The organism is Brooklawnia cerclae (assembly GCF_011758645.1).
Classification (GTDB): domain Bacteria; phylum Actinomycetota; class Actinomycetes; order Propionibacteriales; family Propionibacteriaceae; genus Brooklawnia; species Brooklawnia cerclae.
Genome location: NZ_JAAMOZ010000001.1, coordinates 2,752,220 through 2,808,854, shown reverse-complemented (window position 1 = coordinate 2,808,854; position 56,635 = coordinate 2,752,220). Strand labels below are relative to the sequence as shown.

The 56,635-nt window shown below is 69.4% G+C and carries 54 protein-coding genes (2 of these 54 cut by a window edge); 36 read left to right on the top strand and 18 right to left on the bottom strand.

Annotation, left to right across the window (positions count from 1 at the left end):
- Positions 1-223, top strand: the end of a protein-coding gene (locus FB473_RS12970) for an OsmC family protein (RefSeq protein ID WP_167168482.1). The gene continues 266 nt to the left of window position 1, outside the view; 223 of the gene's 489 nt are visible here — the last part of the coding sequence; its start codon lies beyond the left edge, outside the window; it ends in the stop codon at positions 221-223.
- 30 nt (positions 224-253) lie between these two features.
- On the opposite strand, the gene FB473_RS12965 is transcribed toward FB473_RS12970, so the two are convergent.
- The 3 genes from FB473_RS12965 to FB473_RS12955 all read right to left on the bottom strand — a co-directional run bounded on the left by FB473_RS12965 (position 254) and on the right by FB473_RS12955 (position 4,586).
- Entirely contained in the window at positions 254-1,066 is an 813-nt protein-coding gene (locus tag FB473_RS12965; protein WP_167168479.1) for an alpha/beta hydrolase family protein, read from the bottom strand.
- 138 nt (positions 1,067-1,204) lie between these two features.
- The gene (locus FB473_RS12960; protein WP_167168476.1) at positions 1,205-3,892 is read right to left on the bottom strand and encodes a helix-turn-helix transcriptional regulator; all 2,688 of its coding nucleotides are present in this window, start codon (positions 3,890-3,892) and stop codon (positions 1,205-1,207) included.
- A 310-nt stretch (positions 3,893-4,202) separates the two neighbouring features.
- Positions 4,203-4,586, bottom strand: a complete 384-nt coding sequence (locus FB473_RS12955; protein ID WP_167168473.1) for a winged helix-turn-helix transcriptional regulator — start codon at positions 4,584-4,586, stop codon at positions 4,203-4,205.
- A 179-nt stretch (positions 4,587-4,765) separates the two neighbouring features.
- On the opposite strand from FB473_RS12955, the gene FB473_RS12950 reads away from it, so the two are divergent.
- From FB473_RS12950 to FB473_RS12895, 11 genes are all read left to right on the top strand, one after another.
- Positions 4,766-5,416, top strand: coding sequence for an NAD(P)-dependent oxidoreductase (locus FB473_RS12950; RefSeq protein ID WP_167168470.1), 651 nt, complete (start codon positions 4,766-4,768; stop codon positions 5,414-5,416).
- 137 nt (positions 5,417-5,553) lie between these two features.
- A complete protein-coding gene (locus FB473_RS12945; protein WP_167168467.1) occupies positions 5,554-6,201 on the top strand; it encodes an SDR family oxidoreductase in 648 nt (215 codons plus the stop codon).
- A 145-nt stretch (positions 6,202-6,346) separates the two neighbouring features.
- The gene (locus FB473_RS12940) at positions 6,347-7,234 is read left to right on the top strand and encodes a helix-turn-helix transcriptional regulator (RefSeq protein WP_167168465.1); all 888 of its coding nucleotides are present in this window, start codon (positions 6,347-6,349) and stop codon (positions 7,232-7,234) included.
- 233 nt (positions 7,235-7,467) lie between these two features.
- Complete coding sequence (locus tag FB473_RS18055; protein ID WP_243863566.1) at positions 7,468-8,655, top strand: carboxymuconolactone decarboxylase family protein; 1,188 nt, start codon at positions 7,468-7,470, stop codon at positions 8,653-8,655.
- Between the two features lie 81 nt (positions 8,656-8,736).
- Complete coding sequence (locus FB473_RS12925; RefSeq protein ID WP_167168462.1) at positions 8,737-10,257, top strand: MFS transporter; 1,521 nt, start codon at positions 8,737-8,739, stop codon at positions 10,255-10,257.
- A gap of 40 nt (positions 10,258-10,297) precedes the next feature.
- Positions 10,298-10,888: a TetR/AcrR family transcriptional regulator gene (locus tag FB473_RS12920; protein ID WP_167168459.1), complete on the top strand. Its 591-nt coding sequence runs from the start codon at positions 10,298-10,300 to the stop codon at positions 10,886-10,888.
- A 95-nt stretch (positions 10,889-10,983) separates the two neighbouring features.
- Complete coding sequence (locus tag FB473_RS12915) at positions 10,984-12,477, top strand: AlkA N-terminal domain-containing protein (protein WP_167168456.1); 1,494 nt, start codon at positions 10,984-10,986, stop codon at positions 12,475-12,477.
- On the top strand, positions 12,474-13,001 hold the full coding sequence (locus FB473_RS12910) for a methylated-DNA--[protein]-cysteine S-methyltransferase (protein ID WP_167168453.1): 528 nt from the start codon (positions 12,474-12,476) through the stop codon (positions 12,999-13,001). The genes FB473_RS12915 and FB473_RS12910 overlap by 4 nt, the downstream gene beginning before the upstream one ends.
- Positions 13,002-13,083: 82 nt before the next feature.
- Positions 13,084-14,049, top strand: a complete 966-nt coding sequence (locus FB473_RS12905; RefSeq protein ID WP_167168450.1) for a hypothetical protein — start codon at positions 13,084-13,086, stop codon at positions 14,047-14,049.
- An 88-nt stretch (positions 14,050-14,137) separates the two neighbouring features.
- Positions 14,138-14,566: a MarR family winged helix-turn-helix transcriptional regulator gene (locus FB473_RS12900; RefSeq protein WP_167168447.1), complete on the top strand. Its 429-nt coding sequence runs from the start codon at positions 14,138-14,140 to the stop codon at positions 14,564-14,566.
- Positions 14,567-14,633: 67 nt separating this feature from the next.
- Positions 14,634-15,059 carry an organic hydroperoxide resistance protein gene (locus FB473_RS12895; protein WP_167168444.1) on the top strand — a complete coding sequence of 142 codons (426 nt, stop codon included), beginning with the start codon at positions 14,634-14,636 and terminating at the stop codon, positions 15,057-15,059.
- Positions 15,060-15,154: 95 nt separating this feature from the next.
- Here the strand turns inward: FB473_RS12895 and FB473_RS12890 are convergent, their stop codons facing one another.
- The 3 genes from FB473_RS12890 to FB473_RS12880 form a co-directional block, all read right to left on the bottom strand.
- Positions 15,155-16,351: an Acg family FMN-binding oxidoreductase gene (locus tag FB473_RS12890; protein ID WP_167168440.1), complete on the bottom strand. Its 1,197-nt coding sequence runs from the start codon at positions 16,349-16,351 to the stop codon at positions 15,155-15,157.
- Complete coding sequence (locus FB473_RS12885; protein WP_167168436.1) at positions 16,348-17,010, bottom strand: TetR/AcrR family transcriptional regulator; 663 nt, start codon at positions 17,008-17,010, stop codon at positions 16,348-16,350. Before FB473_RS12885 ends, FB473_RS12890 begins: the two co-directional genes overlap by 4 nt.
- A 168-nt stretch (positions 17,011-17,178) precedes the next feature.
- Positions 17,179-17,457: a hypothetical protein gene (locus FB473_RS12880; protein WP_167168433.1), complete on the bottom strand. Its 279-nt coding sequence runs from the start codon at positions 17,455-17,457 to the stop codon at positions 17,179-17,181.
- Positions 17,458-17,535: 78 nt separating this feature from the next.
- Between FB473_RS12880 and FB473_RS12875 the strand changes: the two genes are divergently transcribed.
- Entirely contained in the window at positions 17,536-18,486 is a 951-nt protein-coding gene (locus tag FB473_RS12875) for a WYL domain-containing protein (protein ID WP_167168430.1), read from the top strand.
- Between the two features lie 314 nt (positions 18,487-18,800).
- Here the strand turns inward: FB473_RS12875 and FB473_RS12870 are convergent, their stop codons facing one another.
- Positions 18,801-19,961, bottom strand: coding sequence for a sensor histidine kinase (locus FB473_RS12870; protein ID WP_167168427.1), 1,161 nt, complete (start codon positions 19,959-19,961; stop codon positions 18,801-18,803).
- Complete coding sequence (locus tag FB473_RS12865; protein WP_167168424.1) at positions 19,958-20,665, bottom strand: response regulator transcription factor; 708 nt, start codon at positions 20,663-20,665, stop codon at positions 19,958-19,960. Before FB473_RS12865 ends, FB473_RS12870 begins: the two co-directional genes overlap by 4 nt.
- Positions 20,666-20,934: 269 nt before the next feature.
- Between FB473_RS12865 and FB473_RS12860 the strand changes: the two genes are divergently transcribed.
- The 5 genes from FB473_RS12860 (at position 20,935) to FB473_RS12840 (ending at position 23,560) form a co-directional block, all read left to right on the top strand.
- Positions 20,935-21,171 carry a hypothetical protein gene (locus FB473_RS12860; protein ID WP_167168421.1) on the top strand — a complete coding sequence of 79 codons (237 nt, stop codon included), beginning with the start codon at positions 20,935-20,937 and terminating at the stop codon, positions 21,169-21,171.
- Positions 21,172-21,258: 87 nt separating this feature from the next.
- The gene (locus FB473_RS12855; RefSeq protein ID WP_208390561.1) at positions 21,259-21,552 is read left to right on the top strand and encodes a thioredoxin domain-containing protein; all 294 of its coding nucleotides are present in this window, start codon (positions 21,259-21,261) and stop codon (positions 21,550-21,552) included.
- On the top strand, positions 21,552-22,496 hold the full coding sequence (locus FB473_RS12850) for a cytochrome c biogenesis CcdA family protein (protein ID WP_167168418.1): 945 nt from the start codon (positions 21,552-21,554) through the stop codon (positions 22,494-22,496). Before FB473_RS12855 ends, FB473_RS12850 begins: the two co-directional genes overlap by 1 nt.
- A complete protein-coding gene (locus FB473_RS12845; protein ID WP_167168415.1) occupies positions 22,493-23,164 on the top strand; it encodes a peroxiredoxin family protein in 672 nt (223 codons plus the stop codon). Before FB473_RS12850 ends, FB473_RS12845 begins: the two co-directional genes overlap by 4 nt.
- A gap of 24 nt (positions 23,165-23,188) precedes the next feature.
- Positions 23,189-23,560, top strand: coding sequence for a hypothetical protein (locus FB473_RS12840; RefSeq protein ID WP_167168413.1), 372 nt, complete (start codon positions 23,189-23,191; stop codon positions 23,558-23,560).
- A 221-nt stretch (positions 23,561-23,781) separates the two neighbouring features.
- Here FB473_RS12840 and FB473_RS12835 read toward each other — a convergent pair whose 3' ends face one another.
- Both FB473_RS12835 and FB473_RS12830 read right to left on the bottom strand, forming a co-directional pair.
- Positions 23,782-24,108 carry a ribbon-helix-helix domain-containing protein gene (locus FB473_RS12835; RefSeq protein WP_167168410.1) on the bottom strand — a complete coding sequence of 109 codons (327 nt, stop codon included), beginning with the start codon at positions 24,106-24,108 and terminating at the stop codon, positions 23,782-23,784.
- Positions 24,105-24,341: a hypothetical protein gene (locus tag FB473_RS12830; RefSeq protein ID WP_167168407.1), complete on the bottom strand. Its 237-nt coding sequence runs from the start codon at positions 24,339-24,341 to the stop codon at positions 24,105-24,107. The genes FB473_RS12835 and FB473_RS12830 overlap by 4 nt, the downstream gene beginning before the upstream one ends.
- Positions 24,342-24,610: 269 nt before the next feature.
- On the opposite strand from FB473_RS12830, the gene FB473_RS12820 reads away from it, so the two are divergent.
- Positions 24,611-27,466, top strand: coding sequence for a heavy metal translocating P-type ATPase (locus FB473_RS12820; RefSeq protein WP_167168405.1), 2,856 nt, complete (start codon positions 24,611-24,613; stop codon positions 27,464-27,466).
- Between the two features lie 12 nt (positions 27,467-27,478).
- On the opposite strand, the gene FB473_RS12815 is transcribed toward FB473_RS12820, so the two are convergent.
- From FB473_RS12815 to FB473_RS12800, 4 genes are all read right to left on the bottom strand, one after another.
- Complete coding sequence (locus FB473_RS12815) at positions 27,479-29,722, bottom strand: heavy metal translocating P-type ATPase (RefSeq protein ID WP_243863564.1); 2,244 nt, start codon at positions 29,720-29,722, stop codon at positions 27,479-27,481.
- Positions 29,723-29,774: 52 nt separating this feature from the next.
- Complete coding sequence (locus FB473_RS12810; protein ID WP_167168402.1) at positions 29,775-30,353, bottom strand: TetR/AcrR family transcriptional regulator; 579 nt, start codon at positions 30,351-30,353, stop codon at positions 29,775-29,777.
- 150 nt (positions 30,354-30,503) lie between these two features.
- Positions 30,504-30,863 carry an SPW repeat domain-containing protein gene (locus tag FB473_RS12805; protein ID WP_167168399.1) on the bottom strand — a complete coding sequence of 120 codons (360 nt, stop codon included), beginning with the start codon at positions 30,861-30,863 and terminating at the stop codon, positions 30,504-30,506.
- 153 nt (positions 30,864-31,016) lie between these two features.
- On the bottom strand, positions 31,017-32,150 hold the full coding sequence (locus tag FB473_RS12800) for an N-acetylglucosamine-6-phosphate deacetylase (RefSeq protein WP_167168396.1): 1,134 nt from the start codon (positions 32,148-32,150) through the stop codon (positions 31,017-31,019).
- Positions 32,151-32,349: 199 nt separating this feature from the next.
- Here FB473_RS12800 and FB473_RS12795 point away from each other — a divergent pair, with 199 nt between their 5' ends.
- From FB473_RS12795 to FB473_RS12720, 16 genes are all read left to right on the top strand, one after another.
- Entirely contained in the window at positions 32,350-33,297 is a 948-nt protein-coding gene (locus FB473_RS12795) for an ABC transporter permease subunit (RefSeq protein WP_167168393.1), read from the top strand.
- Between the two features lie 8 nt (positions 33,298-33,305).
- A complete protein-coding gene (locus FB473_RS12790; protein WP_167168389.1) occupies positions 33,306-34,235 on the top strand; it encodes an ABC transporter permease in 930 nt (309 codons plus the stop codon).
- A complete protein-coding gene (locus FB473_RS12785) occupies positions 34,232-35,281 on the top strand; it encodes an ABC transporter ATP-binding protein (protein WP_167168386.1) in 1,050 nt (349 codons plus the stop codon). The genes FB473_RS12790 and FB473_RS12785 overlap by 4 nt, the downstream gene beginning before the upstream one ends.
- Complete coding sequence (locus tag FB473_RS12780) at positions 35,278-36,306, top strand: ABC transporter ATP-binding protein (RefSeq protein ID WP_167168384.1); 1,029 nt, start codon at positions 35,278-35,280, stop codon at positions 36,304-36,306. The genes FB473_RS12785 and FB473_RS12780 overlap by 4 nt, the downstream gene beginning before the upstream one ends.
- Before the next feature lie 2 nt (positions 36,307-36,308).
- Positions 36,309-37,886, top strand: coding sequence for an ABC transporter substrate-binding protein (locus FB473_RS12775; protein WP_167168381.1), 1,578 nt, complete (start codon positions 36,309-36,311; stop codon positions 37,884-37,886).
- Complete coding sequence (locus tag FB473_RS12770) at positions 37,886-39,187, top strand: hypothetical protein (RefSeq protein WP_167168378.1); 1,302 nt, start codon at positions 37,886-37,888, stop codon at positions 39,185-39,187. Before FB473_RS12775 ends, FB473_RS12770 begins: the two co-directional genes overlap by 1 nt.
- On the top strand, positions 39,184-40,272 hold the full coding sequence (locus FB473_RS12765) for a LacI family DNA-binding transcriptional regulator (protein ID WP_167168375.1): 1,089 nt from the start codon (positions 39,184-39,186) through the stop codon (positions 40,270-40,272). The genes FB473_RS12770 and FB473_RS12765 overlap by 4 nt, the downstream gene beginning before the upstream one ends.
- On the top strand, positions 40,208-41,410 hold the full coding sequence (locus tag FB473_RS12760) for a DegT/DnrJ/EryC1/StrS family aminotransferase (RefSeq protein WP_167168373.1): 1,203 nt from the start codon (positions 40,208-40,210) through the stop codon (positions 41,408-41,410). The genes FB473_RS12765 and FB473_RS12760 overlap by 65 nt, the downstream gene beginning before the upstream one ends.
- Positions 41,407-42,423 (top strand): Gfo/Idh/MocA family protein, encoded by a 1,017-nt coding sequence (locus FB473_RS12755; RefSeq protein ID WP_167168370.1) that lies wholly within the window; start codon positions 41,407-41,409, stop codon positions 42,421-42,423. The genes FB473_RS12760 and FB473_RS12755 overlap by 4 nt, the downstream gene beginning before the upstream one ends.
- Positions 42,420-43,430 carry a Gfo/Idh/MocA family protein gene (locus tag FB473_RS12750; protein ID WP_167168367.1) on the top strand — a complete coding sequence of 337 codons (1,011 nt, stop codon included), beginning with the start codon at positions 42,420-42,422 and terminating at the stop codon, positions 43,428-43,430. The genes FB473_RS12755 and FB473_RS12750 overlap by 4 nt, the downstream gene beginning before the upstream one ends.
- 1 nt (position 43,431) lies before the next feature.
- On the top strand, positions 43,432-44,187 hold the full coding sequence (locus FB473_RS12745; RefSeq protein ID WP_167168364.1) for a 6-phosphogluconolactonase: 756 nt from the start codon (positions 43,432-43,434) through the stop codon (positions 44,185-44,187).
- A gap of 662 nt (positions 44,188-44,849) precedes the next feature.
- Positions 44,850-45,878 carry a uroporphyrinogen decarboxylase family protein gene (locus FB473_RS12740; protein ID WP_208390558.1) on the top strand — a complete coding sequence of 343 codons (1,029 nt, stop codon included), beginning with the start codon at positions 44,850-44,852 and terminating at the stop codon, positions 45,876-45,878.
- Between the two features lie 38 nt (positions 45,879-45,916).
- Positions 45,917-47,080: an ABC transporter substrate-binding protein gene (locus FB473_RS12735; RefSeq protein ID WP_167168358.1), complete on the top strand. Its 1,164-nt coding sequence runs from the start codon at positions 45,917-45,919 to the stop codon at positions 47,078-47,080.
- A gap of 276 nt (positions 47,081-47,356) precedes the next feature.
- Complete coding sequence (locus FB473_RS12730) at positions 47,357-49,168, top strand: ABC transporter permease (protein WP_167168355.1); 1,812 nt, start codon at positions 47,357-47,359, stop codon at positions 49,166-49,168.
- Position 49,169: 1 nt separating this feature from the next.
- Positions 49,170-50,873 carry an ATP-binding cassette domain-containing protein gene (locus tag FB473_RS18050; RefSeq protein ID WP_167168352.1) on the top strand — a complete coding sequence of 568 codons (1,704 nt, stop codon included), beginning with the start codon at positions 49,170-49,172 and terminating at the stop codon, positions 50,871-50,873.
- Positions 50,874-50,898: 25 nt separating this feature from the next.
- Positions 50,899-51,630, top strand: coding sequence for an SDR family oxidoreductase (locus tag FB473_RS12720; RefSeq protein ID WP_208390557.1), 732 nt, complete (start codon positions 50,899-50,901; stop codon positions 51,628-51,630).
- Positions 51,631-51,712: 82 nt separating this feature from the next.
- Here the strand turns inward: FB473_RS12720 and FB473_RS12715 are convergent, their stop codons facing one another.
- On the bottom strand, positions 51,713-52,834 hold the full coding sequence (locus tag FB473_RS12715; RefSeq protein WP_167168349.1) for an NAD(P)-binding domain-containing protein: 1,122 nt from the start codon (positions 52,832-52,834) through the stop codon (positions 51,713-51,715).
- A gap of 223 nt (positions 52,835-53,057) precedes the next feature.
- On the opposite strand from FB473_RS12715, the gene FB473_RS12710 reads away from it, so the two are divergent.
- Complete coding sequence (locus FB473_RS12710; protein ID WP_341770120.1) at positions 53,058-53,351, top strand: DUF1540 domain-containing protein; 294 nt, start codon at positions 53,058-53,060, stop codon at positions 53,349-53,351.
- A 70-nt stretch (positions 53,352-53,421) separates the two neighbouring features.
- On the opposite strand, the gene FB473_RS12705 is transcribed toward FB473_RS12710, so the two are convergent.
- The 3 genes from FB473_RS12705 to FB473_RS12695 form a co-directional block, all read right to left on the bottom strand.
- The gene (locus FB473_RS12705; RefSeq protein ID WP_167168343.1) at positions 53,422-54,300 is read right to left on the bottom strand and encodes a hypothetical protein; all 879 of its coding nucleotides are present in this window, start codon (positions 54,298-54,300) and stop codon (positions 53,422-53,424) included.
- Between the two features lie 106 nt (positions 54,301-54,406).
- The gene (locus tag FB473_RS12700; protein ID WP_167168340.1) at positions 54,407-56,014 is read right to left on the bottom strand and encodes an ABC transporter permease; all 1,608 of its coding nucleotides are present in this window, start codon (positions 56,012-56,014) and stop codon (positions 54,407-54,409) included.
- Positions 56,011-56,635: the 3' portion of an ABC transporter ATP-binding protein gene (locus tag FB473_RS12695; RefSeq protein ID WP_167168337.1), read on the bottom strand. It continues 287 nt past the right edge of the window; 625 of the gene's 912 nt are visible here — the last part of the coding sequence; the start codon falls outside the window, past its right edge; it ends in the stop codon at positions 56,011-56,013. The genes FB473_RS12700 and FB473_RS12695 overlap by 4 nt, the downstream gene beginning before the upstream one ends.

The window sequence follows — 56,635 nt, the reverse complement described above, 5'->3', positions numbered from 1 at the left end:
CGACGACGCGTCGGGAGAATTGGCGATGGATCCCGACCACAGCGGTGGCGGGGAGTTCGCCTCCGTCACCCTCCGGCCCACCGTGACCATCATGGCCGGGAACGACGCAGGGCTCGCGCTGGAACTACATGATCGCGTCGGCCCACTCTGCCTCATCGCCAGGTCCGTCCGGACTCCGGTCCACCACGAGCCGACCATCCGTCTCGCCGAACAGGCCGAATAGTGGGCGGCCCGGCGTGCCCCTGGCCGCTCGTCAGCGGGCGGGCGTACCGAGGAAATCGACGAGCAGGGCAGTGAGCGCCAGGCGCTGATCCGTGAACGAGTGGGTCGTGTCGAGCACCTGGGTGGTGGGGGCGCCCCCGGCGCTGCGAAGCGCCCGGACGAGCGGCTCGTGGTGCATGTCCGGGGGAGCGACCGTGTCGCGCTCGCCCGCGACGAGCAGCACCCGACGATCCCTCAGCCGGGGTGCGAGCGCGCGCAGGCTCCATGCGTCCCCGGCGGCCTCGATCTCGCTGATGAGAGCCTCGCCGTTCGTACCGGAGAGCACGGCCGTGTCCTCGTGCCACAGGTCGACGTAGGCATTCCGGGTCTCCGGGGAGGCTCGGAACTGTTCGGCGGCGGCACCGAAGTCGAAGCCCGCGATCGACGCCACCGAGGCGATGCCCGGGCGGGCCGCGGCGGTCATGAGCGCGAGGAAACCGCCGAGACTGTTGCCGGCCACGGCCACCTGGGTGGGATCGAGGTTGTACCGCTCTGCGAATTCGTGGTCGCCGAGCAGGTCGGTGGCTGCTGCCGCGTCCTCGATCGCGTGGGCCCAGGACCAATCGCCCGGCATGCCCCAGTTCCCGTGGTAGTGGGGCACGAACACCGCCCAGCCCACCCGGGCGAGCGCGTAGGCGATGTCGCCGTTGTTCTCCCAGCCGGGGAAGCCGTGGAAGAGCGCCACGGAGGGATGAGGTCGGTTGCCACCCGGCGTGTAGAGCAGCCCGTGCAGGGTCGCGGAACCGCTAGGGAAGACGACGTGCTGGGTCTCCGCGCCGGGGGCGTCCGTGAGCCAATCCACCATGACAACGGATGGTACGTGTGAACGAGGGGACCGATCCGAGTGTTCGACGGATGGTCGGCGCGCTTTTCCGACGTTTCCACTGGTCGCGGGCGGCGGTCGGCCGCATGCGGCCGGGATCGTGGAAGGATCGTCACGCCCTCATCCCGCCTTGCGCGCATCGTCACCGCCGAGCAGTCCGAGTGTGACCGCCTTCGCGAGCGCCTCCTCCCGGGACGAGACGTCCAACTTGCGATACAGGGTACGAAGCTGCGACTTCACCGTGTTCGGCGAAGTGAACAGCCGCTCGGCGAGCTCCGCGCGGCTTCCTGTCTCGGTGAGCTCCTGCAGCACCAGCCGTTCCCGTGGGGTGAGAGCCACATGCGCGGCTCCGCGCGGCGTCGCGGGCACCAGCGAGGGAATCGATGAGAAGACTTCGGCGAGACGGTTCCGGTCGGCGGCATCGACCTCCGCGAGCATCCGTTCGCGTTCTGCCGAACCGAGCAACGCCAGTGGCCAGCGCAGCTCGTCCGCGGAGAGGATGGCCAGCACCCGTCCGCTCAATGTGGCCGGGTCCAGGTCGGCGGCGCCCCGGTGCGCGGCGGCCAGCCCTGCGACGGCCACGAGCATTCGGTCCAGCGCGGTGACGGGCCGGGACTCGGCGGCGGCGAGCGAGGCGACGCCCGCGGCGTCCTGGCCGGCCAGCGTGAGATGCAGACTCTCCAGTGCCTTCGTCTGCGCTGCGACCGGTGAGTTGCGCCGCACCGATGCGCCCAGGAAACTCGAGCCGGTCACCAGCGCGAGCAATCGGCTGGTCACCGACGCCCGGTCGACCACCGAAGGCGGCGTCCGCCGGTTGGTGCGATCACGGACGGTCGTGTTGAACCATGCCTCGGCCGCGGCCCCGCGTCCTGCCAGCGTGTCGGCGAGCGCCAATGGGGACGCGATCAACTCCCAGTGCTCGATCGCGTCGAAATGCGGGCGCAGCACGGCGAGTTCGGCCGTCGCGTCGGGGAACCGGCCCTCGTTGATCGCCACCCATGCCTCGGCGATGTTGCGCATCGCCCCGTGGTAGCCGTTCAGCCAGCTCTCCGGCCACGCCTCCGGATCGATGAGCGCCAGGAGCTCCCGTGCATCGCGCACGCACCCGGTGAAGGCCGCCATCGCGGCGAGATCCGCATGGCTCCGGTTGGCCTGGGGAGCCCACCCCTGTTGTCTGGCCAGCACCCGGCTGCGCTGGAGCACCTCCTCCGCCGAGGCCACGCCCTCGGCATAGAACAGGGAGTAGCCGGCTTGTACCAGAACGGTCGATGTGGTCTGCGCGAGTTCGTCCAGCACGTGATCGGCGTCGCGTTCGACGACCTTGGCCGCCTTGCGGGCGGCGTGCGCGGCGGCGTTCTGCTGGCCCAACAACCGCATGGCCGCCGATTCCTGCACCCACAGCACGGCGCGCTCACCCGGCGTCAGCTTTGAGCCTCGCGCCCTCGACATGACGGCTGCCGAGGCGAAGTACTCCAGCGCCTGCAGTTGGCTGCCCCGCTGCGCGTTGAGCATCAGTCCCCGGTACATGGCGAGGATCGGGTGGAGGTGGACGCGTGCCACCGGCAGCTCCTCCACCAGCGCCGCGATCCGCTGACCGCTGTCCCAGGTCAGTTGGGCGAACACCCGGGCGAGCAGGGTGGACGCGTGGTCGAGATCCTCGGCTCGCAGGGCGTACTCCAGGGCGGTGAAGGTGTCGTCCTGCTCGGCGAGCCAGCGGGAGACCTCGGACAGCGTCGCCCGCACGGCTTCCGGCGCCCGGCGCTTCGAGTCGAGGGACGCTGCGGTGGCCCGGACATGGTCGCTGTACCGGAACACGGTGCGGCCACGCGAACTCGTCCAGTGCCCCGCCCCGCCGCGCTCGGCCCGCGCGAGAAGGTCGGCCGCTGATTCCTCCTGGGTCAGGGTCCGCGCCAGGGCCTCGTCGAAATAGGGTGCCTGGGCGGTGATCTCGAGGAAGCGGAGCATCGCCGGATCGGGGACCCGCCGGGAGAACTCCCGCTGCACGGCCGGTCGCAGCACGTGCCGGAGCCGTTCCGACGAGATCCGCTGACCGGGCTCGGTGGAGTTCCTCAGCAGTGCGAGCAGGTAGCGCAGGATCATCGGCAGCGTCGAGTCGGGTGCGTCGAGCAGCGCGGCTCGCGCCTCGGGTTCCAGGTCCAGGTGGCTGGCGTCCACGATCGCGGCCTGTTCGTCCCTCGTCAGCGCGAGGTGGTCGTCGGTCAGGATGCGCATCGGCAGACTGATCTGCACCAGTGGGTCCTCCAACGAGGTGGGGGAGCGTCCGATGGCCACCACGCGAAGATCGGACGTGGCGCGCAACCCCGTCACCAGGTCGGTGACGACCTCGTCCCAGAAATCACCGGGCGGGCCGAAGTCGTCCAATACCAGCAGCAGCCCCTCGCCGCACCGGGTCAGCAACCGGCGGACGGCCGCGTCGACGTCGCTGCCGGAGCCGTTCAGGGCGATGCTGTCGCGCTGGTAGTCGCGATCGCGAACCAGGCCGAGGGCGTGGAACTCGTCCAGCACCTGCAGCCAGTAGCTCGCCCGTGAGGACGCCGAGGGCTCCGTGGTCACCCAGGCGACCCTGATCGCCGGCGGATCGAGGCGGTCGAGGCCACCGGAACGCAACCACTGTGCGACCAGCGCCGTCTTCCCGGTGCCGCCCCGGCCGCGCAGGACGACGAGGGCTGCGTCGGTCGACAGCTGGTCGAGCAGGCGCCGGCGGGGGATGGTGCCGGGTGGGAGACGCGGCACGCCCGCCATCGGATCCGGCCGCGGGAACTCCGGTCCGCTGACCTCGTCCGACATCGGCTCACACCCCCATGTGACGACCGGCCCGCGCACGCCTCGTGCCCGGTGGTCTCCTCCTGCGAGTCAGGCTACGCCGCTCCACCGGGATCGGTCGTGTACGCCGTGCTGGTTTCCGGGCATCGGCCGATGAGGCAGGCCGGTGATCCACGCGTCGTGGGCCCGGCCGTCTCGATCCGTTCGCTCGGACGAATCGCCGGGTCTACGCCCTGCTCCGTGCACATCGACACGCCCGAGCAAGCGCTTTCCAGGGCTTCGACGGGCGTGTCGATGTGCGTGAATCAGGGTTGGGCCGCCTCGCCCGGACGGTCTATCGGGACGATCCGGCATCCGCCGGCTGATCGGCACGGCGGCGCGAGTCGAGGACGCCTCCCATGTGGGCCGTCGCCCAGTCCTCCAGCGCCTTCAAGGGCTCGCGAAGCGTTGTGCCCAGTTCCGTGAGCTCGTATTCGACCCTCGGCGGCACCTCGGGATAGGCCGTGCGCGTGACGAGTCCGTCGCGTTCCAGCGCACGGAGCGTCTGGGTCAGCATCTTCTGCGAGACGCCGTCGACGCGATGCGCGATCTCGGAGAAACGACGGGGCCCGTCGCCGAGAGCGCCGATCACGAGCACGGTCCATCGATCGCCGATGCGGTCGAGCAACTGCCGCGTCGGGCAGTCGCGAACGTACGGGTTCCACTGTTGACCGCCCACCGCGTCCCCCTCGCCGGTTGCCCGCTCACTTACTTCCTGGTGACCAGGTCACCAGGAAGTGCCTACTTCCGTTTGGTGACTGGCTCTCCTATGGTAACTAATGGACGTCGGAGGGGAAAGCCCCGGTCCGGAGCAGGACTACGAACACGACGCAGGACCACGAACACAAGGAGTTTCACATGGCAAACATCACCGTCCTCGGTGGCACCGGGTACGCAGGCCGCAACCTCGTCACGGTCGCGGCCGGCAAGGGGCATTCCGTCGTCTCCTACAGCCGGAAGGTGCCGGAGACCCCGGTAGCGGGCGTCGAGTACCGCACGGGGAACGTCCTCGACGACGCGGTGCTCGCGGCCGCGGTGGACGGGGCCGACGTCGTGGTCTCGGCGTTGTCGCCACGCGGGGCGCTGGAGGGTGCCGGGACGCTGCGTGCCGTCGAGAAGAAGGTCGCTGATCTGGCCCGCGACAAGGGAATCCGCTTCGGCGTGGTCGGTGGCGCGGGGTCGCTGCTGGTGGCCGACGGTGGGCCGCGGGTGGTCGACACCGAGGGCTTCCCCGACGAGTTCAGGCCCGAGGCAGCCGAGCTGGCGGGCGTCCTCGACGACCTTCGGGTCAGTGACGAGGCTCTCGACTGGTTCTTCGTGAGCCCCGCCGGTGGGTTCGGGGCATGGGTGCCCGGCGAGGCCACCGGGACCTTCCGCGTCGGCGGCGACGTCCTCCTCGTCGACGAGAACGGGCAGTCGAACATCTCCGGGGCCGATCTCGCCCTCGCGATCGTGGACGAGGTCGAGCATCCGGCGCACCGTCGTGCACGGTTCACCGTCGCCTACTGAGGTGTCTCCGTGCTGACACCGTCGTGGCCGGAATCGCTCCAGGGCGCCCGGCCGCGACAGGTCGGTGGTGACAGATCCGACGCGGGCGGTGCAGGCGACCGCCTACGCTGGAGACCCGTTCGCCGGAAGGAGACGCGATGTCGCGCATCATGATCATCGGTGGCCACGGCAAGGTGGCCCTACGCCTGGCGCCGTTGCTCGTCGCGAGGGGCGACGAGGTCGCGGCCGTCGTCCGCAACCCCGCACACGCAGCCGACGTCGCGGCGACCGGGGCGCGTCCCGTGGTCGCCGACGTCGAGGGTCTCGACGTGGACGGCCTCACCGACCTCGTCGGTGGGTACGACGCCGTCGTGTGGTCGGCGGGAGCCGGCGGTGGCGACCCGGCACGCACCTACGCGGTCGACCGTGACGCGGCCATCCGCTCGATGGACGCGGCACGCGCGGCCGGCGTCCTCCGCTACGTCATGGTGTCCTACATCGGCTCGCGGCGCGACCACGGAGTGCCCCCGGCCGACTCGTTCTTCCCGTACGCCGAGGCCAAGGCCGCCGCGGACGAGCACCTGCGATCGTCCGGCCTGGACTGGACGATCCTCGCCCCCGGCCCCCTCACGCTGGACGAGCCGACCGGGCTCATCGAGGTGGGCGAGGATCTCGGCGACGGACGCGTGTCGCGTGGGGACGTCGCCGGGGTCGTGGCGGCGGTGCTCGCCGACGACTCGACGATCGGGCGGACGCTGCCCTTCGGCAACGGGCGGACGCCGATCGCGCAGGCCGTCCGCGGCTGACGAGCGACACCGGGTCGCGAGAACCCCGGAGGGTCTCGCGACCTTCCGCAGTGCCGTGATAGCGAACCGCCGGGCGCCGCGCGCAGGCCCAGGCAGGCACTGGTGGAACCTCCCATTCGGCAGGCGCGCGTCGTAGCGTCGGGGCATGGACCACCACACCGAGGTACGGGAGTTCCTCATGTCGCGCCGGGCGCGGCTGTCACCCGAGCGTGCCGGGCTGCCCGCCTACGGGGGCCATCGCCGGGTCCCCGGCCTGCGCCGGGAGGAGGTCGCCTTGCTCGCGGGGGTGAGCGTCGACTACTACACGCGCCTGGAACGCGGCAACCTGCGGGGCGTCTCCGACAGCGTCCTGGAGGCGTTGGCGCAGGCGCTCCAGTTCGACGAGGCCGAACGGGGTCATCTGTTCGATCTCGCCCGCACGGCGAACGAGCGTGGGACGAGTTCTGTGTCCTCGCGCCCGCGGGCGGCGGCATCGGTGCGGCCCGTGATCCAGCGCATCCTCGACTCGATGGTCGGCACGGCGGCGTTCGTCCGCAACGACCGGCTCGACGTCCTCGGGGCGAATCTCCTCGGTGAGGCCCTCTATGCCCCGATGTACCGCGACCCGGCCCGTCCGGTGAACCATGCCCGATTCTGCTTCCTCGACCCCGCGGCGCACGAGTTCTGGGGCGACTGGGACAAGGCCGCCTGGGACACCGTCGCGATCCTGCGCACCGAGGCCGGCCGGGCCCCGCACGACAGGCAACTGACCGCGCTGATCGGCGAGCTCTCCACGCGCAGCGAGGACTTCCGCCGGCTGTGGGCGTCCCACGACGTCAAATACCACCGCACGGGAGTCAAGGTGTTCAACCACCCGGTGGTCGGTCGTCTGGAACTGGCCTTCGAGGCGCTCGGCCTGTCGGCCGACACCGGGTTGACGATCCTCGCCTACAACCCCGAGCCCAACACGCCCTCGGCGGATGCCTTCGCGCTCCTCGCGAGTTGGGCGGCGACGCAGTGGGACGCGGCGGCGGCCGGTCAGCTCGGCGAGTGAGGCGGTCGGAAGGCCCGCTCATGCCGGACGGGCGGGCCACCCGCGGGAGGCAGGCCCTGCTGGTACCCGGAAGATCAGCCACTCCCGCACCCCTGTGATCCGGCGTGTGATGGGCCTCGACCGGATACCACGGACCACGGGCTCGGGTCGTCCGGCCATGGCATCGGGCGACGAACGACCACGAGCCCCAGGGTGCTTGTCGCCCGCCGACACCGGACAGGACAGGAGAACTCATGACAGCCAACGACACCGCGCGCCGCAACCATGACGAGCTTTTCCCGAACCATCGCTCGACCTTGTCACAGACCGATCCGGAGCTCATCGCCTACTTCGACGACTTCGCCTTCGACGAGGTGCTGCGGCATGGTGACCTGCCGCGGTCCACCCGCCTGATGACCCAGCTCGCGGCGCTGATCGGCATGGGGGCCCTGGGCGAGTTCCGGGTGATGCTGTCCGCCGCGCTCACGGCCGGTGTCACCCCTGTGCAGGTCAAGGAGATCGTGTACCAGGCAGTTCCCTACGCGGGCATGGGCAGGGTCGTCGACTTCGTCCATGCGGTCAACGAGGAACTCGTCCGGCGCGGTGTGCCGTTGCCGCTTCCCAGCCAGTCGACGACGACGCCGCAGACGCGTCTTGAGCAGGGCAGGAGGGTCCAGGGCGAGATCATCGGCGCCGAGGTCCTCGAATCCCTCTATGCCGGTTCCCCGGCGGACGAACTCCACATACAGCGGTTCCTGTCGGGCAACTGCTTCGGCGATCACTACACCCGCACCGGGCTCGACATCCCGACTCGCGAGTTGTTGACTCTGTCGATCCTCGTGGCGCAGGGGGGCTGCGAGCCGCAGGTACGGGGCCACGTGCGCGCCAACCTGAATGTCGGCAACGGCCGGGAGACCTTGATCGACGTGGTGACCCAGCTGCTGCCCTACATCGGATACCCGCGCACGCTCAATGCCCTCAGAGCGATCGACGACATCGTTCCACCCGAACCACAAGGAGAGACAAGCGACATGGCACGTAATGAGGACGTCAAGGACGGGGTCGTCTTCCCTGCGGGGGAGCCCAACGACCGGTTCGCCCGGTACTTCACGGGCGCGAGTTACCTGCAGACGCTCGTGGGCGATCCGCGCTTCGACGTGTCGGTGGGCAACGTGACGTTCGAGCCGGGCTGCCGCAACAACTGGCACATCCATCACGACGGGTATCAGCTGCTGCTGGTCACCGGCGGCGAGGGCTGGTTCCAGGAGGCGGGGGAATCCGCTCGGCCGCTGAGGCCCGGGGACGTCGTCGAGATCGCCGACGGGGTGAAGCACTGGCACGGCGCGGCGAAGGACAGCTGGTTCTCCCATATCGCGATCACCAAGGGGACGAGCGAGTGGCTCGAACCCGTCAGTGACGAGGAGTATGCCGCTCTCGGCTGATCAGGGTTCCAGCGAGACCCGGGCTCGGGGGAGAGCGGTAGGTTTGAAAACTATACCGACTGGTCGGTACTGTTTCAGACCATGACCCTTCGTCCCCACTCCGCATCCGTGCTGTCCGGGAGGCGCCGGTGGGCGGCGTTGGCCGTCCTCGGCGCCGCCGTGCTGCTGCTCGCCATCGACGGCACCGTGCTGTCGCTGGCCGTGCCGGCGCTCACCGCCGACCTCGGCCCCACGGCCGAACAGGTGCTGTGGATCGGCGACATCTACTCCCTGGCACTGGCCGGGTTGCTGGTGTTGATGGGTAACCTCGCCGACCGGCTCGGACGCAAGCGGGTGCTGCTGCTGGGCTCGGTGGGATTCGGGCTCGCCTCCCTGGTGGCCGCCTTCTCGACCTCCGCCGAGATGCTGATCGCCGCCCGGCTGCTGCTGGGCGCGGCCGGCGCGACACTGATGCCTTCCACGCTGTCCCTCATCCGCAACATGTTCCCGGACGACGCCGAGCGCACCAGGGCGATCGCCATCTGGTCGATGGCCTTCGGTGCCGGCTCGGCCATCGGGCCCCTGATCGGCGGCTTCCTGCTGGAGCACTTCTGGTGGGGATCGGTGTTCCTCATCAACGTGCCGGTGATGGTACTCGTCGTGGCCTCGGGCATCGTCCTGCTCCCGGAGTCGCGGCACCCGGAGCCGGGGCGTTTCGACGCCGTGTCCGCAGGGCTGTCCATGGTCGCCGTCGTGCCCGTCGTGTACGCCATCACCCACATCGTCGGCTCGGGGCTCACCCCGCTGATCGCCGGTTGTGTGGTCGTCGGCGCCGGCAGCGGGGTGCTGTTCGTCCGGCGGCAGAGGAGGTTGCCGAATCCCATGCTGGACGTGGACCTGTTCCGGCGTCCGGCCTTCTCCGGGGCGGTGGCCGCGAACGTGGTCGCGATCTTCGCGCTCAGTGGGCTGCTGTTCTTCTTCTCCCAGTACCTCCAGTTCGCCCGCGGTTTCAGCCCCCTTCAAGCGGGCATGGCCGAGTTGCCGTCCACCATCGCGTCTGTCGTGGTGGTTGCCTTGATCGGGTTCCTGCTGCGGCGACTGGGGCGGGGCCGGGCCATCGCGCTGGGCCTGGCGATGGCAGGAACGGGGTTGGCCCTCATCGCGATCGCCGAGAGCGCGGACGCCTACGTGTGGCTGGGCCTGTGCCTGGCGCTCATCGGCTTCGGCATCGGGCTGGCCTCGACGCTGACAGGGGACGCCATCATCTCGGCGGCGCCCGCCGACAGGGCCGGAGCGGTCTCGGCGATCACCGAGACTGCCCAGGAACTCGGTGTGGTGCTCGGCATCGCCGTGCTCGGCTCCTTCCTGTCGGCCAGGTACCGGAACAACGTCTCGGCGTCCATCCCGGACGGGATCGATCCCGGGGTCGGCGCCCAGGTGCGGGACTCGCTCGGCTCGGCCCTCAACGTGCTGGAGCCCGGCTCGGCGCTGGCGGAGGCGGCGCGCGCGGCGTTCGTCGCGGCCATGCAGTCCACCACGGTGGTCGCCGCCGTCCTCACCTTCGGTGCCGTCGTCATCGCCTGGCGGCTGATTCCCTCGCACCGCGCGTCCGACGGCCGCTAGCGTTGCCGGGAGGACACGCCGACACCGAGGAGGGGGAGCCGTGGGACGTACCGTGGGCCGATCGGCCGAGGACACCCGGCGACTGCTGCTCGACGCGGCGGGCGAGGTCATCCGCAACCGGGGCGTCCACGCATCCCTGGACGATGTGGCCCGCCTGGCCGGAGTCTCCAAGGGAGGGCTGATCTATCACTTCGCGAGCAAGGACGAACTGCTCCTCGAACTCGCCCGCGACCTGCTGCAGTCGTTTCGCTCCGACATCGTCTCCCAACTCGACCCCGACGACACCATGCCGGGCCGACTGACCCGCGCCTACGTCCGGGCGTTGTTCACCCCGGCCGAGGACGAAGCCGCCGCCCGGAAGGCGCTCGCGCTCATCACCCAGCTCATGACCATTCCCGCGGTCGCCGAACTGGCGCGACTCGATGCCGAGGAGCTCCGGAGGGAGTTGGACGCCGACGGTCTGCCGACTGATGTCCTCGTCCTGGTGACCGCAGCCGCCGACGGTGTCGACAGCGCGCCGCTGTGGGGTGCCTCGGCCGACGGGCCGGAGTACCGCAGACTGGGGGATCGCCTGATCGAGCTCACCCGCCGGCCCGAGTTGTGGAACGGGCTGCCCTGGGGCGAGGGCTGACCCGGTTCCGGTCCGGGGAGCGACGGTGGGTGCGGCCACAGTGCCGCGTCCGATTTCCGCTAGTTTTGTGCCTTTCCCGGTGTGAGACTTGCGGCATGGACTTCGACGAGCGCTACCGGGCGGTCACCTCCCGTGACCGCAGGTTCGACGGGCAGTTCGTCATGGCCGTCCGCACGACCGGCATCTACTGTCGTCCCAGCTGCCCCGCGCGGACGCCGAAGCCCACCAACGTCGAGTTCTTCCCGACGAGCGCGGCCGCCCATCTCGCGGGGTACCGGGCGTGCCGGAGATGCCTGCCCGAGGCGATGCCGGGCAGTCCCGCGTGGAACCTGCGCGAGGATGTCGCTGCGCGAGCCATGCGGCTGATCGCCGACGGCGTCGTCGAGCGGGAGGGCGTCAGTGGACTGGCCCGGCGTCTGGGCTACTCGGAGCGCCAGCTGGGACGCGTCCTGGTTGCTGAGCTCGGCGCCGGGCCGCTCGCGCTGGCGCGGGCTCACCGCGCGCACACGGCGCGGCAGTTGATCGTCTCGACGACGATGCGGATGAGCGATCTCGCGTTCGCCGCTGGGTTCGCCAGCATCCGGCAGTTCAACGAGACTGTCGCCGAGGTCTTCGGGATGTCCCCGACCCAGCTCCGCGAGCGGTCGCGAGCGGGGGGACGGGCCGGGCACGGCGAAGGGCTCGGCGGCGATGTGCGCGTCGTCCTGCCGTATCGGGAGCCGATCGACGTGAGGGGCCTGTTCGGATGGTTCGGGACGCGCGCAGTGGACGGCCTCGAGTCGGTGACCGGGAACTCCTATCGGCGGAGCCTGCGCATCGGCCGGCGGGCCGCCGTCGTCGAGATCGTCGACACCGGGACGCGGTTGGAGGCGTCGATGCGCGTCGAGGATCTGGCCGACCTCCCGGTGGTCGTCAGCAGGGTACGCAGATTGCTGGATCTCGACGCCGACCCGGCAGGGGCGGACGCCGCCCTTGCCGCCGACCCGCGGCTGGCGCCGATGGTCGCCGCCGCGCCCGGGATACGGATTCCGGGGGCGGCCGGGCCGGAGGAGGCCATCGTCCGGGCGCTGATCGGTCAGCAGATCTCGGTCGCCGCCGCACGCACCCATCTGCAGCGCCTCGTCGACGGCCTCGGCGAGCCCCTGCCGTCCCGCATCGCCCGAACCGGCGGCGACGGCCGACCCGAGGTCACCCGCCTGTTCCCGGCCCCCTCGGCGATCGCGGAAGACGGCGCGGACTTCCTGTCCGGCCCGCGGGCGCGTATCGACACGGTCGTCCGGGTGTGCGAGGCGATGGCCGCCGGAGACCTGGAACTCGGCGTCGACGACACCCGCGAGAGCCTCGCCGAGACCCTGCGCCCCGTCAAGGGAGTCGGCCCATGGACCGTGGACTACCTCGCGATGCGGCTCCTCGGGCATCCCGACGTCCTGCTGACCAGCGACGCCGCGATGCGGGCCGGGGCCCGGCGCACCGGACTCGGTGACAGCGAACTCGCGATCGCCCGGCAGGTGGCACCCGTCGCCCCGTGGCGCAGCTACCTCACGATGCACCTGTGGCGTGCCTCGACACAGAAGGGACAACACCCATGACAACAGTGCGGATCCAGACCGTCGACACCCCCGACGGGCCGTTCACGGTGATCGAGGACGCCCAGGGCTCGGTGCTCGCATCGGGCTGGGACGACGACGCGGCGGCACTCGCCCGGCGCGCGCATCTGGACGACCTTGTCGATCCTGATGCTTCCCACGGCGCATCCGACACCGATGCGACGCGAGCGGCCGCGGCGGTGCGTGCCTACTACGGCGGTGATCTGGCGACGGCGGCGTCCGTGCCCGTCGTCCTGCGCGGGACGCCCCTCCAGATCCAGGTCTGGGAGCGCCTGCGCGACATCGCGCCGGGAACCGTCGTCGGCTACGGCGAGCTGGCCGCGGCGCTGGGAAGGCCGAACGGTGCGCGTGCCGTCGCCGGGGCGTGCGCCCGGAATCCCTGCGGGCTCTTCGTCCCCTGCCATCGGGTGGTCGCCGCGAACGGGGGGCTGGCGGGCTTCGCGTGGGGAGTGTCCGTCAAGCGGAGCCTGCTACGACGCGAGCGAGCCATCCAACCGGAGGCATGACCGCATTCGTCTCGGCCCGCAGCTTTCTCCCTGGGTGAGATCGGCGGCAGGCTCTGTGATCCGGCTGTGGCAGACTCCTCCCATGGGGGGGAAACAGGTTGTCAAGGCTGTGTTCGATGCACTTGCGTGGGGGTTTCAGGCGGCCTGGTGGGGTGCGCTGCCTGTCCTCGGGGGATGGCTGGGTGTCTACATCCTCATCCTGGACACGCCGGGCCAGTTCTGGTTCGGCTATCTGCGCGTGATGGTCGTGATCGTGGCCGCTGCGGTGGTGATCGGCCTCATCGCGGAACTGAGCGGGGCCAACAAGACGAATCGGGCTGCTCGGGCGGCCGCCGCCCTACAGGAGGCGGAGGCGGAGCGGGTCCGGCTCAATGAGATGGCTGTCGAGAAGGCCCGCGCGGAGCGCGTCTCGGCCGAGGCGGTCGAGGCGTTCGGCAACCTGCCCGGTTGGCTGGCACAGGCGCGTCAGGGCGGGGTCGATGCACAACAGCACTACCGCAACGGTGCCTATTCGCCGTTCTGGGCGAGCATCGAGGGCGCCTACGCGGCGCTGGGCGAGTACAACCGCACCCTGTCCAGGCTGGGTGTCCTATCCGGGGACTACGTCCACGCGATCGGTCGGTACCGTTCGTTCGGCGGGACGGAGGCGCTGGCGCCCTTCCCGGTGGAGATCGACACGAGCGAGGCGGCGCGGGCGGCCACATCGCAGATCCGGCGTCTCGCACCGGTCGTCTATGACGCGCAATGCCACCCCGTGTTCGCCCAGATCTGGGAACAGCGGCGCACGACCGCAGCCGTCATCGAGGGGTTCGCCAACCTTGAACAAGCGGTCAGCCGGATGGGCGGCGCGATCTCCGCCTCGGTGGGCGCGCTGGCCTCGTCGCTCAAACAGGCGGAGCGGGGGATCACTGCTGCCGTCGCAGGCGTGGACGCGAGCACTCGTGCGGTGAACGCGAGCGTCGTGGCATCGTCCGAGCAGGACAAGCGCCTTCAACGCGAACTCCGGTTGAAGATCGGCGACATCGAACGACAGCTCGCGGCATACTGACCGGCTGCGGGTCGAGTCGAGTGTCCGTGGGTGGGATGGTCGGAGAATTTTAGTTGTGCACAATTGAATTGCGTGCAATCATTGTCACATGACCCAGTCGCCCGCCGCAGCAGCCATCGACCCGATGCTGTGCTTCGCCGTCTACTCGGCCGACCGGCGGATCGGGCAGGTCTACCGGGAACTCCTCGCCCCGTGGTCGCTCAGTTACACCCAGTACCTCGTGCTCGTCGCCCTGTGGAGCGAGGACGATCTGACGGTGGGGCGGCTGGGCTCCCTGCTCGGGCTCGACTCGGGCACGCTCTCGCCGCTGCTCAAGCGGCTGGAGACCCGAGGGCTGATCACCCGGGCGCGCAGCGCGGACGACGAGCGCGTCGTCGCGATCGGGCTCACGGACGCGGGCGCGGCGCTGCGCGACGAACTGGCCGATGTGCCGAGATGCCTCGGCGAACGGCTGTCGATCACGCGGGAGCAGGCCGACGACCTGATCCGGCGGCTGCGCGTCCTCGTCAGGCCCTGACCCGCACCACGAGATCCACACTCACCACAACCCGCACCACACAGTTCGATCCGGAAGGGACGAAACAATGGAGACCATTCTCTACACCGCCGAAGCACTGTCGACCGGCGAGGGCCGCAACGGCCACGTTCGCACGACCGACGGCCGCGTCGACCTCGACCTGGCGATCCCGCAGTCGATGGGCGGCTCCGGCCAGGGCGCCAACCCCGAAGAGCTGTTCGCGGCCGGCTACGCCGCCTGCTTCCACTCCGCGCTGCAGGCGGTCGCGCGCTCGCAGAAGGTCAAGGTCACCGACTCGAGCGTCGGGGGACGCGTCCACATCGGCCCCAACGGCCAGGGCGGGTTCCAGCTGGCCGTCGAACTCGAGGTGACCATCCCCGACCTGCCGCACGACCAGGCCCAGGCGCTGGCCGACGCGGCTCACCAGGTGTGCCCGTACTCGAACGCGACCCGCGGCAACATCGACGTCACGATCTCGGTCGTCGAGGACTGACGACTCGCATGCGGCCGGCCGCCTGTCGGTGACCGCGACGCGCTGGGGCCGGACCACCCGGCCCCAGCGCTGTGCCCTCGTGAGGGCTCGCCGCCTCAGCCCTCGATCAGGTCCATGACGTCGCGCCGCATGCTCACCGGCACGTTCTCGGTGGGCTGCCCCACGCGGAACACCATCTGCACCGTGCCCCCGTCGGGTGCATACAGCGCCTGGAACTCGTCGTGGGGCACACGCATCTCGGGATACTCCTCCAGCACCTGGCTGAGGGGCTGCATCGCCAGGCCGAGGGTGTGCCCGGTGAGGACGAGCCGGCTGTAGAGCATGCCGCTCTCCACCTGCGCGCGCCGGCTGTTGTCGTCGGTCACGATCATCGCGTAGGCGGGGGTGGCGTCCACGGAGGTCTGTGTGCTCCGGATGAAGTTCTCGGACGCCGCCGGGCCGGTGTTGAGCGACGGACGCAGGGTGAGCAACCCCTGCAGGATGTGCTTCATCAGCCCGGTCGTGCCCTGTCCCTCGACGGAATAGCCGTAGCGGTAGAGGTTCTTCTGACGTTCGTTGGCCCTGAAGATGGCGTTGCCCTCGTCCATCACCCGGGCCACGCCCGCCTCGATCGTGGCGGCGCGCATCGCGTACTGGCCGATCGTCCGCACATCGGTGTCGTCCTGGAGGACGGACACCGTCCCCTCGTCGTCCTGTTCCGGAAGTGCTTCGAGGGTGGCGACCTGCTCCGGGGACAGCGCCTGGGGCTCGTAGGCCGCCCGGTTGGTGTCCGGCAGGAAGGTGGCGTCGAACAGGGGGGCGTCATGTGCCTCCGCCGCCGACAGCGTGACCCTGGCGACCGGCGTCTCGTTCATGCTCTCGGCAAGGTGGTCCTCGTCGTACTGGCCGTCGGGGAAGAGGTCGATCCGCACGTCCCAGCCCTCGTGCTCGCCCGCCACGGCGACGTACTCCAGGAAGGTTCCCTGCGAGATCATCAGCTGACGTGCCTCCGGATCGACCTGCGGGGTCATCCGGGAGCTGTCGGCGTACAGGAGGAACGACGACGCGTCGTCCTCGTCGAGCCTGATCAGCCAGGGCTGCATGTTGTGATTGCTCGCCGCCAGCAGGCCCGTGGCGACCAGGCGCACCCGGGGATCGGCGTGCGAGGACGCGTAGTCCCTGCCCCAGGGTTCCAGGTACGTCCGCCTCGTCCAGGCTCCGCTGATCGCCATGAGCGCGCTCACCGCGAGCAGACAGATGCCGACGAGGATCGCCACCACGATCAGCGCCACTTTGATCACCTTGCGGTTCATGCCGGATCGCCGCCGGTGCTGATCAGGCGCGTGATCATGTCGAACGAACTGGCGACGAACTCGTCCGGGTCGACGTGGTGGTAGCCCTCGAGGTAGGAGGCCTTCTTGAGTGCGGTGTTGAGCACCCCGATCGCGCATGCCCACAGGGTCAACGCGGCCGATCCGCAATCGGCCACATCGCTGAACGTTCCCTCGGCACGGCCGCGGGCCAGCGCGTGGGCGAGGTGGCCGAACAACTGCTCGCCCAGCCGATAGCACTCGTCCCGGGATTCGTCCGGGACACCCGGCCTGTTGTCCGAACCCTTCGTCTCGTAGTCCATGATCGCCCGGAAGTGGTCGGGATGATCCTGGCCGAAGCTGAACAACGTGAGGAAGATGCAGCGCAGTTCCTGAAGCGCGTCGGCAGGGTTCGTCTCCCGCAGATCGCGTTCGAGCCTGTCGAGGAGCAACCGGTAGCCCCGGATCATGATCTCGAAGTAGATCTGCTCCTTGCTGGTGAAATACGTGTAGACGGTGCGCTTGCTGAACTCCGCATCCTTGGCCACCTCGTTCATCGAGGAGCTCTGGTAGCCCTTCGAGAAGAAGACCCTCTCGGCGGCGTCCACGATGTCACGCTTCTTGAGTTCCATGCTCTGCTGACGGCGTTCTTCCTGTCCCATGACCCACCTGGCTGCACTCGTATGACGTGAAGTAAACTCGCGGTTTCCAACCGTAGGAGTGTTCATACGGTTCGCCAACTGCTCGCCGGCGAGAGCGTGGGCAGGCCGGGGGCAACCCCTGTCCGTCCCCGGCGGCCGCGCGCTTGCTGCCACCGGGGACGGGGTCGGTCAGTGGTAGGGGCTGTGGTAGCGGGCGTCCCCGCCGTACCAGTCCCTTCGCAGGGGAATGACGCTGTCGTGGAGGGCCGGATCGGCGTCCCGGAGCACCTCGGGCGGTAACTGCGTCAATGGGACGGGTCGTGGGTGGCGGAGCCACCGGACGAATGCGCGGAACGGCCCGCGTGCGGAGCCGGTCCGTCGTGGCGTGGACTGCGGGTCGGGGACGGTCGTCCGCGGCAGGACGAGCGGAATCCCGACGGCGGCGGTAAAGAGGATTCTCTCGGTCATGCCGACACCGTAGAGTCGGTTCCGGACAGTCCACTTCCGGATTGTGCCGGCCCATTCGACGAGTTTTCGGGAGTCCTCGTGCCCACGGAGTCCAGCCCGACCGCCCGAGCGCTGCTCGCCCTGGAGGTCATCCAGACGAACCCGGGTGTGAGTGCCGAGCGGCTGGCCGCCGCCCTGGGCGTGACCGAGCGGGCGGCGCGCCGATACGTCGGCATCCTGCGTGAGGCCGAGATACCGATCCTCTCGCGTCGCGGACCCTACGGCGGCTACACCGTGGGCAGGGGCGTGCGGCTGCCCCCGCTGGTCTTCAGCGCGATCGAGGCGCTCGGGCTCGTGATGGTCGCCCTCGACGCCGGCAGGGACGCCACCGACACCGCCGATCCCGTGGGGAGCGCGCTGGCCAAGATCCTGCGCGCGCTGCCCGAGGCGGTCGCGGCACAGGCCTACTCCGTCCGCCGGACGGCGCGCGCCGTCCCCGATCGGCATGCGGTGCGCCCGGATGCGGCCACCACCGCCGCGCTGGTCGAGGCATGCTCGGCGCGTCGTGTCGTACGGCTCGGATACCGCTCGGAGGCGGGCGTCGAGCGGGTGAGGCTGATCGAACCGTGGGGCGTGGTCGCCCGCCAGCGGCGCTGGTATCTGGTGTGCGTGCGGGTCGAGACCAGAGCCGTGCGAACCTACCGGCTCGACCGGGTGCGAAGCGTCGAGGTCACCGACACGGGGTTCGACCTCCCGGCGGACCTGGATCCCGTCGAGGTCCTGGAGGAGAGCCTGGCGGCCGGATGGGAGTATCCGACCCGGGTGCTGATCGAGGCCCCGGTTGACGAGGTGAGCTGGTTGCCGCGCTCGATCGGCCACCTTGAACCGGTGGACGAGCACCGGTGTCGGCTGGTCGGGTCGACCAGCGACCCCGCCTGGTACGCCGAACTGCTCGCCGAGCTTCCGGTGGCCTTCCGTGTGGAGCAGGGAACCGAGTTGAGGACGGCTGTCCGCGTCCTCGGGCAGCGGTTGCTGGACGCGGGCTCGTGAGTCTGAGCGCGACGGGAGACATAGCCTTCGGCCCTGTCGGGGTAGCCGGATTGCTCCGCGATCCAGAGGTAGAGGTCGGTGAGCTGCTGCCGTGCGCGGGGTGAGTAGACGAGCCTCCGGATCACGAGTCGTGTTCCCGGAGAGTCGCCGCGTGCAACTCGGCGAGATGACCTCGGTGCGCAGCCAGGTCTCGACGGTTTGCTCGCGGGCGAACAGAGCGCGCAGACCGTCGCGGACGACCTCGCTTCCGAGCAGGTCTCAGTCCTACTCCGTCTCCCCTGTCGACCCCGGGAGGCGTCGCCATTGTTCTGTCTCTATGAGCTTCGAGAAGGGTGCGCATCCGAGCCGCCCGGCAGGGCCAGGGTGAAGGTGGAGCCGTGGCCCGGCCCGGGGCTCGACGCGCCCAATCGTCCCCCGTGCGCGTCGGCGATCGCCCTGGCGATCGTGAGCCCGATGCCCGAGCCGCCCTCGTCGTGAGCGCGTGCGGAGTCTCCCCGGTAGAAGCGCTCGAAGATGTGGGCCAGTTGCTCACCGGTCATACCCTCGCCGTCGTCGGCGACGGTGATGACGACGGCGCCGCCGTGCCCGCGGTGGGCCGACACCGCGACCCGGCCACCGCTCGGTGTGTGCCGCAGGGCGTTGGCGAGCAGGTTGTCCAGTACCTGGGCGATCCGCTGTGGATCGACTCGTACCTCCGAGTCGTCCGCATCCCCCACCAGGAGCACGGATTTGGCGGCATACCTGTCGCGCATCTGGTCGACGGCACGCTCTACCAGGGACGCCGACGACTGGACGCTCACGTCGAGCGCGATGCGTCCTTCCTCGGCTCGCGAGACGTCGTCGAGATCGCGGGCCAGCCGTGCGAGGCGCTCGGCCTGGTTCTGCAGCACCGCCAGGGTGGAGTCGTCCCACGCGACGACCCCGTCTCCCAGGCCCTCGAGATGCGCGCTGAGGGTGGCGATGGGGGTCCGCAACTCGTGCGCCAGGTCGGACAGGAGCCTTCGGCGGGTGTCCTCCACGCTCCCGAACCGCTCGGCCATCTGGTTGAAGGAGTCGGCGAGGGTTGCCAGCTCCGGGCCCGCGCCCGCGATCTGCACCCGTGCGGAGTAGTCCCCGGCGCTGATCCGGTGGGCGGCATCGGCGAGCGTGGCGATCGGACGCCGGATGCGGCGGGTGAGATACCACGTCACGATGAGGGCGAACGCGAGCGCGACCAGCAGGCCGCCACCCAGCGAGACCACGCTGGTGCTGGTGAACGCCTGCTCGATGTGGGCCATCTCGGGCGAGCCCGCCTCCTGCCCGGACTCGAGCAGGTGTGTGTGGAACAGCGACGGGCCGATGAGCGCGGCGACCAGGCCTGCCGTCGCGACACTCGCCACGAGGACGACGGCCTGCGAGACGAACAGCCGCGTCCCCAGCGACCACCCGTCGACGGCGGTTCGGCCGCGCGACCCGGTCGTCCCCCGCAGGCTCATCCTCTGCCCATCCGGTAGCCGATGCCGCGCACGGTGAGAATGTAGCGAGGGTCGCTCGGGTCGTCCCCGAGTTTGTGCCGCAGATTCGCCACATGGACGTCGACCACGTGATCGTCCCCGACCCAGGCGGCGTCCCACACCCGGTCGATGATCTGGCGGCGGCTGAGCGCGACCTTCGGCGAGCCGGAGACCGCGTCGAGGATGTCGAACTCGGTTCGCGTCAGTGCCACCGGCTCCTCGCCGATCCAGACGTCACGCGCCCCCGCGTCGATCCGCAGTTCCCCGAAGACCCGTGGGGCCTCCGCTGCCGTGGCGGCCGACCGCCGGGGCCTGCGCAGCACGGTCTGGACGCGGGCCACCAGCTCGCGATTGCTGAACGGCTTGGTGATGTAGTCGTCGGCTCCCACCGACAGGCCGATGAGCCTGTCGACCTCGTCGCCCCGTGCGGTCAGCATGAGGATGTAGCAGTCGGAGAAGGTCCGGACCTGCCTGCAGACCTCGATGCCGTCGAGACCGGGCAGGCCGAGGTCGAGGACGACCACGTCGGGGTCCAGCGCGCGGGCGGTGGACACCGCGCGCAGGCCGTCGTGCTCCAGCGAGACCTCGTAGCCGGCTCGCGCCAGGTAGGACGCGACCACCCCCGCGAGCGCCTTCTCGTCGTCCACCACGAGGACGCGCGGATTCGTCGAAACCTGTTCGGCCATGCCTGCCAGTATCCCCTCGGGCCATCACCCCGCCGATGCCTGCGAGGGGGCGCCCACGGGATCTTGGCCGAATCTTGACCCGATGCGGAGCGGTCCTTCGTCCGTGCCTCGGAGTCTGGTGGAAACCGCAGCCGTGAGGAGTGAAGCCGATGTGGATGGATCTCGGCCCGCCGCCCGGCCCCTGGACGTGGGGCTGTGCCGTGGTCGCCGCGATCTGGATGGCGGTCGTCCTCGTCGTACGGATGCTGACCCCGAAGTGAGAGGAAGCCATGACGAGCACACCGTCCCCCACCCGGCCCGGAGAATCCGTCGGGCATTCCCGAGGTGCGCCCGGGCGCAGTCCGCACAAGTGGATGATGCTGCTGATGTGCGTGCCACTGGTGCTGATCGGGATCTGGCAGTTCGCCACCGGTGGCGGTGCCGCAGGCCTGTTCGGCGGGCTGGCGTGCATGGGGATGATGCTCGCCATGCACGCCGTCATGGGCGGGGCCGGTCATCAGCACTGACCTGTCCGGTGGCAGACGCGTCGGCCTTGACCGAATCTTGATCCGGCCTGAACCATCGGCGGATCTCGGGTGGGCAGGGTTGCCGTTGTGACGCAACCCCATGACAACGGCATACGCGCCGTTCCCAGACTCACGCTGGTCACCTCGCCCGGCTGCCACTTCTGCCAGGACGCGCACAGCGTGCTGGCAGAGTTCGCCGGGCGAGGCCTGGTGGAACTCGGCACGGTGGACGCCGAGTCGAGCGAAGGGCTCGCCCTGGTCGAGACCCATCGTCCGGCGATGTTCCCCCTCGTGCTGCTCGACGGGCGCTTCTTCAGCAACGGCCGCTTGCCGCGGCGCAAGCTCGCCCACGTGCTGGGCGTCGACCGCGCGGGGCACTGATGGGCACCGAACTGCTGTCGGCCGGTGGCGTGCTGGCCGCGTTCCTCGCGGGCGGGGTGGCGTTGTTCGCCCCCTGCTGCATCGTCTTCCTGGCACCCAGCTACCTCGCCGCGGCGGTGAAGAACCGGCGTTGGCGCCTGCTTCCCCTCACCTTCGTGTTCGCCACGGGGCTGTCCCTGGTCCTCGTCCCGATCACGCTGGGCGTGAGCCTGATCGCGGGCGCGATAGCGAAGTACCACGCCGTCCTCTACTGGGCCGGGGGCCTGCTCATGATCGGCCTCGGCGTGCTCGCGCTGTCGGGACGGATGTGGTCGCTCCCGTCGATGATGCGGGCACCCGACACCGGCCGCGCCGACACCGCGACCTTCTTCAGCCTCGGGGTGTTCTCGGGCGTCGCCTCCAGCTGCTGTGCCCCGGTGCTCGCCGGGGTCATGACGCTGTCGGCGATGTCCGGTTCGGGCCTCGGCGGGCTCGTGCTCGGCCTGGCGTACGTGTTCGGCATGGTGCTGCCGTTGTTCGTCATGGCGCTGTTGTGGGACGTGCTTCCCAGGGGTGGGCAGCCGCGGCTGCGGGCGCGGCCGGTGCGCCTCGCCGTCGCCGGGCGCGTGGTGGCCACCAACACCGTCAATCTCGCCGTGGCCGTCGGCTTCACGGTCATGGGCATCGCCGTCATCACCCAGGCCGGAGCTGCGGACATGACCGGGGGAAACAGTCCTCTGGTGCCGGTGGGCGGCTGGCTGAGCCGGGTCTTCGCGCGCCTGCTCGCCTGGAGCGCACCGATTCCCGAGCCCGTTGTCGGGCTCGTCCTGCTGATGCTGGCCGCCCTGTTCGTGGTGGTCACCCTCCGCGAAAGGGCAGGAGACCACGCGGAGGCCGCGGAGCCCGGAACCACAGCGGAGCCCGTGGATACCGAGCCCGATCACACCCTGAGGACCGACCGATGAGCCAGAAGACAGCGACCCCGAAGACCACTCGACGCGCGGCGGCGAACACCGGCGGCACGAGCCGGGCCGGCGGCGTGCCGTACCGGACCCGGCGCGACCGGCTTCGCGAGACGAGGGCCAGGGAGGAACGGGCTCGCAGACGCCGCCGTCGGCTGGGGGCGGTCGGCGCGCTGCTGATACTGGCCGTCATCGGCTTCGGGTTGTGGTCCGCGGTGCCGAAGTCCGGTGAGACCGCCACCATGGCGCCCGACTTCACGTTGCCCACGACGGCAGGCGGCACCGTGACGTTGAGCGATCTGCGTGGCGGACCCGTCGTCCTCTACTTCAACGAGGGTGCGGGCTGCGGCTCGTGCACCGCCCAGATGGCCGCGATCGAGGACGATCCCGGCTTCGCCGACGCCGGCATCACCGTGCTGCCGATCGTCATGAACACCGCCGAGCAGATCGGGCCCGACCTCGATCAGTACGGGGTCACCACGCCCTACCTGCTGGACGACGGCACTGTGTCGGCCGCCTATGACGTCCTCGGCAAGGGGATGCACGAGGGGCTGCCGGGGCACGGGTTCGTCCTCGTCGACGCCGGTGGCGTCCAGCGCTGGTACGGCAACTACCCGTCGATGTGGCTCGCCCCCGACGACCTCCTCGAGGAAGCGACCTCGCACCTGTAGGCGGAAAACTCGGTCGACGGCTTTGTGGGGTTCGAGTTCCCGCCGGAGTTGGATCCCGTCGAGGTCTTGGAGGAGAACCTGGCGGCCGGATGGGAGTACCCGACACGAGTGCTGATCCAGGCCCCGATGGGCGAGGTGAGTTGGCTGCCGCGCTCGATCGGTCGGCTCGAACCGGTGGACGAGTACCGGTGCCGGCTTGTCGGGTCGACCAGCGACCCTGGCTGGTACGCGGAACTGCTCGCCGAGCTTCCGGTGACATTCCGCGTGGAGGATGTGCCCGAGCTGACGCGGCACCCGGCTGCCACCCGACTGGGACGCCGCCTGGCGCAACTGGCTCCGCAAAGCCGCCGAACACGCCCCCACCACCCGCTACTGCACAGGCGGACTCACCGATGACCAATGGGCCCGAGCCGAAGCACGCGACCGCACCGAAGGGAACCTCCGATGAACGCCCGAGAAGCAGGCATGCTCTGCCGCTACGTCGCCGCGCTCTGCCCCCAGCAGCGCTTCGACGAGTACTCCGCCGACGCCTGGCTGGACCTCCTCGGAGACCTGGCCAAGCGTGCGGGACCATCCTCGAGGCCCCCGGACTCACTCGCTACGGCCGGGAACGAGGCCTACGATGCATGCCGATCGAGGTACTCCCGCAGCGCATCACGCGCCACATCAGACGTCCGCCGGCCCTGCTTCGCAGCCACCGCGTCCAGCCGATCACGATCAGCCTGCGACACCCGAAGATTCAGCGCGGGCGAATGCCGCCGGCCACCGGACAGTGACGGCCGCCCGCCACGACGCTCCGCCTGGACGGCCAGCTCGGCCGCACGTGCCTCGGTCAGCCGGTGCCCGCCAACCCGGAACTCCTCGCTGTCCAAATCGATATCGGCCACTGTCACGTCTGGCCCGAACCGCACCGGGAACCCCTCGGGGGGCTGCTTATTGCTCATAGTCTCCTCCATTCCAGCGGCATCGCATGAACCACTGCGTATCCCTCACCATGGTCGTCGCGGACGAGGCCCAGCTCGATCTCCAGGCCAGTCGCGTCAGTACCCTCGTAGATCGCCATGTCGCCGTCCGCGCCATCCATCCGGACGAACAGGGCGGTCGCGAGAGCCTCCCGGATACGGCGGTTTGACAGTTTGTGCTTCCGGGCGCTGCGCGTGATCCGGATCGGCCTCATGCATCTATTGTGTCACACACAACGCGCGGTATGTACTACACAACTGGGAGGAACAATGGTCAAACCCGTCCTCGTCGACGCTGGTGGCGTCAAGCGCTGGTACGGCAACTACCCGTCGATGTGGCTCGCCCCCGACGACCTCCTCGAGGAAGCGACCTCGCACCTGTAGGGCGGAATTCCCAGTCGATAGCTTTCGCTCTTGCGTCGCGCGACTATGAGGCTAATATACCCCCAGGGGGTATCTTGAGATCCCGGAATCGAGACGAATGATGATCGATGTACTTGTCCTCGCACTGGCGGCGGCTCTCACCGTGGGCTTGGGGCTGTTCTTCTTCGGCCCGCGACGAGCCGGACGGGCGGAGGTCGACGACGGCGTCCAGATCGCGCACGTGACGGTGAAGGGTGGCTACAGCCCCCAGGTACTGGAGGTGACGCGAGGCATGCCGGTGCGGCTGCTGTTCGATCGCCAGGAGTCGGGGGAGTGCTCGTCGCATGTGGTGTTCCCGGACTTCCGGATCGATCGCGTCCTGCCGGCGTACGAGACGACGTCTGTGGAGTTCACCCCGGACCAGGCCGGCGAGTTCGGCTTCGCCTGTGGCATGAACATGCTCCACGGCACGTTGCGGGTCACCGAGGCGGGCTCCACGTCCTCGCTCCCAGAAGGCGGATCGGTCGCGGTGATCGAGCGCCCCGGCAACGGGACGCCAGGGCAGCCCCCGGTCGCGGGCGCCGGGAACAGCGGCGCCGCAGGCGGGCAGCCGCGGTCGGCGGGAGACGAGCAGGCCGCGGAGGACGCCGCTCGGGCCGGGGAGATCACCGAGTTGCGGCGGAGGGTGAGCGTCGGCGCGGTGCTCAGCGCCCCCGTCCTGATCGCCGTGATGGCGCACATGTTCGGTGCCACCTGGGTGCCCGGTTTCCTGCTCAACCCGTGGGTGCAGTTCGCCTTGATCGCCCCGGTCATGGTCTACACGGGCTGGCCGGTGCATCGCACCGGTTGGCTGGCGCTGGCGCATCGTGCTCCCGAGATGAACTCGCTGGTCACGCTCGGCACCGTCGCGGCGTTCGGATACAGCCTGGTCGTCACCATCGCGCCGGGTGTGCTCCCGGCGGGCTCGCGCGAGCCGTACTACGAGGCCGTGGGCACGATCCTCACTCTGATGCTGCTCGGGCAGCTCCTGGAGGCGAGGGCTCGTGCCGGCACCGGGGAGGCGATCCGGGCCCTGATAGGGCTGCAACCCAGGACGGCGCGCGTGCTGCGTGAAGGCGCGGAGACCGACCTCCCGGTGGAGCAGGTGGTCGTCGGCGACCTGGTGGTCATCCGGCCTGGCGAGAAGATCCCGGTCGACGGCGACGTCGTCTCGGGTTCGTCCCCGGTGGACGAGTCCATGGTCACCGGTGAGTCGCTGCCCGTCGTCAAGCAGGCGGGCGACACGGTCGTCGGTGGGACGGTGAACGGCACGGGTTCGTTCCGTTACCGGGCCGCGAGGGTCGGGCAGGACACGATGCTCGCCCAGATCATCCAGCTCGTGCGCAACGCCCAGAGCTCGAAGGCACCCATCCAGCGCCTCGCGGACAGGGTCTCCGGCTATTTCGTGCCCGGGGTGATCGGCGTGGCGATCTGGACCTTCGTCGCCTGGTGGATGGTCGGCCCCGCCCCTGCGGGCGTGTACGGCCTGGTCGCGGCGGTATCCGTGCTCGTCATAGCCTGCCCGTGCGCGCTCGGGATCGCCACGCCGCTGTCGATCACGATCGCGACCGGCAAGGGCGCGCGTTCCGGAATCCTGGTACGCGACGCGACCGCGCTGGAGACCGCGCATCGGCTCGACACGATCGTGGTGGACAAGACGGGAACGGTCACCAACGGCCGTCCAGTGCTGACCGACATCGCTCCGGTTTCGGGGTTCGATGCGAATCAGCTGCTCGCCCTCGTGGCTTCGGCCGAGCGGGACTCCGAGCATCCGCTGGCCCAGGCGATCGTGGACGCCGCCGCTGAACGCGGCCTCCACGTCGCCGATGCCACGAGCTTCGACTCCGTCACGGGGCAGGGGGTGGTGGCCCAGGTCGGCGGCTCGAACGTGCTCGTCGGCAACCGCCGTCTCCTCGCCTCGGCGGGTATACCGGTTGAGGTCCTGGCTGACGACCTGGAGCGCTTCGCCGCGGACGGCAAGACACCGATGCTCGTCGCGGTCGATCGGGTGCCCGCCGGCGTGGTCGCGGTCGCCGACACCGTCAAGCCCGGTTCGGCTGCCGCCATCGCCGATCTGACCGCCCGTGGCATCGACGTGGTCATGATGACCGGCGACAACCGCACCACCGCGGCCGCGGTCGCGCGAGAGGTCGGCGTCCGCCGGGTGGTGGCAGAGGTCAGGCCGCAGCACAAGGCGCGCGAGATAGAACGGCTCCAGTCGGAGGGCCGGGTGGTCGGCATGGTCGGCGACGGCATCAACGACGCCCCCGCGCTCGCGCAGGCCGACGTCGGGCTCGCGATCGGCACCGGAACCGACATCGCGATCGAGTCGTCCGACGTCACCCTGATCTCGGGGGAGTTGTCGGGGGTGGTCACCGCCATCGACCTGTCGAGGGCTGCGATGCGGAACATCCACCAGAACCTCGGGTTCGCGTTCGGCTACAACCTGCTCGGCATCCCTCTGGCCGCGGGCGCGCTGTATCCGTCCACCGGATTGCTGCTCAGCCCGATCATCGCCGGGCTGGCCATGGCGTTCTCGTCGCTGTCGGTGGTGCTCAACGCCAACCGACTGCGCGGATTCGCCCCGGCGGTCACGCGGGACGCCCAGGCCTCCGCCGCCCCGGTACCGCCGGACGCGCTCCGGGTGGAGGTCGGGGGAGCCGAGGACGTCTGGACGGAACCGCCCGTATCAGGGCCTGTTGCCGAACACACGAAAGGAACCCACACCATGAATCTCTTCAGCCATCACCACGGCGACGCCCACGCGGCACACGCTCACGACGAGGGCGCCACGCGCGTCGTCGACCCGGTGTGCGGCATGTCGATCGACCCCGCCAAGGCAGCGGCGGCGCGCGAGTACGACGGGAACACCGTGTACTTCTGCTCGCAGGGTTGCGCCAAGGCCTTCGACGAGGACCCCGCGAAGTACCTCGCCTGACCCGCGAGGTCGTCAACCCCGGACGACCACCTCGGGACGGAGGTCGAGCCTGCGCAGGAGTTGCGCATTGAGCGCCACGACGATCGTGGACGCCGACATCAGGAGTGCGCCGACCGACATCGGCAGGACGAAGCCGATCGGGGCGAGCACTCCGGCGGCGAGCGGCACGGAGATGAGGTTGTACCCGGCCGCCCACCACAGGTTCTGCCGCATCTTGCGGTAGGCGGCCCGCGACAGCTCGATGACCGACACCACCGCGCGCGGGTCGTCCCCCGCGAGGATGACCCCGGCCGACGCGATCGCGACGTCGGTGCCCGCGCCGATCGCGATCCCGACGTCGGCCTGCGCGAGCGCCGGGGCGTCGTTCACCCCGTCGCCGACCATCGCGACCGTTCGTCCACCGGACTGGAGCCTGGCCACCGTCGAGGCCTTGTCCTCGGGACGTACCCCGGCTATGTAGCGGTCGATCCCGAGTCTGCCGGCGACGTCGCGGGCGACGGCCTCGGCGTCCCCGGTGATCATCACGACCTGGGCGCCGCGGGCGTGGAGGGCGTCCACCGCCTCGCGGGACTCTCCGCGCACCTCGTCGGCGAGCCGGATGGCCCCCGCGACGGCGTCGTCCACCAGCACGTGCAGGATGATCGCCCCCTGCTCGGCCCACCGGCCCGCGACCGGTAGCGGGGCCGCGCCGGCCTGTTCGAGAAGCCCTGGTCCGCCGACCTGGACGTGCCGGGCTCCGACCGTCGCGGACACGCCGATGGCGGGTGAGGAGGTGAAGTCCGTCGCGGCCGGGACGTGCAGTTCCCGTTGTGCCGCGGCATCCACGATCGCCCGTGCCAGGGGATGCTCGGAATCCGACTCCGCGGCGGCGGCCAGCGCGAGGACGTCATCGTCGTGTCCGCCGGCCTCGACGCCGGTGACGACCGGCTCACCGCGGGTGAGTGTGCCCGTCTTGTCGAACAGGACGGTGTCGACGGTGCGCATCGACTCCAGCGCCAGGCGGTCCTTGATGAGGACCCCTGCCCGGGCCGCGCGTTCCGTCGCGATGGAGACCACGAGCGGGATCGCCAGGCCGAGTGCGTGGGGGCAGGCGATCACCAGCACCGTGATCGCTCGGACGACAGCCTGGGCCGGCTCGCCGATCGACGCCCACACGACAGCGGTGAGGGCCGCCACCGCGAGCGCGAACCAGAACAGCCAACCGGCCGCCCGGTCGGCGAGACGCTGGGTGTGCGTCGAGGACGCCTGCGCGTCCGCGACCAGGCGGCGGATGCCGGCCAGCGTGGTGTCCTCTCCGATCGCGGTGACCTCCACCCGTAGCGCCGAGTCGGTGGCCACGGTTCCGGCCACCACGACCTCACCCGGCGAGCGCTGCGCGGGACGCGACTCGCCGGTGATCATCGACTCGTCCATGCTGGCCGTTCCGGCCACGATCCGGCCGTCGGCCGGGACGCGTCCTCCGGGGCGGACGAGTACCACGTCGCCGACGCGAAGCTCACCCGGTGGCACCGTGGTCGTGGTCTGGCCGTCGACGCGCTCCGCCTCGTCCGGCAGGAGGGCGGCCAGCGAGTCGAGCGCCGAGGTGGTCTGAGCCAGCGAGCGCATCTCGAGCCAGTGGCCGAGCAGCATGATCACGATCAGCAGCGCCAGTTCCCACCAGAAGTCGAGTTCGTGACCGAGCATGCCCAGGCTGGCACCCCAGGAGGCGAGGAATGCGACAGTGATCGCCAGTGCGATCAGCAGCATCATTCCGGGCTGTCGCGCTCGCAACTCGCCCACTGCGCCCCGGAGGAAAGGCGCGCCGCCCCAGGCGAACATCACCGTCCCGAGCAGCGGCGACACCCAGGTCAGCCAGGCCGCGTCGGGCAATGAGTAGCCGATGATCATCGCGAACATCGGCGAGAGGCCGACCACCGGGATCGCCAGGACGAGCATCACCCAGAACAACCGCCGGAACTGCGCGACGTGGTCGTGATGCCCGTGGTCCATGGAACCTTGGCCCATGGCGTCGTGGTTCATGGAACCGTGATCTGCCGTGGTGTGGGCCGTCGGGTCGTGACCCGCGTGGGATACGTGGCCGCCGTCCATCACGCCGTGCTCCATGCCGCCCATCGAGGTGTGACCCGTCGACGTGTGCTCCATGCCGCTCATGGCCGAGTGGTCCGCGCCGTCCGTGGGGTGATCCGCCTCGGCATGCGCCGAGTCGTGCATCTCCATGCGCCGCATCGCGGGATCGCTCGCGTGGTGCTCGCTCATGGCGTCAACCTACGTCCGATTCGCGGCCACCGAAGGCATCCGAGGACGCGGATCAGGCTGTTTCCTCCGCCGCGATGACCGGCCAGAGGTACTCGACCATGCGCTCGGCCCAGTCGGGGGACATCTGGCCGTCGAGCGCGGCGTGCACGAACATCGCCCCGATGATCACTTCCACGGTCATGTGTTCCTCGCTGCCCGGCCGGAAGACCCCCTCCTCGACCCCACGCCGGAAGAAGCCGCTCAGCGAACGGCGCTCGGGGTGCATGACGCGCTCGGCGATCGTCCGGAAGAAGTCGCCGTCCGACGCGAGGAGGAGCCCGACCGCCTTGATCCCGAGGCGCTCCTCGAACCCTTTCTGAATCGTGCGGACGACGGTGACCAGGTTCTGCTTGGTCGGCGGAACCTGTGCATAGGCGGGAGGAAACACGAGGAAGTGGTCGCCGACCCTGGCCAGCAGGTCGTCGCGGTCGCGGTATCGGCGGTAGATGGTGGTCTTCGCGACGCCCGCCCGAGCGGCCACGGATTCGATGGTCACCGCCGGCAGCCCTGATTCGAGCGCGATCGACAGCGTCGCCTGCGCGATCTTCTGATCGGTCTCGTGCCGGATGCGTGAGCCGCGGTCCGCGACCATGACTGTTCCCCTTCAACCGCGATACGAGGGCCGGTGGAGCGTCGGATCGGACACCGACGGCTCCACCGGCCGTGGAAGCTTGTGCGAAAGACTAGGACGACTCGTCGCCCCGCGTCCTCGCAACACCCGGACAGGAATATCGACCCAGGTTCACCGCTTCGAGTACTGGGCCAGCGCCCAGATCGCGAGGACGACCACCAGGACGCCGATGATCCATGCGAACCATGCGCCCGACGTGCCGGAGAAAGCGCCGAACCAGGGTGCGAGGAAGGCGATCACGCCGGCGACCACCTGCACCCACTCGGACGCCTGCGATGCCTCGGTCGCCAGAGCCCACAGGGCGACGAGCAGGATCACGATGCCGAGAGTCACGGCCCAGCCGACCCCCGCGCCGGACTTGAAGTCCGCGAAGGCCGGGGCGACGGCCAGGATGACGCCGAGCACCAGATTGGTCCAGTCCTGCCACGTGCGCCACTTGAGCTGCGTGCCAGAAATCGTGTTGCTGGACATACGAACTCACCTCTTCATATAGCGCTACGTCTTTCGTAGCGCTACGTAAACCGTAGCGCTAGTTCGCGACAGAGTTCACGATTTCGACGAAGTTCTGGGCCGAGATCGCCGGCGTCCCCATGACAGGCACCGGGGATGGTCGTCGACAGGCTCCTACAGCACCCGGCCCGACTGCACCACCTGCAGGACGCGTCCCCTGTCGTCCAGCAGGACGAGGTCGGCGAGACTGCCCGTGACGAGTTCCCCGCAACGCCGTCCGCCGAGGCGCTGGACGATCCTGCCAGGGGTGGCGCAGGCCAGCTCGCAGCAGGCGCGCATCGACAGCGGCGTGTGCCCGAGCACGAAGCCGAAGTTGAACGCGAGGTCCGTCGCTGCCCCCGCGAGCAACTCGGTGCCCACGTAGCTGAGACGACCCGATTCCGACAGTTCGACGTCGCCCCCGACCGAGGTGCGGTAGCGCCCGGGGGCCTGGCCCGCCAGTTCGGTCGCGTCCGAGACGAGGAACGCGCGGCCGGGCCCCTTCGCCCTCACCATGGCGGTCAGGGTCTCGGCGGGCAGGTGATGGCCGTCGCCCACGAGGCCACAGGTCAGCCGATCGTCGGCCAGTTGCGTCCAGATCGCGTTGGGATGCCGGGGCAGCGTCGCGGCGATGCCGTTGCCCAGGTGTGTGGACAAGGTGGCGCCGGCGTCCACGGCGGCCCGGATCTGTTCGGTGGTCGCGTGCGTGTGCCCGATCGACACCGCGACGCCCAGGGCTGTGATCGCCCGGATCTGCTCGGGGGAGCCGGGCCAGTGCGGGGAGACGGTGACGTAGCCCACCGGGCCGGCCTTCGTCCAGCGCTCGACCTCGGCGGCGTCGACCGGCCTGATGAAGGCAGGATCCTGGACGCCCCTGGGGCCGTCCTGGTCGGAGACGAACGGGCCCTCGACATGGGCGAACGGGATCGCCGCCGCGACGACGGCATCCACCCGGCGGGCTGTGGCGACGGCGGTCAGCGCGCGGAGGATCGCGTCCTCGCTGTTGGTGATGATGGTCGGCACCCAGCTCGTCACGCCGGTCGCGGCGAGGTCGGAGGTGATGGACGCGATCGTGCCGGCGTCCACGTCCGCCGCGTTGACGTCGTGGCCGCGGTAGCCGTTCACCTGGAGGTCGATCAGCCCCGGGGCGAGCCACGGCTCTCCGCCGCCGGTGCCGAGGCGCTCGATCTGGACGATCACCCCGTCGGCGTCCCAATGGGCACGGGTCAGTTCGCCTGTCGAGGGATCGCGTCCCGTCAGGAGCCGCATCATCCATTCCTTTCCGCCGTGCCGGCCGCGGGCCTCCGGCGGAGGCATCGACAGCTGAAACACGAATGTCACAATTCCGAAACATCGATGGCTTGACTTGCAAGCGCTTGCATACAACTATTGACCACATCGTGCAAGCGCGTGCACAACACATGCTAGCCACTACAGAACACGCCACAACCGACTGAGGAGCATCTGGGTGCTGCGATTTATATTTCGACGCATCATCGCGGGAATCCCCGTGCTTTTCGTCGTGTCGGTCGTCGTTTTCCTCATCATGCATCTGACACCAGGCGACCCCGCGGCGACGATGCTCGGCCCGGAGGCAAGCCCGACCGACGTCGACGCGCTGCGCCACCAACTCGGCCTCGATCAGCCCATCCTCACCCAGTACGCCGTGTGGATCGAAGGGGTTCTCCGGGGCGACCTCGGGCAGTCGATCTTCCTCCACAAGGCCGTTGCCGCCGCCGTCGGCGAACAGATCCAGCCGACCCTCTATCTGGCCCTGGTCGCCGAGCTGATCGCCGTCCTCATCGGTGTCCCAGCAGGCATCATCGCTGCTCACAAGCAGGGAAGGTCCACGGACCTGTTGGTCATCGCGGGTGCGGTGCTGGGCACCTCGCTGCCCAGCTTCCTGCTGGGCCTGCTGCTCATCCTCGTCTTCTCGGTCGGGCTGCAGTGGCTGCCCTCGGCCGGTTACCGTCCGCCCGACCAGGGGATCGGGCCCTTCCTCAGCACGATCATCCTGCCCGCGCTCGCGTTGGCGGTCATGCAGGCGGCACTCATCGCGCGCATGACCCGCACGTCGGTGATCGAGGTGCTGCACCAGAACTACGTCACGGTCGCCCAGGCCAAGGGCCTGGACGGTCGCACGATCACCTTCAAGCACGTGCTGCGCAATGGCGCATTGCCGATTTTGACCGTCGTCGCCCAGTCATTCGGGCTGTTGCTCAGTGGGGCGATCGTTATCGAGACCGTATTCAATGTGCCCGGAATCGGGCAATTGACCATCAATGCGATCTCCCGTCGCGATTATCCAGTCATTCAGGGGGTTGTGCTGACCACGGCGACGATTTATGTGCTCATCAATCTGGTGGTCGACGTGCTGTACGGCGTCCTCGATCCCCGCGTGCGGGTGAAGGCGTAGGTGATCGCATGACACGTGCTTCGTCCCAGGACGCCGAGACCCGCGCGTCCATCGCCGTGGAGCGTCGCGAACAGCGGCGGCGGCTGCTCCTGCGAATGGCGGGTAGCCCGCTGTTCATCGCCGGGGGATTCGGGCTGGCGCTGGTCGTCCTGGCCTCGCTCGTGGGCCCGCTTCTGCTCCAGCAGGATCCGCTCAGCGTCGACGCGTCGCTGAGGCTCAGACCACCCATGGCGGGTCATCCCTTCGGCACCGACACATTCGGCAGGGACGTGCTGGTCCGCGTCCTCGTCGGAGGCAGGGTCTCGCTCGTCGTCGGAGCCTGCACCGCCCTGCTCGCCGGGGCCCTCGGGACGATCGCGGGCCTGTACTCGGCGTTCTACCAATGGGTGGACGCGATAGTGATGCGCATCGCCGACGGGCTGATGGCCTTCCCCGCCATGCTGCTGGCGATCGCTCTGGCGGCGGCTCTGGGCGGCAGCACACGAACGCTCGTCATCGCGCTGTCGGTGGTCTACGCGCCGCGTGTGGCCCGGGTCGTGCGATCCTCGGCCCTCGCGGTCAAACAGCAGACCTACGTGGAGGCCCTCCGCTCACAGGGTGCCGGGCCGCTGCGGTTGCTGTGGGTCAACGCCTTCCCGAACGTCGCACCGGCCCTGCTGATCCAGGCGACGTTCGTGTTCGCCGACTCGCTCCTGGTCGAGGCCGCCCTGAGCTTCATCGGCCTGGGCGTGCCCGCCCCCCAGCCGAGCTGGGGAAACATGCTCCTGGAGGGCAAAGCCGTGATCTTCGACGCCTGGTGGCTGATCCTGTTCCCGGGCCTGGCGATCCTCGTCCTCATCCTCAGCGTCAACCTCCTCGGTGACGGGCTGCGCGACGTCCTCGACCCCCAGTTCTCGGGTGGCGGGCGCCTGGCACGACTGTGGAGGAGGTCGCGATGAGCACAGAGCCGAAGCGCGCCGAGCCGGACGAGGCGGCGGTGACCCCCTCCCTGGAGTTGCGCGACCTGCATGTCTCCTTCGCCACCGACGAGGGGCGGCTGACAGCCGTCGAAGGTGTCGACCTGACCGTGAGCGCCGGCCAGACCCTGGGCCTGGTGGGCGAATCGGGATGCGGCAAGAGCGTCACCGCACGCGCCGTGATGAGGTTGCTCGACGAGCGGAACACCGACTACTCGGGCCAGGTGCTCTTCCACGGCACCGATCTGCTCGGTCTGCCGCCCAAGCAGATGCGGCGATACCGGGGCGCGGCGATCTCCATGATCTTCCAGGATCCGATGACCTCCCTCGACCCGGTGTTCACCATCGGCAACCAGCTGGGGGAGTCGCTGAAGCTGCACCGGGGGCTGTCGTCGAGGGAGGCCAGGACGGCCGCCGGCGACCTGCTGACCCGCACCGGGATCCCCGACGCCTCTCGTCGTCTGGACGACTACCCGCATCAGCTGTCGGGCGGCATGCGCCAGCGCGTCATGATCGCGATGGCCCTGGCCGCCCACCCCGAGGTGCTGATCGCCGACGAACCGACCACCGCCCTCGACGTCACCACTCAGGCGCAGATCCTCGACCTGCTCGCCGAACTCCAGCAGGACCTGGGAATGGCCCTGATCTTCATCTCGCACGACCTGTCCGTGGTGCGCGAGATCTGCGATCGGGTGGCGATCATGTACCTCGGTCAGGTGATCGAGGAGGGGCCGACCGGCCAGATCATGGAGGCCCCGCGTCACCCCTACACCCGCGGCCTCATGGCGTCGGTGCCGGCCATGGACCGCGACCGGCACGAGCACCGCCTGGCCGTGATCCCCGGTCGCGTGCCCGGGTTGGCTGCCAAACCCGACGGCTGCTACTTCCGGCCACGCTGCCCGATCGCGACGCAGGTGTGCCTGACGCGTCCCGGTGTGCGTGCCGTCAGCAGCGACGCCCGCGTCCGCTGCTGGCATGCGGACCACCCGGCGGAATCGACGACAACGGCCGGGGAGGGCACGCGATGACCGATCCGATCGTGAGGGTCGACGACCTGCACGTCGACTTCGACGTGCGGTCCGTCAACGGGCGCAGGCTCGGCACCGTGAAGGCGGTCGACGGAGTGTCGCTCGAGGTGCGCCCGGGCGAGATCCTCGGCCTGGTCGGCGAGTCCGGGTGCGGCAAGTCGACGCTGGGCCGCGCGATGGTCGAACTGAACACCCCGTCCGCGGGGACGATCTCGGTCACCTCGGCGCGTACCGGCGACGAACTCTCCCCGGGAAGCAGGGCTCGGCGGCGCGCGGTGCAGATCATCTTCCAGGACCCCTACTCGGCGCTCAACCCCAAGCGGCGGATCGGAGCGATCCTCAACGAGACCCGGGTCATCCAGGGTTTCAGGAACCGTGGCGAGAACCACGATCACATCGCGCAGCTGATGGCCGACATGGGATTCGGGCCCGAGGCCCTGCAGCGCTATCCCCACCAGTTCTCGGGCGGTCAGTTGCAACGGATCGGCATCGCGCGGGCCATCATGAACGACCCGGAGCTGGTCATCTGCGACGAGCCGGTCTCGGCGCTGGACGTGTCCATCCAGTCGCAGATCCTCAACCTGCTGGCAGACCTGCAGCGCGATCGCGGGTACGCCTATCTGTTCATCACCCACGACCTGTCGGTCGTGCGGTACATCGCCGACCGCGTGATCGTCATGTACCTCGGCGAGATCGTCGAGGAACTCGGGCCGGATCACCTCATCTCGGATCCGCTGCACCCCTACACGCAGATGCTGTCGTCGGCCATCCCCGGGCGCCAGGACCGTGAGCGGATAGCGATCCGGGGCGAGATCCCCTCGCCGCTGGCGATCCCCGCAGGGTGCCGGTTCCACTCCCGCTGCCCGTTCGCCATGCCGGTCTGCTCGGCGCAGGCGCCGCCGATGATCCGCAGGGACGACGGCCGAGCGGTTCGCTGCCATCTGTACGCCGGCCCGGCCGCCCAGCGGCCCGGTCCCGAAGAACACCCCAGTTCCCATTCACCGACACAATCCGGGAAGGAATGACCATGCGCACAATGCTGAGGAGGCTCGCGGCTGTCCTGCTGCCTTTGAGCCTCGTGCTGACCGCATGTGGAGGCGGAGGGTCGACGAGCCCCTCCGATGCCGCTTCGGCACAGACGGGCGGCGAGATCAACATCGCCTGGCCCTCGCAGCCGCCCACGCTCGACCCGGTCGTCGTGACGACCTCGGCCACGAACACGATCGCCTACAACGTGTTCGAGGGCCTGGTGGCACTGGACGCCAACTACGACGTCCAGCCGATGCTGGCCGAGTCGTGGTCGACGAACGACGACTACTCCGAATTCACCTTCAAGTTGCGCACCGGCATCACGTTCCACAACGGTCAGACCATGACGACCGACGACGTGATCGCCTCGATCAACTACTGGATCCAGGTCACCAGCGCCGGCCAGCAGTTCTTCGCGGACGCCGAGGTGACCGCGCCCGACGCGGACACCGTCGTCATCAAGCTTCCGCAGACCCTCTACACCGGCATCTACTACCTGGCTCAGCCGACGCAGCAGCTGGTCATCATGCCCGCGACGTCGATCGAGAAGGCCGTTGCGTCCACCGGCGTCCCGCAGGAGGACCTCTTCGGTACCGGCCCGTTCAAGATCGAGTCGATGACGGTCGACCAGCAGATCGTCCTGTCGCGCTTCGACGGCTACGTCGCCCGCGACGACGAGGCGTCCGGCATCGTCGGCAAGAAAGAACCCATGGCCGACAAGCTGATCTTCAACATCGTCCCGGACGCGACCACCCGCGTCAACGGCATCATGAGCGGCGAGTACGACTACGCCACCGACATTCCCGCCGACAACGCGAGCCAGCTGGCGTCCACCTCGGGAGTGACTCTGAACACGCTCAACAGCGGCATCCTGGCCATGGTCTTCAACAAGAAGCAGGGCGCGTTCGCCGACGAGAAGCTGCGTCAGGCCGTGCAGATGGCGATCAATGCGGAAGACGTGCTCAACGCGAGCTACAACTCGACCGACTACTACGAACTCAACGGGGCGCTTGCCGCGACCACCCAGAAGGACTGGTACACCGACGCCGGTCTCGACGCCTACAACCAGAACGACATCGAGGGTGCGAAGGAACTGGTGGCCGAGTCGGGCTACAACGGCGAGGAGATCACCTTCGTCACGACCCGTGACTACCCGTACATGTACAACTCGGCCGTGGTCGTCGCCGATGTGCTCAAGGAACTCGGCCTCAACGTGAACCTCCAGGTGACCGACTGGGCCAGCGAACTCAAGCTCATCAACGATCCCGCCGGGTTCGACCTGTTCGTGTCCGACTTCCTCAAGCGGCCGATCCCGAGCGCCTACACGTACCTGACGCCGACCTACGCCGGCTGGAGCGACGACTCCGAACTCGCCGACGCGATAGCGCAGGTCAACGCCGCGACGTCCTCGGACGAGGGCCTGGCCGCCATGGCCAACCTCCAGGAGGTGCACTACAGCTACGTGCCCGCCGTCAAGTTCGGCGACATCCGGGCGATCACTGCCCAGCGTGACACCGTCGGCGGGTTCGTGTCGTTCATCGGCCCGGTCTTCTACAACTCCTACCGAGTGAACTGATGCTCGCTTCGCCGTACGAATCCGCCACCACGGACGCCGTCCCCACCGGGACGGTGCCCGTGGGGTGGGGCCACGAGCCCCTGCATCTCGGCCGGGGCCTGCCGATGTCGGGGTTCGCGGCGCGCACCGCCCACTCCCGGGGTTCACTCGATCCCGCCCCGGAAGCGGTCGCGCTCGCCGTCGGCGACGAGGTGGTGGTGGCTCTCGACGTCATCGGGGTCGACCGGCAGCTCGCCGACCTGGTGAACGCCGAGGCCGACCTGCCGAACCCCGTGCTCCTGACCGCCACCCACACCCACGCCGGGCCGGGGATCCTGCCCGGACGGCTGGGGGAGCACAGCGAACAGGCCCGGAAGGCAGTCGCCAAGGCCGCCGCAGTGGCCGCCCGGCGTGCCCTCGATTCGCGGCGCGACTGCACGCTCGAATGGTTCGACCCGGAGATTCCCGGCCTGGCCCACGATCGCAGGAAGGCGGTGGTGTCGCCGGACGCCAGGCTGCGTGCCCTCCGCTGGAGGTCCGGTGATCAGGTGGCGGGCTACCTCGTGAGCTACCCGTGCCATCCGACGGTGATCGGGCCCGCGAACCTGTACCTGTCGCCCGACTACCCCGGATACCTGCGACTCCGGATGCAGGAGGCGACGGGCTGCCCGGTGCTCTTCCTCACCGGGTGCGCCGGAGACATCAACGCCGGTCATTCGGTGACGAAGTCCTTCCACCTCGACGAGAGCGGGGGCCGCACGCCCGGGGACGCCGACCTGTTCGGCACCACCCTGGCCGACAACCTGCTGGCCGGGCAGTGGCAGGCCCTCGACCTGTCCGGTGGACTGACCGCGGGACGCACGGAGGTCGACGTGACGATGAACCCGCTCGACACCGAGACCCCGGCCGAGCTCCGGCAGCGCTGGGAGCAGGAACTCCGGAGCGCGGACGAGGGCACTCGGGCCCTGCTCCGGAGCTGGATCGCCTGGGCGGGAACGCCGGAGGCCGGCCGGTCGACGGACTGCAGGCTTCCTGTGGCCCGGCTGGGGATCGGCGAGGCGTCGATCGTGTTCCTCCCCGGCGAACCCTTCCTCGCGGCGGATCTCGCTCTGGGCGCTGACCCGGCGTCCCACACGATCGTCGGCGGCTACTATCTCGACACGCCCGGCTACCTGCCGGACGCCGCCTCGTACCCCCTCGGGGGCTACGAGGTGCTCGATGCCCACCGCTACTACGGCATGCCGGCCCCGTTCGCCGCCGGGAGCCTGGAGGCTCTCGTCGCGGCGGCCCGGACCCTGACGAGAGCCGGAGACGAACGATGAGTCCCACCGAAGACGCCGCGAGCAGCATGGTCACGCTGGCCGACATCGCCGCGAGGGCCGGCGTGTCCATGTCGACCGTGTCGCGCGCCCTGAACCGTCCGGGCATGCTGCCCGCCGCGACGGAGAAGCACATCCGGCGCATCGCCGCGGAACTGGGCTATCGTCCCAACCGCGCCGCGCGGGCGCTGTCCACCGGGCAGAGCGACCTCGTGCTGGTCGTCGTGCCCGACATCGCGAACCCCTTCTTCCCCCGGCTGTTGCGCGCGGCACAGCGCACGCTCATCGACGCGGGTCTGTACGGCGTCCTGGTCGACACCAGCGACTCACCGGAGACGGAGACACGACTCATCCGCGAGGTCGCCAGGAACACCCACGGCATCATCAACATGTCGTCCCGACTGGTCGCCGACGACCTCATCGCCTTGTCCAAGGAGCAGCCGCTGGCGCTCATCAACCGCGAGGTGCCCGGCGTGCCCGGGATCCTGCTGGACGCGGAGGCCGGCATCCAGGCGGGGCTGGAGCGCCTGGTCGACCTGGGGCATCGCCGTTTCGCGTACGTTCGCGGTCCCGCGGTGTCGTGGTCCAACCGGCGCCGCGAGGAGGCCGTGCGCGGCTATCTCGCTCGCGACACGACGCTCGGGCTGGTCACCGTCGATCCCGGCGACTCGACCTTCGACGGCGGCGTCCTGGCGGCGGAATCGGTGGCCGTCAGCGGCGTCACGGCCGTCCAGGTGTTCGACGACGTCATGGCACAGGGCGTGATCCACGGCCTGCTCACCCTGGGGCTGCGCATCCCCGAGGACATCAGCGTCCTCGGCTGCGACGGCACCCTGGCCCCCAGCATTCGCGGAACCCTCGCCACGGTCGCGCTCGACTACGAGGAGGCCGGCGCGCTCGCCGCCCGGACGCTCATCCAGCTGCGCCGCGGCGTCGAGGTCCCGCAGCCCCACATCAGGGTTCCGGGCAGCTTCCTGCCGGGAACCACCATTGTGCAAGCACCCTCACCACAGGAGGTAACAGGTGTCGATTCACGAGCCGACGTCCCTGCAGGAGCGGATTCCCCGCTGGCCGCGACAGACCGGTGACGAGCAGGGACTCCTGGCCGAGATCCTCGCGACCGAGGCCTGGGGGTCGTCGGCCGGCCATTTCGTCCACGATTTCGAGGACGCGTTCGCGGCCTACCACGACGCGCCGCACGCCCTGGCGTGCGCCAACGGCACCATCGCTTTGATCAGTGCCCTGTCGGTGCTCGACCTGCCGTTCGGCAGCGAGGTCATCGTCCCCAGCTACACCTTCATCGCCACAGCCGCGGCCCCGGCCTTCCTCGGCCTGGTGCCGGTGTTCTGTGACACGCTGCCGGGACGGTACACGATGGATCCCGGCGCCCTGGCGCAGCTCGTCGGGCCCCGGACCTCGGCCATCGTCCCGGTCCATCTGGGCGGCGCTCCGTGCGAGATGGACGAGATCATGGCAGTCGCGCGGGGGGCCGGCGTCCCGGTGATCGAGGACGCGGCTCAGGCGGCCGGCATTCGGTACAAGGGCCGCGCCATCCCGGTCGGCGACATGGCGACGTTCAGCTTCCAGAGCTCGAAGAACCTCGCCTCGGGCGAGGGCGGGGCCATCGTCACCCGGGACGACGAGCTCGCCTCCCGGCTGTTCTCGTTCGTCAACGTCGGCCGGGTGCCGGGTGGGGCGTGGTACGACCACCGGACGTTCGGCATGAACCTGCGTCTGAGCGAGTTCCAGGGCGCGATCCTGCGTGAACAACTGAAGGCCCATCCCGAACTCCAGAAGGTGCGTCGCGACAACGCCGAACGACTGGCGGCGGCGCTGGCGGGCGTGGACGGCATCGAGGTGCCCCCGGTGATGTTCGACGACGGTTCGACGCATGGCCAGCACCTGTTCCTCATGAGGTTCCCCACGCTCACCGCGGACCGGCGGGACGAACTGGCGGGCCTGCTGCACGCCGCGGGCCTGACGGGGGCGAGCACCGGCTACGTGCCCCTGCACCGCAACCCGGCGCTGCTCGGGCAGGTCGCCAAGGTCTGCGAGGCGCTGGGACGCTCGGTTCCCGAGGCTCATTGCCCCAACACCGATCGGCTGGTGGACGAGACGATCTGGCTGCCGCAGACGGTGCTGCTGGCCGACCCGGAGGTGGTCGACGCGGTCGCCGACATCGTGGTGACCGCGTTCCGCGAGGTCTCCGGAGGAGCGAGTTCGTGACGACACGGGTCGGGATCCTAGGTCTGGGATCCATCGGCGAGACACACGCCAGGGTTGTCACGGCGCTGTCACCGCGCCTGGAGCTCGTGGCGTACAGCTGCGGCGACGACCGGGCCGCCGAGCTGGCGGGACGAGTCCCCGGCCGCCGCGAGAGCCCCGAGGAGCTGCTGGCCGATCCCGATGTGGATCTGGTGGTCATCACGACCCCCAGCAACCAGCACGGGGAGCAGGCGCTGGCGGCGCTCGCGCATGGCAAGGGCATCGTCGTGGAGAAGCCACTGGCGACCACCGCCGCCCGCGCCGAGGAGGTGGTCGCCGCTTGGCGGGCGTCCGGGCTGTTCGGCGCGGTGATCGCTCAGCGCCGCTTCGAACCCCAGCATGTGGCGATCAAGCGTCTGCTGGACGCCGGCGAGCTGGGCCGGCCGCTGGTCGGTGAGATCAGTGTGCTGTGGTGGCGCACACCGGACTACTACCGGGCAGCGTCCTGGCGTCGCGAACCACCGGGCGGGGGAGTGCTGATGAACCAGGCCCTGCACAGCGTCGACCTGCTCACCTGGTTCCTGGGCGAGGCGACCGAGGTGGCCGCCATCGACGGGAACCTCGTCCACGACATGGGCGCCGAGGACACCTCGATCGCCGCGGTGCGATTCGCCTCCGGCGCGCTCGGCTCGATCATCGCCAGCACCGCCACCCGTCCGGGCATGCCCGCGCGGCTGGGCGTCCACACCGACCGCGGCTCGTTCGAGCTCGACCATGCCGCGATCACCCGGTGGGACTTCCCCGGGGTCGGCAGGCCCGATGCGGGCACCCCCACCGTCTCGGGGGCAGGAGATCCCTCGGCCATCGGGGACGCGGGGCACCGTCAGCAGTGGCTCGACATCGCCGACGCCCTCGAGACCGGCTCCGAGCCGGGCCTCACACTCGCCGACGGTCTGCCCGCCGTCCGGCTCATCGACGCGATCTACAGGTCGGACGCGACGGGCCGCCGCCAATCGGTCGGGGACTACGCATGAAGGTCGCGATCGACGGATTCTCCCACCCCCATGTGGGCTACTTCCTCGCCGAACTCGACCATCGCCCCGAACAGCTGCGGCTGGTGGGGGCTCACCCGCATCCCGGCGATGCCTTCGTGCCGCGTGACCGGCTCGGCGCCGTGCCCGACTTCGGGGACGTACGTGCGATGCTCGACGCGACGCGGCCGGATGTGCTCGTCGTGTGCGGTGAGTACGCCGGTCGCGCCGATGCCGTCGTCGCTGCGCTGGATCGGGGAGTCGACGTGCTCGCCGACAAGCCGCTGGTCGTGTCCGGTGAGGGCCTGGATCAGGTGTCGCGCGCCGCCGAGGCTTCGAGCGCCCTCCTGTCCGTGGCGTTCGAGAAGCGGTGGTACGCGTCGACCCGGCAGGCGCGGGCCCTGGTGGCGTCCGGGGCGATCGGGCAGGTGCGGCAGATCCAGGCGACCGGCCCCCACCTGCTGGACGAGGGGGCGCGTCCCCCGTGGTATTTCGACGGCCGTTACGGCGACATCCTCACCGACCTGCCCCTGCACGACATCGACCTGGCCCTGCTCTTCTCGCAGGCCACCCAGGGGACCATCAGCGGATGGCGCCTCCGGCGCGACGACGGCTTCGCGACGGCCTGCCTGGTCACCATCGACCTGGACGGCCAGGCTTCGGCGTCCCTGGACGCGAACTGGCTGTGGCCAGGGGGTTCGCAGGGGACGGGCCGCTATCAGATGCGGATCACCGGCACCGAGGGAGTCATCTACCTGGACTTCGCCCGCCCCGAGGTCGAACTGGTCACCGGGAGCCGGGACGCGGTGACCGAGCGTCCGCCCGCGATGCGCCCCGCCCAGGAGTACTTCGACGCCAGATGCTCGGGCCGCGAGCCCGAGGTCGGCACCCATGCGAGCCTCGCCGCCAGCCGCCTGGCGGTGCTCGCCGCTCGCAGCGCTTCACGCGGGACCGTCCCGCAACCATGGCACCTTGGTTCGCCCATTGGTTCATTGAAAGGAGTGGACTGATATGCCCACCATGTTCGAGGTCAACGGATTGCCTGTCACTGTCGGTGACACCCCGGAGGAGACCGGCCGACTCGCGGGCCTCAGGGTGGTCGACATCCTGCGCGGGGTGTTCGCGGAGAAGGGAAGCGCCGAGGTCATCTGGGCCAGCGCGCCGTCGCAGGACGGCATGCTCGCCGAACTCCGTTCCGCGGACCTTCTCTGGTCAGGGCTGGAGTCGTTCCACATGGACGAGTACATCGGCCTGCCGGGCAGCGACCCGCGGTCGTTCAGCGGGTGGCTGGCGCGGCGACTCCCCGCCGAGGCCGTGGCGAACTTCCATCGCATCAACGGCCTGGCACCGGTCGACGAGGAGTTGGCCCGCTACGGCGCGCTGCTGTCGGGTGCCCACATCGACCTGACGTGCATGGGGATCGGGATGAACGGGCACATGGCCTTCAACGAGCCCGACCGCACCGATTTCCAGGACCCGCGACCCATCCGGGAGATCCGGTTGGAGCTGGCGTCCCGCCAGCAGCAGGTGGACGAGGACTGCTTCGCCCGTCTGGACGAGGTTCCCACGTCAGCGTTCACGGTCACCGTGCCCATGCTGTCGAGCGCGAAGCACCTTGTCGTCACGGTCCTGGGCGAGGCCAAGGCACACGCTGTCGCCCAGGCGCTCACCGGTCCGGTGGGGCCCGGCTGCCCCGCCAGCTCCATCCGCCTGCATCCGAGCGTCTCGGTGTTCCTCGACGAGGAGGCGGCCGCCGAACTCGGCTGAGCGCGGGTCGTCGTCCCACGACTGACGGGGGCGATCGCGGACCGGTTGCGGCCCGTGATCGCCCCCGTTTCGTGGTGATCCTGCCCCGGTTCCCCCGTTCACGCGGCCCGCGTGACCTCAGGCGGGTGCTGTGGCTTCCCGCGGGTCGCATACCGCCTGCGGGAAGGTGTAGCGCCCGCGGGAATCACCCGACGCCCGCGGGAATGGCGCGGGCGTCGGCCGGGGCGCGTGGGCAGCGGTCCACAGGCGGCGACAAGGTCTCGCGCTGGGGCGAGACAAGCCACACTTACCAGCTACACCCAGTCAGCGCCCGAGGTCTCGCGGGCGCTGGGCGAGACGGGCACTTGCAACCTGTGAAATGTCAGCTAACATCCTCCTGTGTCCACGACCATGAACGCACAGTCCATGCCCCTCACCGGGGTTGGCCGTTCGTGTTGTCTGTGTTCGTGTTGTTGTCAGTGGCGCTGACCACTCGCTGACGCCCACCGACGCCGTCTCTTCGACCAGGCGCCCTGACCGTCGGTGATCCCGACGGACAACACCATTCACCCGAGCCATCGCCCTTTCGGGCGCGCTCGTCCCTTCCTCTCGTGCCCATGGCATCTCCATGGACGCATCCATCCGCCCGGACCACCGCGTCCCGATCTCCGGAGGAACCACCCGTGCCCGACCGCACCCAGCTGTTCGCCGACGTCCTCGCCGGCTCGTCCGATCGTCCGTTCGCCACCAGCGCGTGGCAGCACTTCGTCGGGGAGGAGTACGACCCGGAGCGCTTCGCGACCGCAACGGTCGACTTCGTCCGCTCGTGGGACTGGGACTGGGTGAAGATCAACCCGCGAGCGGTGTACTACTCCGAGGCGTGGGGATCGGTCTTCGACCCCGACGACTACTCGGGAGTCATCCCCCGGCTCGTCTCACCGGCGATCTCGGGTGTGGCGGACCTCGCCCGCATCCGGCCGCTGGACGCCACCTCGGCGCCCGCCCTCGCGGAACACATCGCCTCGTCGAGGCTGATCCGCGAGCAGCTTCCCGATCGCCCGCTGCTGCAGACGGTGTTCTCGCCCCTGTCGGTGCTGCTGCAACTGGCGGGTCTGCCGCTCTACCCGGGAGACGTCGTCTACGGATCGTCGGCGGCCTTCACCCACGACGACCTGATCCGGCAGGATCCTGACGGCGTCCACGCGGCGCTCCAGGCCATCGCGCAGACCCTCGCCGGCTACGTGAGCGAGCTGATCAAGCCGGTGGCCTCGGGCGGGGCCGGGCTCGACGGCATCTTCTACGCCGTCACCGGCACGGCGAGCAGCGGCCATTTCGATGCCGAGTCGTTCGCGACCTTCTCACGTCCGTACGACCTGATCGTCCTGGACGCCGCCAAGGACGCGAACGTGGTGTTCCACACCTGCCGGGAGGACTCCCACCCGGAGTGGTTCACCGACTACCCCATTGACGCCCTCCACTGGGACCAGTTCCTTCCCGGGAACCCGTCCCTGGACGAAGACTTCGGTGTCACTCCCGTCGGCGGGGTCAGCTATGACCTGTTCGCCGTCGGGGGCGACCGCGCCGAGGTGGCGAACCAGCTGGAGCGGACGCTCACCTCGCGTCCGCGTCGCCCCTTCCTGCTTGCTCCCAGCTGCACCGTCCCGACACCCGCCGATCCGGATTCGCTCCGGGCACTGCGGGACGCACGCTGATCCATCACAACCGACCAAGACCCACGAGGAACGCAACCATGGCACTTTTTTCGAAACGACATCGTCTGGCGCCCGTCGCCCTGCTCGCCGGCCTCAGCCTGGCCCTGTCGGCCTGCGCCGGCTCGTCGTCGGGATCGGACGCCTCCGGATCGGCCGACGAGACCGTCAACATCGGGGTGATCTACCCCAAGACGGGTCAGTACGCCGAGTACGGACGGCTGTTCGAGCAGGGCTTCGAACTCGCGGTGAAGAAGGTGAACGCGGACGGCGGCGTCCAGGGCAAGCAACTGGGCCTCGAGTACTTCGACACGCAGTCCGACCCGAAGCAGTCCGCGGCCGTCGCACCCAAGCTGGTGGCCGACTCGTCGATCATCGCGGTGGTGGGCGACTACTCGTCCGGATCCTCGACGGCAGCCTCGCCCACCTTCCAGCAGGCGGGCCTGGTGCACTACGGCTTCAACAACTCCTCGCCGACCTTCCCCGAGACGGGCGACCACGTGTGGAGCCCGGCCATCGCCCAGGACGTCTATCAGGTGTACAACGCGAACGTCGTCGCCACCAAGGCGAAGAAGATCGCGGTGGTCTACATCGAGAACGACTGGGGCAAGCAGGCCTACGGCTACTTCAAGGACCAGGCGGCCAAGAACGGCACCGAGATCGTCTACGAGTCGTCCTACCTCGCCGACTCCACCGACCTGTCGCCGATCCTCATCCCGGCGCGGGACGCGAACCCCGATGCGATCGTCCAGATCGGCTACGGCCCCGACGGTGCACTGGTGGTCAACACGCTGCGTGACAAGCTCGGTTACACCGGCCCGTTCTTCGGCGGCCAGAACACCCCGGAGTTCCTGGAACTCGCGGGCGACAACGCCGAGGGCGACATCATCACCGGCATCTTCACGGTCAACAGCACCGATCCGCTCGTCCAGGAGTTCGTCACGGACTTCCGCGCCGAGTACAACGAGGAGCCGGGAGACTTCAACCTGACCGCCTACCAGGCGATCATCGACCTGGCGTACGCCGCCAACACGACCAGCGCCACTCGTGAGGGCATCCAGGAAGCCTTGCAGACCGTGACCGACTTCCCCTCCTACCAGGGAACCGGCACCTTCAAGTTCGACCAGGAGACCCGGCGCGTGGAGAACCCGGAACCGCTGCTCCTGATCGTGAAGGACGGCAAGTTCGAGGTCTACGAGGGCTGACAGTCGGCTGCCGCCCCGGGATACGCCCCCTGAGCCTGTCGGGCGCCCCCTGAGTTCAGCAGTCGGTCCCTGAGCCTGTCGGGCAGTCCCCGAGTTCAGCAGTCGGTCCCTGAGCCTGTCGAAGGGACGGATCCTCGCTTCGACAGGCTCAGCGGGCGGTCCTTGAGCTTGCCGGGCGCCCTCTGAGCTCAGCGGGCGGTCCCTGAGCTCAGCGGGCGTCTCGGCAGGCGTCCGCTTGCCCCCACCACATACGAGAAGACACACGAGGAAGCCTGAATGGTCGACACCCTGATCGCCGGACTTATCCATGGCAATGCCTACGCGCTGGTCGCCGTGGGCATGTCGCTCATCTTCGGCGTCACGAACGTCGCGAACTTCGCCCACGGCTCGGTCTTCGCCATCGGCACCATGCTCGGATGGTGGTTCGCCGCAACGCTCGGCTGGGGGATCGTCCCCACTCTGCTCGCGACGCTGGTGATCACCAGCCTTCTGGGCCTGCTGATCAACGTCACGGTGGTGGGGCCCCTGTCGAAGTCGCCACCGATAGCCGCCCTGCTCGCGACGATCGCGGTCGGCATGATCCTCGACAACGGCTCCCAGCTGGTCTTCGGTCCCCAGACACGCGCTTTCCCGGAGATCCTCCCGACCCACAACCTGCAGCTCGGAGGGGTGCGGTTCGGCACCTCGGACGTCGTCATGCTGGTGATCACGCTGCTGTCGATGGTCGGCCTGGCTCTGTTCCTCAAGCTCGGGAAGTCGGGGCAGGCCATCCGGGCCACCGCGCAGGATCCCGATGCGGCGCGCCAGATGGGCGTCCCCGTGAAGCGGATCCAGAATCTCTCGTTCGTCATCGCGTCGGCCCTGGCAGGCGTCGCGGGCATCTTCGTGGGGCTCTTCAACTCCAACATCAACCCCGCGAGCGGATCGACCGCGGGCCTGGCCGCCTTCGTCGCGGCGACGATCGGCGGGCTGGGCTCGATGCCGGGGGCGGTGATCGGCGGCCTCGTGCTGGGGCTGGCCGAAGCCGTGGGCGTCTACTGGTGGGGGGACGGCGTGCGCGACCTCATCACGTTCGGGGTGCTCATCCTGGTGCTCGTGGTCCGCCCCAGCGGGCTGCTCGGCAAGCGCCGGACGATCGGTGCCGAGCCGTTGACGGGCACCTTCCTCGGAGGCGGTCGCCCGGTTCGCCTGCCCTGGTGGGCGCTCGTCGCGCTCGTGGCCGCCGCGATCGCGGTGCCCTTCGTCCTCGGTGACGAGGTGGCGGGCGTGGGCACCCAGGTCATCCTCTTCGCGATCGCCGCGGTCGGGCTCACCCTCATCTCGGGGTCGGCGGGCCAGATCATCCTCGGCCAGGCGGGCCCGATCGCGGTGGGGGCCTATGCGTCGGCGCTGCTCGTCATCACCTTCCAGCTGCCGTTCCTGCTGGGCCTGCTGTTCGGCGGGGTGGTCGCCGCGATCGTGGCCAGCCTGCTCACCTTCCCGGTGTGGAAACTGAGCGGGCACTACGTCGCGATCGCGACCATCGGGGTGGGGGCGGTCACGGTCGCGATCATCCGGATCGCAGAACCGATCACGCGCGGCTCCTACGGTCTGACCGGGATCCCGTTCCCGACCATCCTGGGCCACACCCTGTTCTCCCAGGACGCCCTCTACCTGCTCGATCTGGCTGTGCTCCTCGTGACGCTCCTGATCGTCACGCGCATCCGGGCTTCCCATCTGGGCAAGGCGATGGCCTCGATCGGGTCCGACGCGGTCGCCGCCGAGTCCCTCGGCATCCGCCCGTCGGCGTACAAGGCGGTGGCCTACGCGCTCGCGTCCTTCTTCGCGGGGCTGGCCGGCGCCCTCATGGCGCATCAGTACACCTACATCGACCCGACGATGTTCCCGCAGTCGATGTCCACACTCGTGCTGACCATCGTCGTGCTCGGCGGCCTCAACTCCCCGCTGGGGGCGGTGATCGGTGCCATCGTGCTCGTCGGTGCACCCGAACTGCTCAGAATCGTCCCCGAGTGGCGCATCATCGGGTACGGACTGCTGCTGATCCTGATCATCCGATTCCGCCCGCAGGGCGTCTTCGTGAGGAAATGACATGGCAACCACGACTGCGCTTCACGACTCCGGCTCGGACGGGCCTTCGTCCGCGGGCATCGACGCGGCCCTGCTCGGCGACGACCGGCAGCCCGTCCTGAGCGTCCGCGATCTGCACAAGTCGTTCGACGGCGTGCACGCGGTGGACGGCCTGTCCTTCGATGTCGCCGAGGGCGAGGTGGTCTCGATCATCGGGCCCAACGGGTCGGGTAAGTCGACCACCATCAACCTGCTCTCCGGGCTGCTCAACCCTGATTCGGGGACGATCAGCTTCGGCGAGGTTCGCCTCGAACGCCGCGATCCGGTGGCTGCCGCCGAGGCCGGCATCGCCAGGACGTTCCAGAACGGGCGGGTCTTCGGCGCCCTGAGCGTGGCCGACAACGTACAACTCGGGCTTCACAAGCAGCTCCGGTACGCCCGGCCGCTGCGTGGGCTGTCGGGTCTCCCGGTGCTGAGGTGGGCGTCCCTGCTGGGCGAGACCGCGCTGGCCCTGGTTCCCGGGCCCCGGACGCGGGCCGAGGCGCGGCAGATTCCCACCCAGGTGGACGAACAGCTGACCCGCTTCGGCGAGCGTCTGTTGCCGCGCCGCCACGACCGCGCCTACACCTTGTCCTACGCCAACCGGCGGCGCACCGAGATCGCCCGGGCGCTGGTCTCGCATCCACGGCTCCTCCTCCTGGACGAGCCGACCGCGGGCATGAACCAGTCCGAGACGGCCGAGGTACTCGACCAGTTGCGCGAGCTCAAGGCCGCCGGCCAGACGATCGTCCTGGTCGAGCACAAGGTGGATCTCGTCCTGGCCATCTCGGACCGCGTCCTGGTCATGGACAACGGCCGATTGATCGCGGCGGGCGAGCCCCTCCGGGTGCGCAACGATCCGGCGGTGATCGAGGCCTATCTCGGCCGGCGCCGGGTCCAGGCCAGGGAGCGCTCACGGGCGCAGGACGATGCCGAGCCGGAGCAGCCGCATCGTCCCCTGCTGGAACTGCGCGACGTCGACGTCTACTACGGAGCGGTGCACGCCCTGCGGAACGTCTCGATCACGGTGGGCGAAGGCGAGATCGTCTCGCTGCTGGGTGGCAACGCCTCGGGCAAGTCCACCACGATGAAGACGATCCTGGGCCTGGTCAATCCGCGTCAGGGGCAGGTGCGGTTCGACGACCGCGACCTGCGGTCCGTGGACACGCCGCACCGCGTCCGCAGCGGAATCGCCACGGTACCGGAGGCGCGCCGGGTCTTTCCCGAGATGACGGTGCAGGAGAACCTGCTCATCGGTGCCTACACCCGTACCGACCGGGCGGGCATTCGTGACGACCTGGCCGCAATTCTCGACCACTTCCCGCGGCTGGCCGAGCGCCGTGACCAGGCCGCCGGGACGATGTCGGGCGGCGAACAGCAGATGCTCGCCTTCGGGCGCGCGCTGATGAGCAAACCGCGGCTGATCTGCATGGACGAGCCCACCATGGGCCTGGCGCCGTTGCTGGTCGAGCAGGTGCTGGAGGAGATCGCACGGCTGCGCGACGAACTGGGTCTCGCGGTGCTGATCGTCGAGCAGCAGGCCGAATTGGCGCTGTCGATCGCCGACCGCGGCTACGTGCTGGCCAACGGCGGCATCGTGCTGCAGGGGACGGCCGAACAACTGCTCAACGACACCGCCATCCAGGAGGCATACCTGGGACGCGGCTCACAGGCCAAGGTCTCCTGAGACCACTCGATCGAGGAGGAACACGATGACGCAACTGTCGGAGGCGGACGCGCGCCCGATCGCGGTGGTGACGGGTGCCGGCGGTGGAGTGGGACGCGAGGTCGTCCGCGATCTGGCGCGTGACCACACCGTGATCGCGATCGCCCGCTCGGACGCCGCGCTCGCCGAACTCGCCGGGATCGACTCGGTCGTGCCCACACGGCTCGACGTGCTCGACGCAGCCGCGATCGACTCGGTCGGTGCCGCGCTGTCGGCCGAGCACGGACGCGTCGACGTGCTCGTCCACGCTGCCGCGGTCGGCTCGGGGGAGTCGCTGGAGCAGACCGACGCCGAGGTGTGGAACCGCGTGCTGGGCACCAACGTCGTCGCACCCGCGTTACTCACCCGCGTGCTGCTCGCGCCGCTGCGGGCGGCCGGGGCCGATGTGGTGTTCATCAACTCCGGTGCCGGCAAACGCGCCCTCCCGAGGCACCCGGCGTACACCTCGTCCAAGCATGCCCTCACGGGGTTCGCCAACACGCTGCGTCTGGCCGAGCCCGCGCTGCGGGTGGTGTCGATCTTCCCCGGGCAGATCGACACCCCGATGCTGCGAGGGCTCCACGCCGACTTCGGGTTCGATTACCGTAGCGAGGAGTACATTCGCCCGGCCTCGGTGGCTGCGGCCATCCGCTGGGTCGTCGATGCGGGGCCCGACGTCCAGATCACCAACGTCGACCTGCGCCCGCGGCACGAGGTGTCGGCCCAGTTCGGCGTGTGAGCCGGGTCCGTCCGGTCAGCAGAATTATTGGGGTTGATCGTGGGTCGAGTATGACCCACGATCAACCCCAATAATCTTCGGGTCAGCGATCCAGGTACCGCACGATGGCCGAGACGGCGTCCCTGCCCGCGCGGTTCGCGCCGACCGTGGACTGCGAGGTGCCGAAGCCGATCAGGTGGACGCGCGGCTCGCCCGCGACCTGGGTGCCGCGCATCGTGATCCCTCCCAGATCGTTGCGCAGGCCGAGCGGGTCGAGGTGGCCCAGGGCGGCGCGGAAGCCGGTGGCCCACAGGATCACATCGACGCTGGTCAGCGCGTCGTCCTGTTCCCGGACGCCGTCCGTCTCGATGCAGGTGAACATCGGTCGGCGCCGCAGCGCGCCACGGTCCCGGGCCTCCTCGGCGTACTGGTTCCAGATGAGGCCGGTGTAGGAGACCACGCTGCCGGTCGGGCGGCCCGCCTCGACGTCCGCGCGCACCTTCGCGATGGTCTCGCGGCCGCCCTCCTCCGGGGTGAACTCGTCGCGGAACTCGGGCGGACGACGGGTGTACCAGAACGTGGTGGCCACGCGCGAGACCTCGGCCAGGTGCTGGATCGCGGAGATGCCGCCCCCGACGATCGCGACGCGTCGTCCCGCGAACTCGGCCGCGTCCACGTAGTCGTGGGTGTGCAGTTGCCGTCCCGCGAACGACTCGCGGCCGGGAACGTCGGGCCAGGTGGGGTTGGTCCACGTGCCGGTGGCGTTGACGAGCACGCGTGATCGCCAGGAGCCGTCGCCGGTAGCGGTGAGCAGGTCGCCGTCGGGGGCGTCGTCGGCACGGTGCACGGAGGCGACCGTCACGGGGCGCAGGATCGGCAGCGTGTGTTCCCGCTCGAAGGCCGCGAAATAGCGCGGGACCGCCGTGCTGCTCGGCTCCCGGGGGTCGACCGACGGGCTCGGGAATCCCGGGAGGTCGAAGATGCCGTTGACCGTCGCCATCGTCAGCGACCCCCAGCGATGCCGCCACGCCCCGCCCGGGGCGTCCTCGGAGTCGAGGACGATGAATGTCCTGGCCACGTCGGGATCGTCCGTGGCGCTGGTGAACCCCCGCCGCTGCAGGTGGTACGCGGCCGACAGCCCTGCCTGCCCCGCACCGATGACCACGACGGTCGCGTTCCGCTCGGTGCCCGTGACGCTCGGATCCGTGGTGGACGGCACGATCATGGACGACCTCTCTTCGGGCGGGGCTGCCTGCTGGCCACTGTAGACGCGGGATCGCCGCGGCGGGCGAGACACCGGACGGAATCGTCCGCGAGGGGGCGCATCCTCCGGTGAGTAACTGAGGACAGCCTCACCTTGATCTCGAAGAAAAGCGTTTGTGGCCTCTGATCAGCGGAGTTACGTTCAAAAACGTCAGATACGCGGAAGTGAAACCGAAGAACTCGTAGTGGAAGGAACCACAATGGGTACCGTCACAGCCGTGAAGTCCTGCTCCGCATCCTCGTGCGCCTACAACAGTGATGGGTGCACCGCGTTCGCCGTCACCATCGGCGGCCTCGCCGGCAAGGCATCGTGCGGCACGTTCGTCTCGCTCGACGCGAGAGGCGGCCTCCCGGTCGCCGACGGGCATGTGGGTGCTTGCCAGCGTCTCGAGTGTGTCCACAACGCCGACCTCATGTGTACCGCCGAGTCCGTCGACATCGCGGGGGACGCGGCCTGTCTGGCTTACCAGGCACGCTGAGACACGCGTGATTCGTCAGGGCAGACGTGGGCCCCGCCGTAACGGGGCCCACGCACTCCCGACCCCGTTGTCAGATACGCGGTTGGCGTGACGGGGTCAAGCCCTGGGTGATGGACGCGAAGAGAAGGCCGAACTCGTCAAGGGTTGTGGCCTGCTTTGCCAACGGAATGTAGACCGTCACGGTCTCTTCCGGGGCGGCACGCATCAAGACGACCCCGGTGCGGTCGACGTCGACGCAGAACACCTTGCCGGCGACGTGCTGGCAGGTCGCGACGAGCGGCCGCCGCGTCATGACGAGCCCCGGGGTCTGGTGGTTGATCACGGAGAAGAACAGCGCGGTGAGATCGTCCGGCCCTATGCAGGCCACGGTCTCGAAGACGTCCAGTTCCGCGTCGAGCGGGGGGAAGGCCGAATTCTCCTCGTCGCCTGCCTGGCCGCTCATGTGGCGGGCGGAGATGTCGCTGAAGGCCACCGGCGTGACGCCGAGACTGTCGTGCAGCAGCACGCGGGTCGTCGTGATCGATGCCAGCCGTCCGTTGGGGGACGATGCGATCGCTGCCACGCGGTCGGGCAGTTCGCCGCGCTCCAGCAGTTCGGCCGTGACGGCGTCGGGAACCCATTCCATGCTGCCGAGCATGTGCGCGGCCGCCGCGACGATGTGAACCGCGGGCTCGGGGGATTCCTTCAGGATGTCGAGCCGCACCTCGATCGGCCAGTCGTCCGGCGCCTCGGCGATAGGATCGTCCTCGCCGAGACATCCGGCGACGACCAACTCCCCGTGCCGAGTGAGGCCGTGTGCGAGTGAGTCGACGCTGATCATGGGGTCGAGGTGATAGGCGACGAGTGAGGGGGTTCCGGAGCCGGCGAGCAGACGATGCGTCATCGACATGGTTCGGGACGCGAGCCCTTCTTCGCCGACGAGCGCATAGTCGGGAGTGGGTGACTCCATGGCTGACCTCCAGGACAGGGATTTCGAAGTGAGGGTTACCTAACTTCTCCTTAGTGAGGGTAACCTAACCTGCGATCCCTGTCGATGGCGGGGTGTCCACATTCCGTTATGCGGGAATGCTCCGGTGCCGGTAACCGACGAGGCCCGCGACCAGCAGTGCCACTCCGATGACGGACTCGACCGCGAAGGCCGGCCAGTCCATGGCGTCGCGCGGCAGATGCGCGAGATAACCCCAGGGCTGCACCTTGGTGAGCCATTCCGGCACCTGGAACAGCACCGCGAACCAGGTGGCGAACATCGTCCAGCCGAGGACCGCCCAGACCAGCCCCGTGAGGCGGGGGAACCAGCCGATCAACAGCATCGCGAGGCCGACGACGAACACGATCCCCGGGGTCAGCGCCGCGGCGGCGCGTGTGTACTGGCCGATGGCGGAGTAGTCGCCGGACGAGCCGGCCTGGACGAGGGGCAGCAGCGCGCCCACCCCGATGAACACCAGGCAGGGCAGGACGACGGCCCATGCGAGGTGACTGAGCGCCAGCCGCCAGCGCGGCACGGCGGTCGCGAGGAGCGCCTCGGCATGCCCGCGAGCTTCCTCCGCGCGCAAACGGTGCAGGATCGTCGCGCCCATGATTCCCGCCACCGTGGCCATGATGTCGAGCATCGCGATGTAGAAGGCCATCTCCACGTTGGACGTGCCACCCATCTTCTCCAGCATCGCCCCGATCTCCGGATTGGCCTCGATGGACTGGTCCATCTGGCTCATGATCGAGCCCGTCCCCACCGCGCCGAGCAGTAGCCCGAGCGACCAGCCGACCAGGCCACCGCGCTGCAGCCGCCAGGCGAGCCCGAACGGACCGGCCAGCCAGGCCGCGGCGCTCGGGCGACCGGGACGGGTCCGCGTCAGCCCCGCACCGTGGTCGCGGGTCGACTCCAGACGGAACGCCAGCAGGACGAGTACCGCGAACAGGGCTACGGAAAGCAGGAACACCCACCAGCGTTCGTCCGCCCATGGCCGGATGAGCATGCCCCACTCCAGGGGGATGAGCCATCGCGCGAAACTGATCCCGGCGTCCGGGCCCGCGCCGTCGACCATCATCCGCAGCACGAACATGCCGCCCCAGATCGCCCCGATCGTCCAGTACCTCGCGGTTCGGGCGCTCTCGAAGACCTGTGCGACGACCGCGCCGATGCCCGTGAACACCAGGCCGGTGGACGCCATCGCCAGTCCCGCGGCCACTGAACCGGTCGCGGGCAGGCCGACGGCCACCGTGAGGACGCCGGTGAGCAGACCTGTCCCCAGCGACCCGATCGTCGCCAGGACGATGGCGGCTCCCAGCGGCGCGTGGCGTCCGAGGCTCCCCGACCGGATCAGCTCGAGCCTTCCCGCCTCTTCTTCCGCGCGCGTGGCCCGGATGACGCCGAACCCGGCGGCCATGCCCACGAACACCGAGGTGAATCCGCCGACCCGCCACATGACGAAGCCGCCCTTGCTGTAGAGGTCGAAGGCCGGCCCCAGCAGCGCGAGCATCGCCGGGCTGTTGCGCAGCGGCTCGATGGTCGCACTCGGATCGGTCCCGGGCGGGATGAGCTGGTCGTAGCTCGTCGCGGTGAACGCGGGGAGCAGGGCCAGCCCGACCATCCAGCACAGCCAGAAGAGCCAGTCGCGCCGCAGGCCCAGGCACAGGGGCGTCCGCAGCCCCGCGAGGGTGTTCATCGGGTCGCCGCCCCCCGGCCGCTCGTGCCGTCGTAGTGGCTGAGGAACAACTCCTCGAGCGACGGAGGGGTCGATGTCAGTGTGCGCACGCCGTGGCGCGTCAGTTCGCCGAGCAGCCCGTTGAGCGCATCGGCGTCGACATGGGCGCGGATCGTCCGGCCCTCGACGACCAGGTCGTGGACGCCGGGCAGCCGATCGAGCCCGGCGGGCACCTCGTCCAGTTCCGCGGTCAGGTCCAGGCGATGGAGGTGCCTCAGGTCGGCCAGCGTGCCGGTGTCGACCACGCGTCCGGCCTTGATGATGGAGACGCTGTCGCACAACTCCTCGACCTCCGACAGGATGTGGCTCGACAGCAGCACGGTGAGTCCCTCGGCCCGCTGCGAGCGGATGTGCTCGGTGAAGACCCGCTCCATGAGGGGGTCGAGGCCCGACGTCGGCTCGTCCAGCAGCAACAACTCGACGTCCCCGGCGAGTGCGGCGATCAACGCCACCTTCTGCCGGTTGCCCTTGGAGTACGTGCGGCCCTTCTTGGTGGGGTCCAGGTCGAACTTCTCGATCAGCTCCGCGCGCCGTGCCTTGTCGAGGCCCCCTCGCGACCGGCCGAGGAGATCGATGGCCTCA

Coding starts and splice junctions, on each gene's coding strand:
- FB473_RS12965 (WP_167168479.1), bottom strand. CDS start 1,066: ATGGTGGATTGGCTCACGGACGCCCCCGGCGCGGAGACCCAGCACGTC.
- FB473_RS12960 (WP_167168476.1), bottom strand. CDS start 3,892: ATGTCGGACGAGGTCAGCGGACCGGAGTTCCCGCGGCCGGATCCGATG.
- FB473_RS12950 (WP_167168470.1), top strand. CDS start 4,766: ATGGCAAACATCACCGTCCTCGGTGGCACCGGGTACGCAGGCCGCAAC.
- FB473_RS12945 (WP_167168467.1), top strand. CDS start 5,554: ATGTCGCGCATCATGATCATCGGTGGCCACGGCAAGGTGGCCCTACGC.
- FB473_RS12940 (WP_167168465.1), top strand. CDS start 6,347: ATGGACCACCACACCGAGGTACGGGAGTTCCTCATGTCGCGCCGGGCG.
- FB473_RS18055 (WP_243863566.1), top strand. CDS start 7,468: ATGACAGCCAACGACACCGCGCGCCGCAACCATGACGAGCTTTTCCCG.
- FB473_RS12925 (WP_167168462.1), top strand. CDS start 8,737: ATGACCCTTCGTCCCCACTCCGCATCCGTGCTGTCCGGGAGGCGCCGG.
- FB473_RS12915 (WP_167168456.1), top strand. CDS start 10,984: ATGGACTTCGACGAGCGCTACCGGGCGGTCACCTCCCGTGACCGCAGG.
- FB473_RS12910 (WP_167168453.1), top strand. CDS start 12,474: ATGACAACAGTGCGGATCCAGACCGTCGACACCCCCGACGGGCCGTTC.
- FB473_RS12905 (WP_167168450.1), top strand. CDS start 13,084: ATGGGGGGGAAACAGGTTGTCAAGGCTGTGTTCGATGCACTTGCGTGG.
- FB473_RS12900 (WP_167168447.1), top strand. CDS start 14,138: ATGACCCAGTCGCCCGCCGCAGCAGCCATCGACCCGATGCTGTGCTTC.
- FB473_RS12895 (WP_167168444.1), top strand. CDS start 14,634: ATGGAGACCATTCTCTACACCGCCGAAGCACTGTCGACCGGCGAGGGC.
- FB473_RS12890 (WP_167168440.1), bottom strand. CDS start 16,351: ATGAACCGCAAGGTGATCAAAGTGGCGCTGATCGTGGTGGCGATCCTC.
- FB473_RS12885 (WP_167168436.1), bottom strand. CDS start 17,010: ATGGGACAGGAAGAACGCCGTCAGCAGAGCATGGAACTCAAGAAGCGT.
- FB473_RS12880 (WP_167168433.1), bottom strand. CDS start 17,457: ATGACCGAGAGAATCCTCTTTACCGCCGCCGTCGGGATTCCGCTCGTC.
- FB473_RS12870 (WP_167168427.1), bottom strand. CDS start 19,961: ATGAGCCTGCGGGGGACGACCGGGTCGCGCGGCCGAACCGCCGTCGAC.
- FB473_RS12865 (WP_167168424.1), bottom strand. CDS start 20,665: ATGGCCGAACAGGTTTCGACGAATCCGCGCGTCCTCGTGGTGGACGAC.
- FB473_RS12860 (WP_167168421.1), top strand. CDS start 20,935: ATGACGAGCACACCGTCCCCCACCCGGCCCGGAGAATCCGTCGGGCAT.
- FB473_RS12850 (WP_167168418.1), top strand. CDS start 21,552: ATGGGCACCGAACTGCTGTCGGCCGGTGGCGTGCTGGCCGCGTTCCTC.
- FB473_RS12845 (WP_167168415.1), top strand. CDS start 22,493: ATGAGCCAGAAGACAGCGACCCCGAAGACCACTCGACGCGCGGCGGCG.
- FB473_RS12835 (WP_167168410.1), bottom strand. CDS start 24,108: ATGAGCAATAAGCAGCCCCCCGAGGGGTTCCCGGTGCGGTTCGGGCCA.
- FB473_RS12830 (WP_167168407.1), bottom strand. CDS start 24,341: ATGAGGCCGATCCGGATCACGCGCAGCGCCCGGAAGCACAAACTGTCA.
- FB473_RS12820 (WP_167168405.1), top strand. CDS start 24,611: ATGATCGATGTACTTGTCCTCGCACTGGCGGCGGCTCTCACCGTGGGC.
- FB473_RS12815 (WP_243863564.1), bottom strand. CDS start 29,722: ATGAGCGAGCACCACGCGAGCGATCCCGCGATGCGGCGCATGGAGATG.
- FB473_RS12810 (WP_167168402.1), bottom strand. CDS start 30,353: ATGGTCGCGGACCGCGGCTCACGCATCCGGCACGAGACCGATCAGAAG.
- FB473_RS12805 (WP_167168399.1), bottom strand. CDS start 30,863: ATGTCCAGCAACACGATTTCTGGCACGCAGCTCAAGTGGCGCACGTGG.
- FB473_RS12800 (WP_167168396.1), bottom strand. CDS start 32,150: ATGCGGCTCCTGACGGGACGCGATCCCTCGACAGGCGAACTGACCCGT.
- FB473_RS12790 (WP_167168389.1), top strand. CDS start 33,306: ATGACACGTGCTTCGTCCCAGGACGCCGAGACCCGCGCGTCCATCGCC.
- FB473_RS12785 (WP_167168386.1), top strand. CDS start 34,232: ATGAGCACAGAGCCGAAGCGCGCCGAGCCGGACGAGGCGGCGGTGACC.
- FB473_RS12780 (WP_167168384.1), top strand. CDS start 35,278: ATGACCGATCCGATCGTGAGGGTCGACGACCTGCACGTCGACTTCGAC.
- FB473_RS12775 (WP_167168381.1), top strand. CDS start 36,309: ATGCGCACAATGCTGAGGAGGCTCGCGGCTGTCCTGCTGCCTTTGAGC.
- FB473_RS12770 (WP_167168378.1), top strand. CDS start 37,886: ATGCTCGCTTCGCCGTACGAATCCGCCACCACGGACGCCGTCCCCACC.
- FB473_RS12765 (WP_167168375.1), top strand. CDS start 39,184: ATGAGTCCCACCGAAGACGCCGCGAGCAGCATGGTCACGCTGGCCGAC.
- FB473_RS12750 (WP_167168367.1), top strand. CDS start 42,420: ATGAAGGTCGCGATCGACGGATTCTCCCACCCCCATGTGGGCTACTTC.
- FB473_RS12745 (WP_167168364.1), top strand. CDS start 43,432: ATGCCCACCATGTTCGAGGTCAACGGATTGCCTGTCACTGTCGGTGAC.
- FB473_RS12735 (WP_167168358.1), top strand. CDS start 45,917: ATGGCACTTTTTTCGAAACGACATCGTCTGGCGCCCGTCGCCCTGCTC.
- FB473_RS12730 (WP_167168355.1), top strand. CDS start 47,357: ATGGTCGACACCCTGATCGCCGGACTTATCCATGGCAATGCCTACGCG.
- FB473_RS18050 (WP_167168352.1), top strand. CDS start 49,170: ATGGCAACCACGACTGCGCTTCACGACTCCGGCTCGGACGGGCCTTCG.
- FB473_RS12720 (WP_208390557.1), top strand. CDS start 50,899: ATGACGCAACTGTCGGAGGCGGACGCGCGCCCGATCGCGGTGGTGACG.
- FB473_RS12715 (WP_167168349.1), bottom strand. CDS start 52,834: ATGATCGTGCCGTCCACCACGGATCCGAGCGTCACGGGCACCGAGCGG.
- FB473_RS12705 (WP_167168343.1), bottom strand. CDS start 54,300: ATGGAGTCACCCACTCCCGACTATGCGCTCGTCGGCGAAGAAGGGCTC.
- FB473_RS12700 (WP_167168340.1), bottom strand. CDS start 56,014: ATGAACACCCTCGCGGGGCTGCGGACGCCCCTGTGCCTGGGCCTGCGG.